64 protein-coding genes (2 of these 64 running past the window's edge) are annotated in these 54,923 nt (G+C 69.1%); 45 read left to right on the forward strand and 19 right to left on the reverse strand.

Annotation, left to right across the window (positions count from 1 at the left end; all coding sequences use genetic code 11):
• Window positions 1-3: the 5' portion of a DoxX family protein gene (locus tag V5740_RS00995; RefSeq protein ID WP_347303230.1), read on the reverse strand. 399 nt of this gene lie to the left of the window's left edge; the window shows 3 of its 402 coding nt (coding positions 1-3); the start codon lies at window positions 1-3; its stop codon lies beyond the left edge, outside the window.
• Between the two features lie 10 nt (window positions 4-13).
• Window positions 14-469 carry a pyridoxamine 5'-phosphate oxidase family protein gene (locus V5740_RS01000; RefSeq protein WP_347303231.1) on the reverse strand — a complete coding sequence of 152 codons (456 nt, stop codon included), beginning with the start codon at window positions 467-469 and terminating at the stop codon, window positions 14-16.
• 80 nt (window positions 470-549) lie between these two features.
• On the opposite strand from V5740_RS01000, the gene V5740_RS01005 reads away from it, so the two are divergent.
• Together V5740_RS01005 and V5740_RS01010 are read left to right on the forward strand one after the other, a co-directional pair.
• Window positions 550-1,353 (forward strand): DUF72 domain-containing protein, encoded by an 804-nt coding sequence (locus V5740_RS01005; RefSeq protein ID WP_347303232.1) that lies wholly within the window; start codon window positions 550-552, stop codon window positions 1,351-1,353.
• Window positions 1,350-2,699 carry a dipeptidase gene (locus tag V5740_RS01010; protein WP_347303233.1) on the forward strand — a complete coding sequence of 450 codons (1,350 nt, stop codon included), beginning with the start codon at window positions 1,350-1,352 and terminating at the stop codon, window positions 2,697-2,699. Before V5740_RS01005 ends, V5740_RS01010 begins: the two co-directional genes overlap by 4 nt.
• 6 nt (window positions 2,700-2,705) lie before the next feature.
• Here the strand turns inward: V5740_RS01010 and V5740_RS01015 are convergent, their stop codons facing one another.
• The 8 genes from V5740_RS01015 to V5740_RS01050 form a co-directional block, all read right to left on the reverse strand.
• Window positions 2,706-3,128 (reverse strand): DUF1810 domain-containing protein, encoded by a 423-nt coding sequence (locus V5740_RS01015; RefSeq protein ID WP_347303234.1) that lies wholly within the window; start codon window positions 3,126-3,128, stop codon window positions 2,706-2,708.
• Entirely contained in the window at window positions 3,121-3,462 is a 342-nt protein-coding gene (locus tag V5740_RS01020; RefSeq protein WP_347303235.1) for a DUF3140 domain-containing protein, read from the reverse strand. The genes V5740_RS01015 and V5740_RS01020 overlap by 8 nt, the downstream gene beginning before the upstream one ends.
• Window positions 3,462-3,680: a DUF2945 domain-containing protein gene (locus V5740_RS01025; RefSeq protein ID WP_347303236.1), complete on the reverse strand. Its 219-nt coding sequence runs from the start codon at window positions 3,678-3,680 to the stop codon at window positions 3,462-3,464. Before V5740_RS01025 ends, V5740_RS01020 begins: the two co-directional genes overlap by 1 nt.
• Before the next feature lie 4 nt (window positions 3,681-3,684).
• Complete coding sequence (locus tag V5740_RS01030; protein WP_347303237.1) at window positions 3,685-3,996, reverse strand: hypothetical protein; 312 nt, start codon at window positions 3,994-3,996, stop codon at window positions 3,685-3,687.
• A 92-nt stretch (window positions 3,997-4,088) separates the two neighbouring features.
• On the reverse strand, window positions 4,089-4,928 hold the full coding sequence (dapD, locus tag V5740_RS01035; protein WP_347303238.1) for a 2,3,4,5-tetrahydropyridine-2,6-dicarboxylate N-succinyltransferase: 840 nt from the start codon (window positions 4,926-4,928) through the stop codon (window positions 4,089-4,091).
• A gap of 56 nt (window positions 4,929-4,984) precedes the next feature.
• Window positions 4,985-5,665, reverse strand: a complete 681-nt coding sequence (gene gmk / locus V5740_RS01040; protein WP_347303239.1) for a guanylate kinase — start codon at window positions 5,663-5,665, stop codon at window positions 4,985-4,987.
• Between the two features lie 83 nt (window positions 5,666-5,748).
• Window positions 5,749-6,210, reverse strand: coding sequence for a hypothetical protein (locus V5740_RS01045; protein ID WP_347303240.1), 462 nt, complete (start codon window positions 6,208-6,210; stop codon window positions 5,749-5,751).
• Window positions 6,211-6,259: 49 nt separating this feature from the next.
• Window positions 6,260-6,766 (reverse strand): ClpXP protease specificity-enhancing factor SspB, encoded by a 507-nt coding sequence (locus V5740_RS01050; protein WP_347303241.1) that lies wholly within the window; start codon window positions 6,764-6,766, stop codon window positions 6,260-6,262.
• Between the two features lie 83 nt (window positions 6,767-6,849).
• Here V5740_RS01050 and hisB point away from each other — a divergent pair, with 83 nt between their 5' ends.
• The 15 genes from hisB (at window position 6,850) to V5740_RS01125 (ending at window position 17,377) form a co-directional block, all read left to right on the forward strand.
• The gene (gene hisB, locus V5740_RS01055) at window positions 6,850-7,443 is read left to right on the forward strand and encodes an imidazoleglycerol-phosphate dehydratase HisB (protein ID WP_347303242.1); all 594 of its coding nucleotides are present in this window, start codon (window positions 6,850-6,852) and stop codon (window positions 7,441-7,443) included.
• Entirely contained in the window at window positions 7,436-8,065 is a 630-nt protein-coding gene (hisH, locus tag V5740_RS01060; protein ID WP_347303243.1) for an imidazole glycerol phosphate synthase subunit HisH, read from the forward strand. Before hisB ends, hisH begins: the two co-directional genes overlap by 8 nt.
• A 52-nt stretch (window positions 8,066-8,117) precedes the next feature.
• Window positions 8,118-8,894, forward strand: coding sequence for an SDR family oxidoreductase (locus V5740_RS01065; protein WP_347303244.1), 777 nt, complete (start codon window positions 8,118-8,120; stop codon window positions 8,892-8,894).
• Window positions 8,891-10,021, forward strand: a complete 1,131-nt coding sequence (locus V5740_RS01070) for a glycosidase (protein WP_347303245.1) — start codon at window positions 8,891-8,893, stop codon at window positions 10,019-10,021. The genes V5740_RS01065 and V5740_RS01070 overlap by 4 nt, the downstream gene beginning before the upstream one ends.
• Before the next feature lie 29 nt (window positions 10,022-10,050).
• Entirely contained in the window at window positions 10,051-10,779 is a 729-nt protein-coding gene (hisA, locus tag V5740_RS01075) for a 1-(5-phosphoribosyl)-5-[(5-phosphoribosylamino)methylideneamino]imidazole-4-carboxamide isomerase (RefSeq protein ID WP_347303246.1), read from the forward strand.
• Entirely contained in the window at window positions 10,776-11,537 is a 762-nt protein-coding gene (hisF, locus tag V5740_RS01080; RefSeq protein WP_347303247.1) for an imidazole glycerol phosphate synthase subunit HisF, read from the forward strand. The genes hisA and hisF overlap by 4 nt, the downstream gene beginning before the upstream one ends.
• A complete protein-coding gene (locus V5740_RS01085; protein WP_347303248.1) occupies window positions 11,537-11,854 on the forward strand; it encodes a phosphoribosyl-ATP diphosphatase in 318 nt (105 codons plus the stop codon). The genes hisF and V5740_RS01085 overlap by 1 nt, the downstream gene beginning before the upstream one ends.
• Entirely contained in the window at window positions 11,854-12,231 is a 378-nt protein-coding gene (locus V5740_RS01090; RefSeq protein ID WP_347303249.1) for a histidine triad nucleotide-binding protein, read from the forward strand. Before V5740_RS01085 ends, V5740_RS01090 begins: the two co-directional genes overlap by 1 nt.
• A gap of 3 nt (window positions 12,232-12,234) precedes the next feature.
• On the forward strand, window positions 12,235-12,717 hold the full coding sequence (locus V5740_RS01095) for a YbgC/FadM family acyl-CoA thioesterase (RefSeq protein WP_347303250.1): 483 nt from the start codon (window positions 12,235-12,237) through the stop codon (window positions 12,715-12,717).
• Complete coding sequence (gene tolQ, locus V5740_RS01100) at window positions 12,714-13,421, forward strand: protein TolQ (RefSeq protein WP_347303251.1); 708 nt, start codon at window positions 12,714-12,716, stop codon at window positions 13,419-13,421. The genes V5740_RS01095 and tolQ overlap by 4 nt, the downstream gene beginning before the upstream one ends.
• Window positions 13,421-13,876, forward strand: coding sequence for an ExbD/TolR family protein (locus V5740_RS01105; protein WP_347303252.1), 456 nt, complete (start codon window positions 13,421-13,423; stop codon window positions 13,874-13,876). Before tolQ ends, V5740_RS01105 begins: the two co-directional genes overlap by 1 nt.
• Window positions 13,877-13,886: 10 nt before the next feature.
• Window positions 13,887-14,750 (forward strand): energy transducer TonB, encoded by an 864-nt coding sequence (locus tag V5740_RS01110; RefSeq protein ID WP_347303253.1) that lies wholly within the window; start codon window positions 13,887-13,889, stop codon window positions 14,748-14,750.
• Window positions 14,751-14,753: 3 nt separating this feature from the next.
• The gene (gene tolB / locus V5740_RS01115; RefSeq protein WP_347303254.1) at window positions 14,754-16,166 is read left to right on the forward strand and encodes a Tol-Pal system beta propeller repeat protein TolB; all 1,413 of its coding nucleotides are present in this window, start codon (window positions 14,754-14,756) and stop codon (window positions 16,164-16,166) included.
• Between the two features lie 46 nt (window positions 16,167-16,212).
• A complete protein-coding gene (gene pal, locus V5740_RS01120) occupies window positions 16,213-16,725 on the forward strand; it encodes a peptidoglycan-associated lipoprotein Pal (protein ID WP_347303255.1) in 513 nt (170 codons plus the stop codon).
• Between the two features lie 115 nt (window positions 16,726-16,840).
• Window positions 16,841-17,377 carry a J domain-containing protein gene (locus tag V5740_RS01125; RefSeq protein ID WP_347303256.1) on the forward strand — a complete coding sequence of 179 codons (537 nt, stop codon included), beginning with the start codon at window positions 16,841-16,843 and terminating at the stop codon, window positions 17,375-17,377.
• Here the strand turns inward: V5740_RS01125 and V5740_RS01130 are convergent.
• From V5740_RS01130 to V5740_RS01160, 7 genes are all read right to left on the reverse strand, one after another.
• On the reverse strand, window positions 17,374-18,564 hold the full coding sequence (locus V5740_RS01130) for a glycosyltransferase family 1 protein (protein ID WP_347303257.1): 1,191 nt from the start codon (window positions 18,562-18,564) through the stop codon (window positions 17,374-17,376). The two genes, V5740_RS01125 and V5740_RS01130, sit on opposite strands and share 4 nt — an antisense overlap.
• The gene (locus V5740_RS01135; RefSeq protein ID WP_347303258.1) at window positions 18,561-20,144 is read right to left on the reverse strand and encodes a beta-3-deoxy-D-manno-oct-2-ulosonic acid transferase; all 1,584 of its coding nucleotides are present in this window, start codon (window positions 20,142-20,144) and stop codon (window positions 18,561-18,563) included. The genes V5740_RS01130 and V5740_RS01135 overlap by 4 nt, the downstream gene beginning before the upstream one ends.
• Complete coding sequence (locus V5740_RS01140) at window positions 20,141-20,746, reverse strand: histidine phosphatase family protein (RefSeq protein ID WP_347303259.1); 606 nt, start codon at window positions 20,744-20,746, stop codon at window positions 20,141-20,143. Before V5740_RS01140 ends, V5740_RS01135 begins: the two co-directional genes overlap by 4 nt.
• Before the next feature lie 14 nt (window positions 20,747-20,760).
• A complete protein-coding gene (gene kdsB / locus V5740_RS01145) occupies window positions 20,761-21,570 on the reverse strand; it encodes a 3-deoxy-manno-octulosonate cytidylyltransferase (protein ID WP_347304414.1) in 810 nt (269 codons plus the stop codon).
• A 19-nt stretch (window positions 21,571-21,589) separates the two neighbouring features.
• On the reverse strand, window positions 21,590-22,603 hold the full coding sequence (locus V5740_RS01150) for a KpsF/GutQ family sugar-phosphate isomerase (RefSeq protein ID WP_347303260.1): 1,014 nt from the start codon (window positions 22,601-22,603) through the stop codon (window positions 21,590-21,592).
• A 220-nt stretch (window positions 22,604-22,823) separates the two neighbouring features.
• Window positions 22,824-23,675, reverse strand: a complete 852-nt coding sequence (gene kdsA / locus V5740_RS01155; protein ID WP_347303261.1) for a 3-deoxy-8-phosphooctulonate synthase — start codon at window positions 23,673-23,675, stop codon at window positions 22,824-22,826.
• A complete protein-coding gene (locus tag V5740_RS01160; RefSeq protein ID WP_347303262.1) occupies window positions 23,672-24,316 on the reverse strand; it encodes a sterol desaturase family protein in 645 nt (214 codons plus the stop codon). Before V5740_RS01160 ends, kdsA begins: the two co-directional genes overlap by 4 nt.
• Before the next feature lie 128 nt (window positions 24,317-24,444).
• On the opposite strand from V5740_RS01160, the gene V5740_RS01165 reads away from it, so the two are divergent.
• On the forward strand, window positions 24,445-25,194 hold the full coding sequence (locus V5740_RS01165) for an SDR family NAD(P)-dependent oxidoreductase (RefSeq protein WP_347303263.1): 750 nt from the start codon (window positions 24,445-24,447) through the stop codon (window positions 25,192-25,194).
• On the opposite strand, the gene V5740_RS01170 is transcribed toward V5740_RS01165, so the two are convergent.
• The gene (locus V5740_RS01170; protein WP_347303264.1) at window positions 25,183-26,634 is read right to left on the reverse strand and encodes an LTA synthase family protein; all 1,452 of its coding nucleotides are present in this window, start codon (window positions 26,632-26,634) and stop codon (window positions 25,183-25,185) included. The two genes, V5740_RS01165 and V5740_RS01170, sit on opposite strands and share 12 nt — an antisense overlap.
• 191 nt (window positions 26,635-26,825) lie before the next feature.
• On the opposite strand from V5740_RS01170, the gene V5740_RS01175 reads away from it, so the two are divergent.
• Together V5740_RS01175 and V5740_RS01180 are read left to right on the forward strand one after the other, a co-directional pair.
• Window positions 26,826-28,073 (forward strand): capsular biosynthesis protein, encoded by a 1,248-nt coding sequence (locus tag V5740_RS01175; RefSeq protein ID WP_347303265.1) that lies wholly within the window; start codon window positions 26,826-26,828, stop codon window positions 28,071-28,073.
• Between the two features lie 12 nt (window positions 28,074-28,085).
• Window positions 28,086-28,382 (forward strand): hypothetical protein, encoded by a 297-nt coding sequence (locus V5740_RS01180; protein WP_347303266.1) that lies wholly within the window; start codon window positions 28,086-28,088, stop codon window positions 28,380-28,382.
• On the opposite strand, the gene V5740_RS01185 is transcribed toward V5740_RS01180, so the two are convergent.
• The gene (locus tag V5740_RS01185; protein ID WP_347303267.1) at window positions 28,379-28,996 is read right to left on the reverse strand and encodes a DNA-3-methyladenine glycosylase 2 family protein; all 618 of its coding nucleotides are present in this window, start codon (window positions 28,994-28,996) and stop codon (window positions 28,379-28,381) included. The genes V5740_RS01180 and V5740_RS01185 overlap by 4 nt on opposite strands.
• Window positions 28,997-29,067: 71 nt before the next feature.
• Between V5740_RS01185 and V5740_RS01190 the strand changes: the two genes are divergently transcribed.
• From V5740_RS01190 to V5740_RS01310, 25 genes are all read left to right on the forward strand, one after another.
• Window positions 29,068-29,385, forward strand: coding sequence for a 2Fe-2S iron-sulfur cluster-binding protein (locus V5740_RS01190; protein WP_347303268.1), 318 nt, complete (start codon window positions 29,068-29,070; stop codon window positions 29,383-29,385).
• A gap of 89 nt (window positions 29,386-29,474) precedes the next feature.
• Entirely contained in the window at window positions 29,475-30,482 is a 1,008-nt protein-coding gene (locus tag V5740_RS01195; protein WP_347303269.1) for a cysteine synthase A, read from the forward strand.
• A 4-nt stretch (window positions 30,483-30,486) separates the two neighbouring features.
• Entirely contained in the window at window positions 30,487-30,804 is a 318-nt protein-coding gene (locus V5740_RS01200; protein WP_347303270.1) for a hypothetical protein, read from the forward strand.
• A 121-nt stretch (window positions 30,805-30,925) separates the two neighbouring features.
• Window positions 30,926-31,588, forward strand: coding sequence for a hypothetical protein (locus V5740_RS01205; protein ID WP_347303271.1), 663 nt, complete (start codon window positions 30,926-30,928; stop codon window positions 31,586-31,588).
• A 189-nt stretch (window positions 31,589-31,777) separates the two neighbouring features.
• Window positions 31,778-32,269 (forward strand): division/cell wall cluster transcriptional repressor MraZ, encoded by a 492-nt coding sequence (locus V5740_RS01210; RefSeq protein ID WP_347303272.1) that lies wholly within the window; start codon window positions 31,778-31,780, stop codon window positions 32,267-32,269.
• A complete protein-coding gene (gene rsmH, locus V5740_RS01215; RefSeq protein ID WP_347303273.1) occupies window positions 32,266-33,213 on the forward strand; it encodes a 16S rRNA (cytosine(1402)-N(4))-methyltransferase RsmH in 948 nt (315 codons plus the stop codon). Before V5740_RS01210 ends, rsmH begins: the two co-directional genes overlap by 4 nt.
• Window positions 33,210-33,716 carry a hypothetical protein gene (locus V5740_RS01220; RefSeq protein WP_347303274.1) on the forward strand — a complete coding sequence of 169 codons (507 nt, stop codon included), beginning with the start codon at window positions 33,210-33,212 and terminating at the stop codon, window positions 33,714-33,716. Before rsmH ends, V5740_RS01220 begins: the two co-directional genes overlap by 4 nt.
• 179 nt (window positions 33,717-33,895) lie before the next feature.
• Complete coding sequence (locus tag V5740_RS01225; RefSeq protein WP_347304415.1) at window positions 33,896-35,518, forward strand: penicillin-binding protein 2; 1,623 nt, start codon at window positions 33,896-33,898, stop codon at window positions 35,516-35,518.
• The gene (locus V5740_RS01230) at window positions 35,515-36,987 is read left to right on the forward strand and encodes a UDP-N-acetylmuramoyl-L-alanyl-D-glutamate--2,6-diaminopimelate ligase (protein ID WP_347303275.1); all 1,473 of its coding nucleotides are present in this window, start codon (window positions 35,515-35,517) and stop codon (window positions 36,985-36,987) included. The genes V5740_RS01225 and V5740_RS01230 overlap by 4 nt, the downstream gene beginning before the upstream one ends.
• Window positions 36,984-38,444, forward strand: a complete 1,461-nt coding sequence (murF, locus tag V5740_RS01235) for a UDP-N-acetylmuramoyl-tripeptide--D-alanyl-D-alanine ligase (protein WP_347303276.1) — start codon at window positions 36,984-36,986, stop codon at window positions 38,442-38,444. The genes V5740_RS01230 and murF overlap by 4 nt, the downstream gene beginning before the upstream one ends.
• Before the next feature lie 43 nt (window positions 38,445-38,487).
• Window positions 38,488-39,555, forward strand: a complete 1,068-nt coding sequence (mraY, locus tag V5740_RS01240; RefSeq protein ID WP_347303277.1) for a phospho-N-acetylmuramoyl-pentapeptide-transferase — start codon at window positions 38,488-38,490, stop codon at window positions 39,553-39,555.
• On the forward strand, window positions 39,552-40,892 hold the full coding sequence (gene murD, locus V5740_RS01245; RefSeq protein WP_347303278.1) for a UDP-N-acetylmuramoyl-L-alanine--D-glutamate ligase: 1,341 nt from the start codon (window positions 39,552-39,554) through the stop codon (window positions 40,890-40,892). Before mraY ends, murD begins: the two co-directional genes overlap by 4 nt.
• A complete protein-coding gene (locus V5740_RS01250) occupies window positions 40,889-42,109 on the forward strand; it encodes an FtsW/RodA/SpoVE family cell cycle protein (protein ID WP_347303279.1) in 1,221 nt (406 codons plus the stop codon). The genes murD and V5740_RS01250 overlap by 4 nt, the downstream gene beginning before the upstream one ends.
• Window positions 42,106-43,308, forward strand: coding sequence for an undecaprenyldiphospho-muramoylpentapeptide beta-N-acetylglucosaminyltransferase (gene murG, locus V5740_RS01255; RefSeq protein WP_347303280.1), 1,203 nt, complete (start codon window positions 42,106-42,108; stop codon window positions 43,306-43,308). The genes V5740_RS01250 and murG overlap by 4 nt, the downstream gene beginning before the upstream one ends.
• Window positions 43,305-44,732 carry a UDP-N-acetylmuramate--L-alanine ligase gene (gene murC, locus V5740_RS01260; RefSeq protein ID WP_347303281.1) on the forward strand — a complete coding sequence of 476 codons (1,428 nt, stop codon included), beginning with the start codon at window positions 43,305-43,307 and terminating at the stop codon, window positions 44,730-44,732. The genes murG and murC overlap by 4 nt, the downstream gene beginning before the upstream one ends.
• Window positions 44,729-45,619: a UDP-N-acetylmuramate dehydrogenase gene (murB, locus tag V5740_RS01265; RefSeq protein WP_347303282.1), complete on the forward strand. Its 891-nt coding sequence runs from the start codon at window positions 44,729-44,731 to the stop codon at window positions 45,617-45,619. Before murC ends, murB begins: the two co-directional genes overlap by 4 nt.
• Window positions 45,616-46,596, forward strand: a complete 981-nt coding sequence (locus tag V5740_RS01270; RefSeq protein ID WP_347303283.1) for a D-alanine--D-alanine ligase — start codon at window positions 45,616-45,618, stop codon at window positions 46,594-46,596. Before murB ends, V5740_RS01270 begins: the two co-directional genes overlap by 4 nt.
• Entirely contained in the window at window positions 46,596-47,522 is a 927-nt protein-coding gene (locus V5740_RS01275; RefSeq protein ID WP_347303284.1) for an FtsQ-type POTRA domain-containing protein, read from the forward strand. The genes V5740_RS01270 and V5740_RS01275 overlap by 1 nt, the downstream gene beginning before the upstream one ends.
• Before the next feature lie 4 nt (window positions 47,523-47,526).
• Window positions 47,527-48,819 carry a cell division protein FtsA gene (ftsA, locus tag V5740_RS01280; protein WP_347303285.1) on the forward strand — a complete coding sequence of 431 codons (1,293 nt, stop codon included), beginning with the start codon at window positions 47,527-47,529 and terminating at the stop codon, window positions 48,817-48,819.
• 136 nt (window positions 48,820-48,955) lie between these two features.
• Window positions 48,956-50,506 (forward strand): cell division protein FtsZ, encoded by a 1,551-nt coding sequence (ftsZ, locus tag V5740_RS01285; protein ID WP_347303286.1) that lies wholly within the window; start codon window positions 48,956-48,958, stop codon window positions 50,504-50,506.
• Between the two features lie 103 nt (window positions 50,507-50,609).
• Window positions 50,610-52,289, forward strand: a complete 1,680-nt coding sequence (locus tag V5740_RS01290) for a tetratricopeptide repeat protein (protein ID WP_347303287.1) — start codon at window positions 50,610-50,612, stop codon at window positions 52,287-52,289.
• Between the two features lie 149 nt (window positions 52,290-52,438).
• Complete coding sequence (locus V5740_RS01295) at window positions 52,439-52,978, forward strand: YbjN domain-containing protein (RefSeq protein ID WP_347303288.1); 540 nt, start codon at window positions 52,439-52,441, stop codon at window positions 52,976-52,978.
• A 1-nt stretch (window position 52,979) separates the two neighbouring features.
• The gene (locus V5740_RS01300; protein WP_347303289.1) at window positions 52,980-53,780 is read left to right on the forward strand and encodes a pyrroline-5-carboxylate reductase dimerization domain-containing protein; all 801 of its coding nucleotides are present in this window, start codon (window positions 52,980-52,982) and stop codon (window positions 53,778-53,780) included.
• A 140-nt stretch (window positions 53,781-53,920) separates the two neighbouring features.
• On the forward strand, window positions 53,921-54,697 hold the full coding sequence (locus tag V5740_RS01305) for a Bax inhibitor-1/YccA family protein (RefSeq protein ID WP_347303290.1): 777 nt from the start codon (window positions 53,921-53,923) through the stop codon (window positions 54,695-54,697).
• Between the two features lie 155 nt (window positions 54,698-54,852).
• Window positions 54,853-54,923, forward strand: the beginning of a protein-coding gene (locus V5740_RS01310; protein ID WP_347303291.1) for a hypothetical protein. Its footprint extends 814 nt past the window's final position; 71 of the gene's 885 nt are visible here — the first part of the coding sequence; its start codon is at window positions 54,853-54,855; its stop codon lies off the right edge, out of view.

The raw sequence follows: 54,923 nt of genomic DNA on the forward strand, positions 1-54,923 counted from the left end.
CAAGCGGGCGCCTTCAGCCGGCGGATGCGGGCAGCCGCACCTCGCCTTCCGCCTCGCCTTCCCAGTAATGGATGCGCTTCGCTTGCACCTCGATCAGCACCAGGCCGGGCGTGTCGGCGCCTTCGCTGAACCAGCGCTCCAAGTCCGGATTCCAGTGCTCCAGGAAAGCGGCCTTGTCGCGGATCAGCTTCGCCTCTCCCTCGACATGCACGAACAGGCCGGGCGCGCCGACCAGTCCCTTCAGCCCCGCCTTTCCCTGGTAGGTCAGACCGACCGACGGATCGCGGCTGATGTCGTCCACGCTGCGCGCATTGTCGAGCGTGAAGAACCAGCTGGTTCCTTCGTAGGCGACCTGCCGGTTGTTGCTCATCGGCCGGCCACCGAGCGAGCCGTCCGCGGCGCGGCTGACCAGCATGCAGAAGTCGATGTCCTTCATGGCGTCGGAAATGTCGTGCAGGCTCTTGGTCACGGTTGCGCTCCTGATAGCATGTGGCTGGTCAACCGGTCGGATCGGAACCCGGTTCCGGCACAGGCGAAGGAGCGAGGCACATGACGATCCGCACCGGCATCGGCGGCTGGGTCTATCCCGCGTGGCGCGGCGGCGCCTTCTACCCGCCCGACCTGCCGCAAAAGGGGGAACTGCATTTCGCCGCCCGCGCGACCGGCGCGATCGAGATCAACGCGACTTTCCACCGCCTGCAGAAGCCGGACAGCTTCCGCAAATGGCGAGACGAGGTGCCCGACGGTTTCGTCTTCACGGTGAAGGGCAGCCGCTACGTCACCAACCGCAAGGTCCTGGCGGAGGCCGGTGAGGCGGTCGGCACCTTCCTGGCGCAGGGGGTCACCGAACTGGGCGACCGGCTGGGCCCGATCTGCTGGCAGATGGCGACCACCAAAAGGTTCGAGGCAGAGGATCTGGCGGCGTTCCTGCGATTGCTGCCGGCGGAACATGCCGGCGTGCGGCTGCGCCATGCGATCGAAGTGGGGCACGAAAGCTTCGCCTGTGCCGAGTTCGTCGAACTGGCGCGTGCGGCGGGCGTGGCGGTGGTGTGGTCCGAACATCCCGATCGCGTGCGGATCGGCGACCGGACGGCGGATTTCACCTATCTGCGCTGCCAGGACATGCAGGCGGACGAGCCGACCGGCTATCCGCCGGACGAGATCGAGAGGCTGGCGGTCATGTGCCGGGCATGGGGCGAAGGACGTATGCCGCCGGGCTTGCCAATCGTGGGCAGCTCGGCCGATAAGCCGCCGCCGGGGGGTGACGTGTTCGCCTTTCTCATCAATGGCGCGAAGGAACGCGCGCCCGCCGCGGCGATGGCCCTGGCGGAGCGATTGAAAGGGACGACATGAGATCTGCCACATTGGCCTGCGCAAGTGCGCTGGCGCTGAGCCTGGCTGCCGCTGCCAACGCGCAGGATGCGGCGCAGCAGGATATCAGGCGCCCGGGCGGGCTGACGCTGGACATGCTGGCCCCGCCGGCGCCCGATCCGAAGGAGGTCGCCGACGCCGCCCTGAACGCCGCGCCGGTGTGGGACGGGCACAACGACGTGCCATGGCAGTTGCGCGGGCGGTACAACAACGTCCTGCTGAACTTCGATTTCGGCAACACGCGGGCGCAGGGTACAGGACCGCTGGAAACCGCCATGCACACCGATCTGCCGCGCCTGCGTGCCGGCAAGGTGGGCGCGCAGTTCTGGTCCGTCTATGTCAGCGCCGCCCTGCCGGAGCCGGAGGCGGTGGTCGCCACGATGGAGCAGATCGACGTCACCAAGCGGCTGATCGCCCGCTACCCCCGCGAATTGCAGCTGGCACTGACCAGCGGTGATGTGGCCGATGCGATGGCGGCGGGCAGGATCGCCAGCCTGCTGGGGATGGAAGGCGGCCATTCCATCGGCAGCAGCCTGGCGGTCATCCGGCAGATGTATGCGCTGGGCGCCCGTTACCTGACGCTGACCCATTCCAGCAACACGCCCTGGGCCGACAGCGCGACCGACGATCCGGAGCATGACGGTCTGACTGAATTCGGCACCATCGTGGTGCGCGAGATGCAGCGGATCGGCATGCTGGTCGATCTCAGCCATGTGAGCGAGGCGACGATGCTGGACGCGCTCGACACCATTCGCGAGACGCGCGGTGCCCCGGTGATCTTCAGCCATTCGGGCGCGCGCGCCGTGGCCGCGCATCTGCGCAACGTGCCCGACAGCGTGCTGACCCGCCTGCCGGAAAATGGCGGGATCGTGATGGTGGTCGCGCTGCCGAGCTTCATCAGCAACAATGTGCGTGAATGGAATGCCCGGCAGACGGCGGAGATCGAGCGGCTGGAGGCGCTGTATCCCGATGCCCCCGACCAGGTCGATGCGGAGCTTGCCACCTGGCTGACCGCCAACCCGGCGGCGACGGCGACCATCGCCGACATGGCCGACCATATCGACCACATCCGCAACGTGGCAGGCATCGATCACATCGGCATCGGCGGCGATTATGACGGCATGCCGAGCGGGCCGGTCGGGATGGAGGATGTCGCCGGGTATCCCGCCTTGTTCACCGAACTGGCGCGGCGCGGATACTCGCAGGAAGACCTCCAGAAGATCAGCAGTCGCAACATGATGCGGGTCATGCAGGCGGCGGAAGCCTATGCCGCGGACCATGCCGACGACTTGCCGCTGGAAACCCCGGTGAGCGAGGAGGCGGCGTAAGGCCGGTCAGTCCAGCAATCGCAAGGTGAGCGGGTCGCGCTCGCCGCCATGGAAGGCGGCGAGCGCGCTGATAAAGGGTTCAGGATCGTCCGCCACTTCGGCGAACAGGGTCATGGAACTGCGGAACTTCAGCGCATCGATCTCGCCCAGGATCGCGGCCGCGGTGCGCCGCCCGGACCAGGCGAGCATGGTATCGGTGATCTCCAGCAAACGCGGGCCGAGCACCGGGTGGGCGAGGTAGTCGATCGCCTCCGCCCGGCAGGCGATGCCGTAGAACTGCGCGGTGGGGCTGCGACCCAATCCGGCAAGCTGGGGAAAGGTGAACCACATCCAGTGGCTGCGTTTGTCGCCGGCGCGCACCTCCGCCAAGGCTTGCTGGTAGGTTCCGTCCTGCGCGGTGACGAAGCGCTGCAGGCCGGTGTCAGCCATTGCCTTTCAGCGGGTCATGGCCCCAGTTCATCAGCGAATAGCGCCAATTGGTTTCGCTGACCTCGCCATCCGGCCGCTGCGCCAGGTGGCGATGAACATAGCCGACGACCTTGCGCATGTGGGCATAATCATCGTCGGTCAGGTCCGCCTTCTTCTTGTGGCGCAGTTCGACGATGCGCCGGCCGGACTTGTGCCCGGTGCTTTCCCCATCGCCGTGCGTGTCGCCGACCGATTTCGCCTCGTCCGTGTCCAGCCAGCGTTCCAGCTCGGCCGGCGCCATGTTCACCGCGTCAGCGAACTCGGCATAGGTGTCCTGCTGTTCGTCCTTGTCCATCACGCCTTGCTCAGTTCGGAGCCGAGCTTCAGCACCTTGTCGCCATCATCCTGCTCGATCAGGTAGGCGGGATCATCCTTGCTGCCGTTGCGCACGACCTTGCTGCCCTTGATCGTCCGCTGCACGCGGCGGTCGAACCGGTCGGCGACCTTGCCCGTCGCCTTGTCGCCGCTCCATTGCCAGCTGACCTTGCTGCCCTTGGCGAAGCTGTTGCTCATCGCCTCAGTTCTCCGTCCGCGTGGGGGCGGCGCTGTCGGGCGCGAAGGTGTCGGCGTCCTCGTCGATGCCGACCACGCCGTCCACATCCTCCCGCTCCGCGGCGGCGGCCTGTTCCTCGGCAATCCGTTCCGATGCGTTGGGGGCCATCTCGTCATGGCTGGCGGAGCCGAACAGGTAGACCGCGCCCAACAGGATCACACCCAGCAGCGTGCCGAAGATCAGCACGCGGCGCACGGTGCCGCTGGTGCTGCCCGCGCGAGCCTCTATCGTTTCCAGATGCGCGCCGCCGCTGCCGTCGCCCGGTTGACCCACCATTGCACCGCCTCCTTGCCGATTGCCGCCGTTCTGCAACGGCTAGCAAGCTACGGCTCAGGCCGGGGGATGGTTCCTGCCAGGCGGGGCGGGGGTCAGTCGCGCAGCAGCTCGTTGATGCCGGTCTTGGCGCGGGTCTGCGCGTCCACCGTCTTCACGATCACCGCGCAATAGAGCGACGGACCGGGCGTGCCGTCGGGCAGCGGCTTGCCGGGCAGGCTGCCGGGCACCACGACGGAATAGGGCGGCACGGTGCCGCGGTGGACTTCGCCCGTGGCGCGATCGACGATCTTGGTCGAGGCGCCCAGATAGACGCCCATGGACAGCACGGCCCCTTCGCCGACGCGCACGCCTTCCGCGACCTCGGAACGCGCGCCGATGAAGGCGCCGTCGCCGATGATGACGGGTTCGGCCTGCAGCGGCTCCAGCACGCCGCCGATGCCCGCGCCGCCGGAGATGTGGACGTTGCGCCCGATCTGCGCGCACGATCCGACCGTCGCCCAGGTGTCGACCATCGTGCCATCGCCGACATAGGCGCCGATGTTCACGAAGGACGGCATCAGGACCACGCCCTTGCCGATGAAGCTGCCCCGGCGGGCGACCGCGCCCGGCACCACGCGGAAGCCGGCTTGCGCGAAGCGGGCGTCGGTCCAGCCGGCGAACTTGCTGGGTACCTTGTCATAGGCGGGGGCGCCGCCGGCGCCGGCGGGGATGCCGACATTGTCGTTGAGGCGGAACGACAGCAGCACCGCCTGCTTCAGCCACTGGTTGACGCGCCAGCCGCCATTGCCGTCCGGTTCCGCCACGCGCTGTTCCCCGCTGTCGAGCAGCGCGAGGGCGAGTTCCACGTCGGCGCGCACATCCAGGCGGGCGGGGGTGACGTTGGCACGTTCGTCCCAGGCGGCGGCGATGGCGGTGGCGAGATCGGCGGACATGGCAGGCTCCCTTTGGCTGGGGCGCGGCTAACCGCTCCCCGCCGGCGGAGCAAGCGTCAGCGCATCAGCGCGGCAGTGAAATCCTTGAGGCCGGCCTGCCGGGTGCGACGCAGCCGCTCCGCCTGCAGGATCGCGCGGACCGTGCCGAAGCACCCCTCGACATCGTCGTTGATGACGACGTAATCGTAGGCGTCCCAGTGGCTGATCTCCGCCCGGGCGCGTGCCATGCGATCGGCGATCACCGCCTCGCTGTCGGTCTGGCGGCCGCGCAGCCGCGCCTCCAGCGTGGCGATGTCCGGTGGCAGCAGGAAGACCGAGACGACATCCGGGCCCATGCGGGTGCGCAATTGCTGCGCCCCCTGCCAGTCGATGTCGAACAGGAAGTCGCGCCCCTGCGCCAACCCTTCGGCGATGTGGGCGTGCGGCGTGGCGTAGCAATTGCCGAACACCTCCGCCCATTCCAGGAACGCGCCGGCCGCCTCCATCTGCGTAAAGGTCTCGCGATCGGTGAAATAGTAGTCGCGCCCTTCCACCTCGCCCGGCCGCATGGGCCGGGTGGTGACGGACACCGACAGGTCGAGTCCGCCATCGACCGCCAGCAGCTTGCGCGCGATCGTCGTCTTGCCGGCACCCGATGGCGAGGAGAGGATGAACATCAGCCCGCGGCGCGGCACGCTGAGCGGCGCGAAACCGGGCGTCGCGGGGGCAGGCGGCGGGGCGATGGGGGCCGGGTCCATGCGCGCACATGGCGCATGGAAGGGGTCGGGATCAAGGGCGGGAGAATACGGGGCGGGCAATTACCGCCCCGCAGCAGCCCCGGTCAGATCGGTTCGCTGCTGTCCTCCGGCGCGTTCTCCGCCTGCTTCATCAGCTTGCGGGTGCCCTGCGCGGCGGCATCGCGATGGCCCATCGCGCGGTCGAGGATCGTCTTCGCGACCAGCCCGCCGCCGACCAGCAACAGGCCCGGGACAGAACGGGTCGCCATGCGGCCGGCCAGCAGCGAGACCGCGCTCTGCATCATGGAGCGGCCCTGCACGATTTCCCGCGCCTTGTCGGGATCGAAGCGCAGCGCCAGCATGCCCTTCTGCATGGACCGGCGGAACAGCATGGTCGCGCCCTGCAGCGCGACGTCGGCGATCAGCAGGTTGGTCGCGGGGTTCGGGCTGGGACCGGGCACCTTCTTGATGCCGGCGCGGGCCTTGTCGCCCACGCGGTGCGCCACGCGGCTGACCTTGCGGACGCTGCGCCGCCGCAGCCGGCGTTCTTCCGAAAGGATGCTCATTACCCCTGTACCCCCTGCTGTTCCGGCAGGGCGTCAGGGCACCGGCCGGCTACTTCTTGCGGCCGAAATCGACCGTGACGACGTTGGACCCGTCATCCTTTGCCGCAACGCCGCCATCATCGCCGCGTTCCGCGCCATCGTTGCCGGCGGGGTCGTGCGGCGTAGGCTCTTCCTGGTCCGGCACCATCGCCTGGAACTGCAGGCCGAAATCCACCGCAGGGTCGACAAAGGCGGTGATCGCGCTGAACGGGATCTGCAGCTTGGCCGGGATCTGACTGAAGGTCAGGCCGACGGAAAAGCCGTCTTCCCCGACATTCAGGTCCCAGAACTTGTTCTGCAGCACGATCGTCATCTCGTCCGGGAAGCGTTCGGTCAGGTGCCGGGGGATCGACACGCCCGGCGCGCCGGTCTTAAAGGTGATGTAGAAGTGGTGGCCACCCGGCAGCGTACCGCCGCCCCGTTCCACCGAGCCGAGGACGCGGCCCACGACGGCGCGCAGCGCCTCCTGAACGATCTCGTCATAGGGGATCAGGCTATCGGGTGTGCTGTCGCTCATCGCAGGGGCTACGTGGCGGCGAGCAACCCCGTGGTCAAGCGCGAATGCTTGCACGCAGGGCAGGGCGGATTATAGCCGCGCCCATGCGCACCGGCCGAATTGCCCGCACCACGGCGGAAACCGACATCCTGGTCGAGGTGAACCTCGATGGCACCGGCCGGTTCGACATCCATACCGGCATCGGCTTCCTCGACCACATGATCGAGCAGTTCAGCCGCCATTCGCTGATCGACGTCACGCTGAAGGTCGATGGCGACCTGCATGTGGACGAGCACCATACGTGTGAGGACAGCGGCATCGCGCTGGGCCAGGCGATCGCCCAGGCGCTGGGCGACAAGGGCGGGATCGGCCGCTACGGCACCGCGTACAGCCCGATGGACGAGACGCTGGTGCGCGTGGCGCTGGATATCTCCGGCCGGCCATGGCTGGTGTGGCATGCCGGCTTCTCCCAGGTGAAGCTGGGGACGCTCGACACCGAACTGATTGACCACTGGTTCCATTCGGTGGCGCAGGCTGCCGGTATCACGCTGCATGTCGAGCTGCTGTACGGGACCAACAACCACCACATCGCCGAAGCCATCTTCAAGGGCTTCGCCCGCGCCATGCGCCAGGCGGTAGAGCTGGACGCACGCAAGAACGGGGCGATCCCATCCACGAAGGGGCAATTGGGTGGCTGAGGCGATCGCCCTGATCGATTACGGCGCGGGCAACTTGCATTCGGTGCACAATGCGCTGATCGCGGCGGGTGCCGGCCATGTCGCGGTGACCGCCGATCCCGACCTGGTGCGCGGCGCGCGGCGGATCGTGTTGCCGGGCGTCGGCTCCTTCCGCGCCTGCGCCGAAGGCTTGCGCGCCATCCCCGGCCTGGTGGACGCGATGGAGGAACGGGTGCTGGATGGCGGCGTGCCGTTCCTGGGCATCTGCGTCGGCATGCAATTGCTCGCCAGCGAGGGGCACGAACATGGCGTGACGCCCGGCCTCGGCTGGATCGAAGGGGCGGTGCGCCTGATCGAGCGGACCGATCCGGCCATAAAGGTGCCGCATATGGGCTGGAACGACGTGGAGCCGGCGGGCCACCATGATGGGGCGGAGCTGATCAAGGGCGGCGAGGCGTATTTCCTCCACTCCTACCACTTCCAGCCCGATGACGGCCGGCAGGTGGCGGCGATGACCGACCATGGCGGCGGGCTGGTGGCGGCGGTGGGCCGCGACAACATCGTGGGCGTGCAGTTCCATCCGGAAAAGAGCCAGGCCTATGGCCTGCAGATGCTGGCACGGTTCCTCGACTGGAACCCCTGAAGACCGGAACCCTATCGGCCGTGTGCCGTCTCCGCTGCACAAGGAGACATCCATGGCCGACGCCGATCCCGTTCTTTCCGACCTGCATACCAAGCGCCCTTCGCTGAATGGGCGCAAGGCCGTCATCACCGGCGGCACCACCGGCATCGGCCGGGCCATCGCCACGCTGCTGGCGAGCGAGGGCGTGACCGTCTTCACCGGCGGGCGGAGCGATGATGACCTGGCCGACGCGCTGGACCACCTGAACAAGGTCGGCACCGCGCACGGCATCACCTGCGACTTTTCCAAGCCCGGCGAACTCGACCGCTTCTTCGTGGAGGCGTCCGATACGCTGGGCGAATATGACATCGCCGTGCTGAACGCCTCCATCGCGGCCGAGGGCCTGACCGACATGGGCGAGCAGGACGTCCGCGACGCGATCGAGATCAATTTCACCGGCTACATGGTGGGGGCGCACAAGGCGGTGTCGCAGATGCAGGCGAACGGCGGCGGCGGGGACGTGATCTTCACCGGTAGCTACGCCAAGCACAAGCTCGGCCCGTCCTCCACCGTCTATGCCGGGATCAAGGCGGGCATCCACGGCTTCGCCGAAGCTCTGCGGCGGGAGCTTGGGACCGAGGGGATCAAGGTCGGGCTGGTGGTGCCCGCGCTGACCGGCAGCGACATGGTCAAGGACGATGTCAGCGAGGAGGAGCAGCAGCAGCGGATCGCCGATGAAAGCATGATGCGGGCGGAGGATATCGCCGTCGGCGTACATTTCATGCTCACGCAGCCGCGCCGGACCGTGGTGCAGGAGCTGGTGCTGGTGCAGCGGAATACCGAGGAATGAGCTTCGCCGTCGACACGCTGATCCTGACGCCGGACCAAATCGACCTCACCCGGTCGCCGCTGGCCGGCCTGGGCGCCGAAACCTACGTGCTGGGCGCCTTCAATCCAGGCATGACGCGGCTGCCCAACGGCAATCTGCTGCTGATGGTGCGCGTGGCGGAGGCATTGCGCGAACCGGTGTTCGACGGGCACGTCCACGCGATCCGCTGGCAGGACGGCGCCTACGTGCTCGATGCCTGGCCGCTGGAGCAGGCGGACACCGCCGATCCGCGCAAGTTCCTGCTGCGGCAGCACGGCTGGAAGGTGATGGCGCTGACCTCGCTCAGCTGGCTGCTGCCGGTCGAGCTGTCGCCCAACGGGACGGAGCAGGTGGCGATCCATTACGACAAGGCCATCGCGCCCGCCGGCAACTGGCAGTGCTATGGCGTGGAGGATGCGCGGATCAGCCGGGTGGACGACACATGGTGGATGACGACCTGTTCGGTCAGTCCGGAGCGGCATTCGACGACGCTCTATTCCTCGGCCAATGGGCTTGATTGGACGTTCGAGGGGATCGTGCTCGATCACCAGAACAAGGACATGCTGATCTTCGAAGGGCTGATCGACGGCAAGTTCTGGGCCCAGACGCGGCCCCTGGGCGACCTGTATTTCGCCTATCCGCCCCGCAGCCCGTACCATGCCGGACCGTCGATCAATCTCGCCACCAGCCCCGATGCGCGGCACTGGCAGCCGCATCTGCAGCCCGGTATCCGGCCCCATGCCGGCACGGTCAGCACCGCGCGGATCGGCGGGGGCACGCCGCCCATCCTGACCGAGGTGGCGGGCCAGCGCGGCTGGCTGACCTTGTGGCACGGGGTGGAACCGTCCGGCATCGTCGGCAAGTACCGCACCTACTGGTCGCTGCTGGATTCGCAGGAGCCCTGGCGCGCGATCGCCACCAGCCATCCGCCGCTGCTGGAGGCGAACCCCGACCTGACCGCGCCGCTGGCGGAGCAGATGTACGTGCATGACGTGGTGTTCACCACCGGCATCGTGGAGGAGCCCGACCGCTTCATCATCGCCAGCGGGGAGGCGGACCTGGCCTGCCGGATCACCCATGTGCCGCGGGATGCCTTCGTGGCTTCCTGAAGCGCGCTTGCCCTGCTAACCGCCGGCGCATGATCGTGTTTCCCGCCATCGACCTCAAGGCCGGTCAGGTCGTGCGCCTGGCCGAAGGCGACATGGATCGCGCCACCGTGTATGGCGACGACCCCGCCGCGCAGGCCCGCCTGTTCGCCGCCGCCGGCGCCACTCACCTGCACGTGGTGGACCTGGACGGCAGTTTCGCCGGACGGGCGGAGAACCGCGACGCGGTCGAGAGCGTGCTGCGCGCCTTTCCGGGGCAGGTGCAGCTGGGCGGCGGCATCCGCGATGCGGCGGCGGTCGAAGGCTGGCTGGACCTGGGCGTCGCGCGGGTGGTGATGGGCACCGCCGCGCTGAAGGATCCAGACTTCGTGAAGGCCATGGCCACGGCGCATCCCGGCCGGATCGTCGTGGCGGTGGACGCGCGCGACGGCATGGTCGCGACGGAGGGCTGGGCCGCGATCAGCGACATGCCCGCCACCGACCTCGCCCGCCGGTTCGAGGATGCGGGCGTCGCCGCGCTGCTGTTCACCGATATCGGGCGGGACGGGCTGCTGAAGGGCTGCAATGTGGAGGCGACGGTCGCGCTGGCACGGGCGGTCAGCATCCCGGTGATCGCCAGCGGCGGGGTCGCCGGGATCGACGACATCCACCAGCTCGCGGCTCATGCAAGCGAGGGCATCGAGGGCGTGATCACCGGACGGGCACTGTATGACGGCCGGCTCGACCTGGCGGAGGCCATCAGCGTGGCGGAGCCGGCATGACCGTCCGCATCCGCGTCATCCCCTGCCTCGACGTCGCCGACGGGCGCGTGGTGAAGGGGGTCAACTTCGTCGACCTCAAGGATGCCGGCGATCCGGTGGAGCAGGCGCGCGCCTATGACGCGGCGGGCGCGGACGAGCTGTGCTTCCTCGACATTTCGGCCACTCATGAAGGGCGCGGCACGCTGCTCGACATCGTCAGCCGCACGGCGGCGGTGTGCTTCATGCCGTTGACCGTGGGTGGCGGCGTGCGCAGTGCCGAGGATGCGCGTGCTCTGCTGCTGGCAGGGGCGGACAAGGTGGCGGTGAACTCCGCCGCGGTGAGCCGGCCCGAAGTGATCGCCGACATTGCGGAGCGGTTCGGCAGCCAGTGCGTCGTCGCCTCCGTCGATGCGCGGCGCACGGGCGAGGGCAAGTGGGAGATCTTCACCCATGGCGGCCGGCGCGCGACCGGCATCGACGCGGTCGCCCATGCCGAGAAGCTGGCGGAGCTGGGCGCGGGCGAGTTGCTGGTGACCAGCATGGACGGCGACGGCACCAAGGCCGGCTATGACCTCGAACTGACGCGCGCCATCGCCGACCGGGTGAGCGTGCCGGTGGTCGCCAGCGGCGGGGTTGGTACGCTCGACCATTTGGTGGAGGGCGTCACCAAGGGCGGCGCCAGCGCGGTGCTCGCCGCATCCATCTTCCATTTCGGCACGCACAGCGTGGCGGAGGCGCATGCCGCCCTGCGCGCGGCGGGCCTGCCGGCGCGAAGCTGATGGCGCAGGATACGCTCGCCCGGCTGGAGGCCACCATCGCCGCGCGCCGGGGCGCCGCGCCCGAAACCTCCTACGTCGCCAAGCTGCTGGCCGGTGGCGCGCCGCTGGCCGCGCGCAAGCTGGGGGAGGAGGCGGTCGAGGTCGTCATCGCCGCCCTGGCGGAGCGGGACAAGCTGGTGGGCGAAAGCGCCGACCTCATGTTCCACCTCATGGTGCTGCTGGCGGAGCGCGGGATACCCTTCGATGACGTGCTGGCCGAGCTGGACCGGCGCGAAGGCGTGTCCGGCATCGCCGAGAAAGCCGCGAGAGGAAGCTGATGCCGATCGACCCGACGCTGCCCTACGATCCTGACAACATCTTCGCCAAGATCCTGCGCGGGGAGATCCCGTGCAACAAGGTGTACGAGGACGATCACGCGCTCGCCTTCCACGACATCGCCCCGCAGGCGCCGGTGCACGTGCTGGTGGTGCCCAAGGGCGATTACGTGAGCTGGGACGATTTCTCCGCCCAGGCACCCGCCGATCTCATTGCCGGTTTCGTCCGGGCGGTCGGCACGGTGGCGCGGCAACTGGACCTGGTGGAGCCGGGCTATCGCGTGCTGGCCAATGTCGGCGCCCATGGCGGGCAGGAAGTGCCGCATCTGCATGTCCACCTGTTCGGCGGCGCGCCGCTTGGCCGCATGATCGCCGGCTGATCGGTGCAGCGGCTGAGCCCGCCGACGGGCATTCTACACGGCACGGAGCATCTGTTCGCGTTGCGCGTGTATTACGAGGACACCGACCTGTCCGGCATCGCCTACCACGCCAATTACCTGCGCTGGTTCGAACGCGCTCGGTCGGACCTGCTGCGCCTGCTGGGCGTGGACCAGCGCGCCGCAGCGGAGGACGGGACCGGCACCTACGCCGTGTCGGAACTGTCGATCCGTTACCTTGCGCCCGCCCGGCTGGACGATGCCGTGCTGGTCCGCACCCGCACGCTGCAATCGGGCGCGGCCAGCGTGCGGCTGATCCAGCAAGCCTGGCTTCAGCTTGACGCGGGCACGGGTGATGCCGATGATCGCATGCTGGCCGAGGCGCAGGTTCGCGTCGGCTTCGTCGGTCCCGGTGGCCGTCCGGTCCGCCAGCCCGCCGGCTGGCGGGCCGCCTTCCAGTCCTTCATTGCACCTGAGGTTTCCCCATGATCGTCGACCTGCTGGCCGCCAGTTCCACCGCAGCCGCGCCCACGCGGCTCGATCCGGTGCAACTGTTCCTGGATGCCGACATCGTCGTGCAGCTGGTGATCGCCGGCCTGGTGCTTGCCAGCATCTGGGTGTGGACGATCATCGTCAGCTTCTCCCTGCAGATGGCCCGCACCGGCCGCGCCTCCACGGAGTTCGAGCGCGATTTCTGGGAGGCGGACGATCCGGCGCGGCTGATCGGCGGCAAGTCGCGCCGCAACACCCCCTTCGCGCGGGTGGCGGGGGCCGGCATCACGGAACTGGATGCCTCCACCGCCGATGGCGTGCGTGATCCCGCGGGCACCCGCGGGCGCGTGGCGCTGGCGATGGAAGGGCAGGTCGCGGCGGAGGCGGACACCCTATCCGACCGGCTGAACTTCCTTGCCACCACCGGTTCGGTCGCCCCGTTCGTCGGCCTGTTCGGCACCGTGTGGGGCATCATGAACAGCTTCTTCCAGATCGGGTCGCAGCAGAACAGCAGCCTGGCCGTGGTCGCCCCCGGCATTTCGGAGGCGCTGTTCGCCACCGCGATCGGCCTGTTCGCGGCCATTCCGGCGGTGATCGCCTACAATCGCTTCAGCCACCGGGTGAACGGGTACGAGGCGCGGATGCAGCGCTTCGCCGACAAGGTGGCGGCATCGATCGGCCGCGAGCTGGAGCGCGGCTGATGGCGATGGGTGTCGCAGGCGGCGGCGGAGGGCGCGGACGCGGGCGCAGCAGGCGTCGTGCCGCCGTGGCGGAGATCAACGTGACGCCGCTGGTCGACGTCATGCTGGTGCTGCTGATCATCTTCATGGTGACGGCCCCGCTGTTGCAGAGCGCGGTGCCGGTCGAGCTGCCGGACAGTCGCGCCGCGCCCGCGGACCAGGATCCGCAGAGCATCGCAGTGTCGATCGACGCGCAGGGCTTCATCTTCATCGACGATGGCCGGGTACCCGAAGGCGGCCTGCCGGCGGCGCTCGAATCCCTGGCGGCAAGTGCCGGGGCGGAGCCGCCGCTGGTGACGCTGCGGGCCGATCGCGCGCTCGATTACGGCCGGGTGGTTGCGGTGATGGGTGAACTGAACCGCGCCGGCTTCAACTCAATCTCGCTGGTCACCAATGGTTCAGCCACCGCTCCATAGCCCTGCTGGCATGACAGGGGCCGGACATCTGACGCGCGAGGAGCGCCTGGGCCTCGCCATTGCGGCGGTGGCGCATGTGGCGCTGTTCGCCGCGCTGTGGCTGCATGACAAGGCGCCTTCCGTGCCGCTGGCCGAACCGGAGGCGATCACCGTCAGCTTGGCGGACGAGGTCAGCCTGCAATCCACCGCGCCCGATCCATCGCTGGCCGCGCAGGCGGCGGTCGCGCCCGAACTGGCGCCAGTGCCCGCTCCGCCGCCAGCCCCCGCGCCGGAGCCGCAGCCCGAGCCTGTCGCCGAACCGCCGCCGCGTCCGGTGGAGCGCACCCGACCCGCGCCACGCCCATCCGCCCGGCCGAGCCCGCGATCGAGCGCGCGCCCGTCCCCCGCGCCATCGCGGCAGGCCCGGCCGAGCCCGGCACCCAGTCGCGCCGCCGCGCGGCCCGCGCCGCAGCCGAGCCGCCCCACGGAACGCGCCGGCGGCAGTCGCATCGGGGCGGACTTCCTGGCGGGCACCAGCGCCGGCGACCGGAACGAGCAGAGCGGCACGCCCGCTGCCGCCTTCGGCGCGGCGGAAGCGGCCTCCCTCAATTCGGCGATCTCCCGCCAGATCCGCCCGCATTGGAGCGCGCCGCAGGGCGTGGATGCCGAACAGCTCGTCACCATGGTCCGCTTCCGGCTCAATCGCGACGGATCGCTGAACGGCCGACCCAGCTGCGTCAGCCAGACCGGCAAGACCGCCGCCAATGCCCCGCAGGTTGAACTGCATTGCGAGCGCGCGATTCGCGCCGTGCAACTGGCGGCACCGTTCGACCTCCCGGCCGAATTCTATACCAGGTGGCAATTGGTCACCTCCCGCTTCGACAGAAGGCTGTAACCCATGCTGCGCCCACTGACCCTGCTGCTGGCCACCGCCGCGGCGTTCCTGCCGCTTGCCGCCACCGCACAGGTGGCACCCACGCCGACCCTGCCGCCGCCAGCGACGACTGCCACGCCGGCTGAGGCTGCGCCGATCACGGAGGAGGGTGGCCTGACCGTCACCGTGACGGACGAAAGCGAATGGCAGGACCTGGGCATTGCGATCCCCGCCTTTGCCACGGATCGTGAACAGGCGACGCCGGCCAACGCGCAGGGCACTACCGCACTCGGCATGGCGCTGGCGGAGGTGGTGTATGCCGACCTGCGCAACAATGGCCTGTTCCGCCCCACCGGTCCGGGCTCCCTGCCGCGTCCGACCTTCCCGCAGATCACCGCGCCCGCCTTCGACCAATGGCGTGGCCGATCGGCGGAGATGCTGGTCCATGGCTATGTCCGGGCGGGCGCCGACGGGCAGCTGACGGTCGGCTGCTATCTCTACGACGTCCAGTTGGGGCAGCAACTGGTGCGCGAAGGCTGGCAGGTGGCGCCGGGGGACTGGCGCCGGGCCGCGCATCGCTGCGCCGACATGGTCTATTCGCGCCTGTCGGGCGAAAGCCCGTTCTTCGACAGCAAGATCGCCTTCATCGCGGAGAGCGGGCCCAAGGACAACCGCGTCAAGCGGCTGGCCATCATGGACAGCGACGGCGCCAATCTGCGCTTCATCACCAATGGCCAGTCGATGGCGCTGACCCCGCGCTATTCGCCCGATTACAGCAAGATCGTCTATCTCAGCTACCTGAACGGTTATCCGCGCATCTTCGTGTACGACATCGGCACCGGGCGGCAGACGCTGGTGACGGAAAGCCAGAACCCGACCTTCGCCCCGCGCTGGTCGCCTGATGGTCGCACCATTCTTTATTCCATGGCGGTGGCCGGCAATACCGACATCTATCGCGTGTCGGCGACCGGTGGGCAGAGCACCAAGCTGACCGACAGCCCCGGTCTGGACGTGGGCGGATCGTACTCCCCTGATGGTTCGCAGATCGTGTTCGAGAGCGACCGGTCCGGCAGCCAGCAGGTCTACATCATGAATGCCGACGGTTCGAACCAGCGGCGGATCAGCTTCTTCGGCGGGCGCGCGGCGACCCCGGAATGGAGCCCGCGCGGGGACCAGATCGCCTTCACCCACATCGCCGGCGACCTGCGCGTGGCGGTGATGAGCCCGGCCGGGCGCAATATGCGGCATCTGACGGATGGCTGGCAGGACGAGGCGCCGACCTGGGCGCCCAATGGCCGGATCGTGCAGTTCTTCCGCACCGCGCGCGGTGGGGGGGAGACGACCATCTGGCAGGTCGATCTGACCGGCCGGAACGAGCGCAAGCTTGACACGCCGGTGAATGCATCCGACCCATCGTGGGGACCGGTTCTGCCGTGAGGCGTTGCGGGCATACGACCAAATGATTGTTAAAGGAGACGAAGGCATGCAGAAACTGGCCCTTGCCCTGGCAGCAGTGAGCACGATCGGCCTGGCCGCCTGTTCGAAGAAGGCGCCCGAGGAACTGCCGCCGCCGCCGCAGCAGACCACCCCGACCCCGCCGCCCGCGCCCACCGGCCCGGCCGCCGCGGCCCCGGGCACGCAGGCACACTTCCTGCAGGCGATGCGCGGGCAGGACACGATCTACTTCGACACCGACAAGTACGACATCGACAGCCAGGATCAGGCCGCCCTGCGGGCGCAGGCGCAGTACATGGCGCAATACGCACAGATCCGCGCCACGGTCGAAGGCCATGCGGACGAACGCGGTACGCGCGACTACAACCTGGCGCTGGGCGAGCGTCGCGCGAACGCCGCCAAGAACTACCTCGTCAGCCTGGGCGTGCCGGCGAACCGTGTCACCACGGTCAGCTATGGCAAGGAACGGCCCAAGGCGGTCGGTTCGAACGAGGCGGCCTACGCCCAGAACCGCCGTGCGGTGACCGTCATCATCAACTGATCGCGGGACGGATTGTGGCCGGCGTGCCGTGGACCGGAAGGTCTGCGGGCGCCGGCCGCTTTGCACCTGGCGCTCGCATCTCTATATCCGGGTGCATGCATACAGGTGGTTGCTGATGGCGCGGAACAGCCGCTCGCTCGACTGGGGGTTTCCCCGTTGGCGCGCCTATGGGGAGAGCGGGCAGGCGGCGGCCAAGGTGCGGCTGTGCGACCGCCATGGTTGCGAGGAGCCGGGCGACTGCCCCGCGCCCAAGGCGCCCAACAGCCCCGAACGCTGGTACTTCTGCCAGCGCCATGCCGCCGAATATAACAGCCGCTGGGATTACTTCGCCGGTCTGGAGGCGGAGGAGGCGGCCGCTCGCGCCGGGGCGGAGAGCAGCAGCAATGCCGGCTACGCCCAGTCGCAGCATTACGGCTGGGCCGGCAGCGGAGACGGCAGCCGCAGCGCGGACGAGATGCGCGCGCTGGAAGTGCTGGAGCTGGACCCCGACGCCGATTTCGACACCGTGAAGAAGGCGTGGCGCGCGCGGGCCAAGGAAGTGCATCCCGACATCCGCCCCGGCGATGCGGAGGCGGCGAAGGCGTTCCAGGCCTATCAGCTCGCCTACGAAGTCCTGCGCCAGGCAGAGGAACGACGGGAGTGGCGGGGCTAGGCCTGCAACTGCTCCACCGCGGCGGTGACGATCGCCATGTGTTCGGCCCATGTGGGATTGTGCCAGCCGGGCAACCGGGCAAGCTGCGCTGACCGCATGGCGCCATGCGCCGCATGGTCCAGCACCGCGGCCCGCCAGCCGGGCCCATCCAGCGGGTCGAGGTAATCGGGCACAGGGCCGCCGACCTCCCGCAGGGCGGGCAGGTCGCTGCAGATGACCGGCGTGCCGACCGACAGCGCTTCCGCCACGGGCATGCCGTAGCCTTCCGCAAAGGACGGCAGCAGCAGGGCCGTGGCGCCGCGCAGCAAGGCGGACAGGCGGCGATCGGGGCACGATCCCAGTTCCTCCACATGGCCGACCAGCGCGGGGCACCGTTCCAGCATGTCGACGATCTGCTCGTTCTCCCACCCCCGACGCCCGATCACGAGTAACCGGGGCACCTTGCCGGCGGGCAGCGTTTCGGCCAGCTGGCGCCACACATGCAGCAGCAGCAGGTGGTTCTTGCGCGGCTCGATCGTGCCCAGGCACACGAAATAGGGACGGCCGTCGTCTGGCTCCGGCTCGGCCGGCGGCAAGGCTTCGGTTCCCAGCAGCGCGACATGGATGGGGGTACCGGGCTGCAGCCAGGGTTGCAGGGCGCGGCCGGTCGCCGCCGAATTGACGATCGCCGCGCCGCCGGTCTCCCCGGTGATCGCTGCCACCGTCTCGATCCGCCGGCGGTGCAGGGCGGCGCCTTCCGGCCGGGCATATTCGGGAAACTCGATGGGGATCAGGTCATGCACCAGGCACAGGAAGCGGGCACGTTCGCGGCGCACGATCCGGCGGACTGTGTCGGCGCGGGTCAGATGGTGCGGCGAGGCCTGCAGATACACGCCGCCGCTGCCGATCCCGCGGCGGACCGGCAGCAACGCATCCAGTTGCGGCAGGATGGACGGCAACGACCGCCGGGCCGGTCCGCCGGTCTGGTTGGCCCAGCGATGTTCCAGCGCGTCCAGATAGGCGAGCGCCGCCGGTCGGCGGATCCGGCCATACAGGCCGGCCGGGTGCAGGGCAGCAAAGGCGAGCCCCTCCCCATAATGGGCCAGCAAGCCGCGCGCCCAGGCCATCTCCACCCGGTCCACGCCGGATGGAGTGGAATAGCGGATGCGGGAGATCAGCCGCGAGATGTCGAGGATGGCGCCGCTCATCTGACGCTCGCCAGCAGGCGACCTTGCCACCGGCGGATCGGTGCCACCCAGCCGAGCCGCACCCCGGCCTGCTGCCCCGCCATCCGCTCCACCAGCAGTTCCGGCGGGCAGGGCAGGCCGGTCACCGGATCGAGGTAACGCGGGTAGAGGATCAGCACGCCGGCAACCAGCTGATCCAGCGTCAACCGGCGGGTGCGCCGGGCGGGGACCGGCGCCAGATCGCGGGTCAGGCCCCAGCCGGCGAAGAACGGGACGCCGTGGCAGATGACCTCCCGCCCGCGCAGCAACGCCTCGAACCCGGTCAGCGAGGTCAGCGTATGCACGGCATCCACCGTGTCGAGCAGCGGCGCCATGCCGCCGCCACGCACGATCCGATCGGCAAGGAGCAGCGCCGCATCGTCCGACACCGCGCCGTTGCGTAAGCCGGCATCCACATCGGGGTGGGGGCGGAACCAGATTTCCGCATCGGGTTCCAGCGCGCGGACCCGGCGCAGCAACTCGGCATTCGGATTGCCGGCGGCGAGCAGGTCGGCCCCGCCGGCGCGCACCGACATGTCGTCGCCGACCTGGCCGGGCACCAGCACCAGCCGCTTGCCCGGCAGGCGGGGCGGCACGGTGCCGGCCGGATCGGCGCCGTACTTCCCGATGCCCGCCGCCACGATCCGGTGGCGCAGGCGGGCAGCCCGCGCCAGCAATTGCGGGGAGACCGGGGCCGTCTCCAGCATGTCCTCCAGCGCGCTTGGCCCGGACGGGTCGAAATGGATGCCACGCGGGTCCACCACGATGGAGGACGGCGGCACCAGATCGACGCCAAGCCCGACCGAGCGGACGAAGCCGTCTTCCACCCGGACCAGCGCCACGTCGCGCGCCTCCGCATAGGCCAGCAGCCCGGGCGACACGCGCGATGGCCAAATGGCCAGCGCCCCGCCCGCACGTCGCGCCCGCGCCAGCGCGGTGCCGGTGCGCCGCATGACATGCAGCCGGCGCCCCGGATGCCACAGGAAGCGCTGGATCTCCGGCCGTTTCCACCAGGCCATTCCCGTCGCGGCGGTGATCGGGCGATTTGCATCCAGCACCCGCCGCCACAGGGCGAGGGTGTCGATCACCGCGGCAAGGTCGCTGTCCCCGCCGCTGAACGGATCGCGCCAACGCGCGGCGATGACGGCGGAAAGCGCCCGCTGGTCCAGGGCATCGTCGTCATCGCCGATCCTGCCGAACCGACCGGAGGACAGCAGACGCACAGGGATGCGGTTTATGCGGGCGAGCGCCACCCATTCGTCATCGCCATGCCCGATCAGCCCCGCCGCATCGCTCAGCACGGACCAGGGATCGACGTCGCCGTTGATCGTCACGGCCGCCGGCCCGTCACCAGCATCCGCGGTGGTGGACCGCAATACCCATTGCCCTTCCGGCAGGCTGCCCGGTTCCGCCCAGAACGCACCGCCCACGCGCGCCTCCCGCAACCGGGCGAACAGGTCCGCCCGGTTCTCCACCGATGTCCGCAGGTCTGCCCGCGTGGGCATGGATACGGTCGCGTCAGCCCAGGGGAAGGGCGGTGCGCGCAGCAGGGGTGCGTTCATGGCCGAAGGTTCCAGCCATCCACCGCCAGTTGGCCCTGACCATCGCGTCGCAGCAAGCCGTAGCTGCCCGTCGCCAGCTTCAGTCCGCCGCCACCCTGCAATCCTGTCGCCAGCAATGCGAAGCGGGCCGCGCCGTTACTGGTGACGAGCAGGGTCGGCCCCGCCTCCGCGGTAAACAGGCGGCGCCAGCCCGCGAGCCGCTCCTCCGCATCGACGACCCAGTCTGCCGGCGCGGTTCCGGCCTCGTCCCAGGCGGCCAGTGCATCGGCGCCCACGCGCCGGAGCACGGCGGCTTCCGGCTGATCCTCATCCGGCCCGTGATCGATCTCGCGCAGCCAGGCACAGTCCTCCGCCGCCGGAGCATCCGGCAGGTGCAGCGCGATCGCAGCAGCGGTCTGCCGGGTGCGGGCCAAGGGAGAGACGAGCACGCGGGCGAAGTTCCAACCTTGCTGCGCAAAGTGGCGTCCCAAGGCCTGCCCCTGCGCGATCCCGGCATCGGTCAGCGGCAGATCGGTGCGCCAGCCGATCCGGCGTGGCGGCTCGCCCGCGACGAAGGTGTTGCCGTGGCGGACGATCACGAAGGGGGGAACAGGCGAAGGCATGTCGGCGCCCGCTATCAGGCGGGAAACGGATCGCCTAGCCGGCGGATTGTCTCCTTCGCCAAAGCGAGGTCGGCCGGCGTGTCGATGCCCGACATGGCGTGGGTAGGTGCCTCCACCTCCACCGTGGCGATCGCGCGGCCGGCTTCCAGGAAGCGCAACTGCTCCAACCCTTCCAACGCCTCGTAATGGCCCGGAGCGGCAGCGGCGAACCAGCCGAGCGCAGCCATCCGGTAACTATAAAGGCCCAGATGCTGCCACACGGGCGATAATGCCCCGGCTGTGCGCAGGTCGCCTTCGTTGCGGATGGCGGGAATGATCGCCTTGGAAAACCACAGTGCGCGGCCATCGGCGGCACGGATGCAGGTCGTACCGCTGAACGGGGCCTGCTGCTTGTGCGTGCGCAGCCGGTCCAGCCGCTGCCAGTCCAGCCGGTACACGGGTGTCGCCACATCGGCCGTACCATGCCGCAGCGTATGCAGCAGGCTGGCGACAATCTGCGGCGGAACGAATGGGGCGTCACCCTGCAGGTTGATGACCACGCCGTCTGGCGCGACGATCCCAGCCGCGGCGGCAAAGGCGCGAGCGGAGCCGGAATCGAGCGTGGACGGCGTCATCACGACATCCGCACCCAGGTCGCGCGCGTGATCGGCGATGCGCCCGTCATCGGTGGCGACGACTATGGCGCAGTCGCCCGCCAGCCCGGCAGCGATGCGCCCGACCGCCAGCACCCGTTCCAGCAGGGTACGGCCGGCAATCGGCAGCAACGGCTTGCCCGGCAGGCGGGTGGAGCCGTAGCGGGCGGGAATGACGATCAGGTCGGGCAGGGCAGCGATTCCGCCCGGCTCAGCCGATACCGGCGCGGACGATCTCGTGCATGTGGACGATGCCGATCAACACGTCCGCCGCATCGACCACGAACAGCACGGACACCGCATTGGCGTTCATGATCTGCAGCGCTTCGGACAACAGCACGTCCTGCTCGACGCTGACGGGACGGGCCGACATGTGGAGGCCGATCTGATCGGTCAGGTCATGGGTTGCGATGCACCGGCGCAGGTCCCCATCGGTGAAAGCGCCGACCAGCCGCCCCTTGCCATCGACGACGGCGGTGCAGCCATAACGCTTGCGGCTCATCTCGATGGTGGCGCTGGTCAGCGTCGCCTCGCGCCCGACGCGCGGCACGGCATCGCCGGTGCCCATGACGTCGCCGACGCTGGCCAGTCGCGCGCCGAGGTGCCCGCCGGGATGGAACACGTGGAAGTCCGAACTGGTAAAGCCCTGCGCCTCGATCAGCGCTACGGCGAGCACATCGCCCAAGACCAGCTGCACCGTGGTGGACGATGTCGGCGCCAGGGCGTTGGGGCATGCCTCCCGCACATGCGGCATTATCAATGCGATGTCCGCATGGCGCGCAGCCGTGCTGTCCGCGTGCGACGTCGCGACGATCAGCGTGATGCCGAGATGGTTGCAGTAGTGGAAGATGTCCTTGAGCTCGCTGGTCTCGCCCGACCAGGTGATCGCCAGCACGACATCATGCTGCGTGATGACACCCAGATCGCCATGGCTCGCCTCACCCGGGTGGAGGTACAGGGCGGACGTACCGGTGGACCGCATCGTGGCGGCGATCTTGCGCGCGATGTGGCCGCTCTTGCCCATGCCGGTCACGATCACACGGCCGGTGGCGGCGGCGATCGCCTGCACAGCATCGTCGACGGCCTGGCCCAGCGACGGCTCGCTCAGTGCCTGGCGCAAGGTGCGCAGCGCCTCCAGCTCGACATCGACGGTGCGCAGGGCGGATGTCGCATGCCGATCAACCCCGACATGACTGGCAACCTGCCCGACCACTTGGAACGTCATACGGTCTGTCGCCCTTGTTCTTGCACGTTCCCGGCCGCGGCTATTGCCGTGCGGAACGATGTACCCTGGATGGTTACGGGTCCGTTAACCGGCTCGCTCCGCCATCGGGTTTCGGTTTGTACCCGTTAGACGGAGACCCCTAGACCCCGCCTTGGCAGCTTGCAGCCGCAAAAGCGCGGGACCAGCGTAAACTACGCCAAGTTGTTGCTGGAATACGACATTATGCGGGATACGCTGGGCCGCCACGATCCTTCACCACCGCATCGATCGCCAGCAGGCGGGTCAGCAACGGCTCGAACTCGTTCATCGGCAGGGCGTTGGGACCATCCGACAGCGCCTGTTCCGGGTCGGGATGCGTTTCGGCGAAGAGGCCGGCCACCCCTGCGGCGACGGCAGCACGGGCCAGCAACGGCACATATTCGCGCTGCCCGCCCGAGCGTTCGCCGAGGCCGCCGGGCTGCTGCACCGAATGGGTCGCATCGAACACGACCGGGCAACCGGTCTGGGCCATGATGGCGAGACCCCGCATGTCGGATACCAGCGTGTTGTAGCCGAAGGACGTGCCGCGTTCGCACAGCATGAAGGCGTCCTGCTCCACGCCGGCGGCGAGGGCTGCATTGCGGGCCTTCTTCACCACCTGCGCCATGTCGCCCGGCGCCATGAACTGCGCCTTCTTGATGTTGACCGGTCGCCCGCTGGCCGCGACCGCGGCGATGAAGTCGGTCTGCCGCGCCAGGAAGGCGGGAGTCTGCAGCACGTCCACCACCTCCGCCACCGGTGCGACCTGCGCCGCATCGTGCACGTCGGTGATGATCGAAAGGCCGGTCTCCTGCCGAACCTTGGCGAGGACGCGGAGGCCTTCCTCCATGCCGAGGCCACGGAACGAGCTGTCGGAGCTGCGGTTGGCCTTGTCGAAGGACGCCTTGAACACCAGCAGCACCCCTGTCCGCCGGGCCACGTCCGCCAGATGCTCCGCAATGGCGAGGGTCATCGCCTCGCTTTCGATCACGCACGGCCCGGCAATGACGAACAGTGGCTGGTCCGGCCCGATCGGCCGACCGCACAATTTCATCGCACGGGTCCCTCCGCAGTGGTCGTGCGCTGCCGCCGGGCGGAGTGGCTGCGACTGCCGAACACGCTATCCCACCAGATCGCGGTGATGGCGAAATTGCTGTCGTGGTTCACAAAATGATGACGCATGTGATGCCGCTTCAGCATGGTGCCGATGCGGCTGTCCATCGACCATTGATGGCAGGCGTAATGCGTGACGTCGTAGAGGACGTAGCCGACCATGAAGCCCAGGAAGATCCAGGTTCCCGCGGCACCAGCCAGCCCGTACAGTGCCAACCACACGGTGGCGGCGATCGGCAGGCTGGCCGGCAGCGGCATCAGGCCGCGCAGGGGATCGCCGGGCGCAGCATGGTGGTTGCCATGCATCAGGTAGATCAGGCCGCGCACGGGTGCCAGGTCCGTTTCCAGGTGGAACAGGTACCGGTGCATCGCATATTCGAACAGCGTCCAGACCAGCAGCCCGACCGCGATCAGCGCCAGCCCGGTCCAGGCATTCACCGCACCCCAACCGACCCAGCCGATCAACGGCAGCGCCACTGCCCAGAACACGGCAAAGGTGCGCGGGTGAATGACGCTCAGCCGTTCAAGCGTCTCGTTTCTGAACAGGCGAACCCGTGCTGTGCGCTTAATGGGGGCGGTCATCGGTTCCATCTGGGACAGGAGCGGCGGCATGGTGTCAAGACGGAGAGTGTCTATACGTGCCTTGGAGGTGACGGGTGGTTAAGTCCAAGTTGCGGGAAAGTCACACGGTTGGGTCCGGCAGAACGCTGGTGGTCGGCGCGTCCGGCGGGCTCGGCGGCGCCCTGGCGCGCCATTATGCCGTTCCCGGCGAGCGATTGCTGCTCTGGGGCCGCGACGCCGGCCGGCTCGATGCGATCGCGCGCGAATGCAGGGCGGCAGGCGCGCTGGTGGAGGTGAGATCACAGGATCTTGCCGACCTGCCGCGATCGCTCGACGCCCTGCTGCACGATGACGCCGCCGATCCGATCGGCCTTGCTTTGTTCGCCGCCGGTCTGGGCGACATCCGCGCAGAGGGTGAGTTGGTGGAGGATGCGGCACTGGTCGCGCAACTTGCCGCGATCAACTTCGCTGCACCGGCGGCGATGGCCGCCGCGCTGGCGGAGCGGATGGCGCGGCGCGGCACCGGCCGGATCGTGCTGGTCGGCTCCGCCGCCGGGTTCCATCCCCTGCCGTTTGCCGCAGCCTACGCGGGGTCGAAGGCCGGGCTTGCCCGCTTCGCCGATGCCTTGCGGTTGGCGGTGAAGCCCCACGGCGTTGCGGTGACGCTGGTCTCCCCCGGCTTCATCGACAGCCCGGGCGGACGACAGGTTCCCGCCCCTCCGGCCCTGCTGCTCTCCCCTGAGGAGGCCGCCACCCGTGTCGCGGACGCCGCCCACCGCAGGGCTGCCCATGTGGTGATATCGTGGCCCTTTGCCGCGTTGCGCCTGCTGGACCGAATGCTGCCACGGCCGCTGCGCGATCGGCTGCTGCAATCGCTCACCCCGGCGTCAATCCGCTGAGCCGGACACCTGTGCCAGCACCGCATGGTGCAGTCCGGCGGGCGTCAGGTCGGCCGCGCCTGATCCACCGGGCTGAACCTGCCCGTCCTTGTCGAAGCGGAGCATGACATAGGGGGTATGACGATCCCCGCCCGGATGCGTGACGCCGGGGATCGACGGGCGATGGTCGCCGAAAAACACCAGCAATGCCGGTTTGCGCAGCGCGGAGATGCCTTCGCGCAGCTGCGCCAGCATGGCATCGCCGCGCCGTACCAGCCGCAGATAGCTTTGCCGCAGATCGCCGCCGGCTACCCCGTCCTCCGGCGCCCACGGTCCATGGTTCTCGATCGTCACCGCGTAGATCAGCGTCGGACCAGCGGCAGCCCCGGCCTGCTGCAGGATCGTGTCGGCAATTGCCGCATCCGTGACGTAGCGACCGCTCTGCGGCGCCGCGAACCGCTCGGGGCCGAGCAGTTCGGCAAAGCCCCCTGCCGGCATGATCCGGTGGCGATTGTAGAACCGCAGATCATGCGGGTGCAGGAACAGGCTGCGCCAACCGGAGAGACGACGGGGCAGGGCATGTTCCGCCTCCCGTATTGCGGTCAGGAACGGATCGTACCGGCGGAACCCGAGCGCCTCCTCCTCCCGCCCCCACAATACGCCGTACTCGCTGCGCATCGTGTACGCGCCGAAGCCGCTGACATGCAGTCGGCCCCATTGCACCGCATCGGCCCGTGCCCGGGTCAGTGCCGGCAGTGCAAGCGCCGGATCGCCGAACAGGTCGACAGGATCGGCGAAGCTTTCGCATTGCACGATCACGATCAATGCGGGTTCGTCCGGGCCGAGTGCAGCGATGGGGGCAGGTGCCGCCGGATCGGTGCTGCTGCGCCAGCGACGCCAGTGCAGCAGCATCGTGGGTTGCAAGCCATGGCGTGCGACATCGCCGGCGGCGTCCGGCACCGGTGCTAGGTCGCGCATCCACGCGCTGCGCAGGACCAGCGACAACAGCGCGGCCGTGGCGCCCGTCAGCAGCAGCCCGGCCAGATGCATCAGCGGGTCAGGCACGAACAGCCATGCCAGCAGCGTGAGCAACGCCGCGGCGGCGAAGGCGGCAACCCATCGCTGCCACAATGGCACCGCCGACCAGTAGAATTGCGGATGACGCACGATGGCGCCGACCAGCGCCAGATCGGTGAACAGCAGCGGTTCGCCCAACACGACATGCTTGGCATTGGACGCGACCACCAGCGCGGCCTGAAGCCCCAGTGTCATCGCCGCGGCCACCAGCATGCCGCCGGTCAGCGCCAGGAACCCGCCGAACAGCATAAGGGCAAGGCAGCACATCAGGACGGCACCCGCCAGGCTGCGGGACGTGCCGCGCACCGGACGTGGACGCACCAGCAGGTCGAGCATGATCGTGCCGAGCAGCAGGGCCGCGATGATCGATCCGCTGTAGGTCACTGCTTGTGTTGTCGTCCGGCCCGTTCCGGTCCGGCGCTTAGCCGTGACCGCCCGCCCTGTCACCTGCGGCGGGGTTGCCGATCGTGGCGGGTGGCAGTACCGACGCCGACCAAGCCCATCCGTCCTGTTCCCGTACGAGGCTGCGTTTCCTGTCCATGTCGTTGAATTCTTCAGCCTCCGCGTCGCAGAGTGTGACCGCGGCGCCGACCGGCGGTTCCGCACCGGACGTCCGCTCGGTGCTGCTGCTGCAGGGGTTGATGGGGCCGCTGTTCCGCCGGCTTGGGCAGGAACTGACCGCCGCGGGGCACCGGGTCCACAAGGTCAACTTCAACGGCGGCGATCGGCTGTACTGGCGTCTGCCGGGCGGTATCGACTATCGCTCCACCCTGGCGGAATGGCCGGCCTTCTTCCGGGCGCTGCTGACCGACCTGGCGATTACGGATGTCGTCCTGTTCGGCGATTGCCGCGATCATCATCTGCCGGCGGTGAAGATCTGCCGGGAGGCGGGCGTGCCGGTCCATGTGTTTGACGAAGGCTACATCCGGCCCGACTGGGTCACGTTGGAACTGGGGGGCGTGAATGGCCATTCCTCCCTTCCGCGTGACCCCGATTGGTATCGGCGCACCGCTGCCGCATTGCCGCCGGTCCCGCCACATCAGCAGGTCCCCGCATCCTTCCGCCGCCGCGCGACGGAAGGGCTGCTGTACAATGTCGCCGACGTGCTGACCCGCTGGCGCTACCCGCACTGGAGCAATCACCGGCCATGGCACCCGGTGGTGGAAGGGATCGGCTGGTACCGCAAGCTGCGCCTCCGGCGGCAGCGGGAGACACAAAGCGCCGCGCTGCTGCAGCGGCTGCTGGCTGGCACTGCCCCCTACTACCTGTTCCCGCTCCAGCTCGAATCGGATGCGCAGATCCGGCTGCACTCACCGTTCGCCGGCATGGCGCCTGCCATCCGGCTGGTGGTCGAATCCTTCGCGAGGCACGCGCCAGCCGGCACGCGGCTGGTGGTGAAGGAGCATCCGCTCGACAACGGAGTGCGCAACTGGGCGCAGGAGACGGCGGATGCCGCGGCGCTGTTTGGTGTGGGCGACCGGGTGGATTACCTTGCCACCGGCGACATCGTGCCGATCGCCCAAGGTGCGCGTGGCATGGTCACGGTGAACAGCACCAGCGGCACCTTCGGCCTTGCCAGCGGGGTGCCGGTGCTGGTGCTCGGGCATGCCGTCTATGATGTGCCGGACCTGACCAACCAGGCCGGCATCGATGCTTTCTGGCAAGATCCGGTGCCGCCCGATCCTGCGACATTTGCCGCCTTTCGCCGTGTTCTGATCGAACGGTGCCTGATCCCTGGCGGCTTTTTCTCGGACGAGGCGTTGGACAAGGTGGTCCGCCATGCGGTGGCGCGACTGGAAGGGCATCCTTTGCTGCCCGAGTGAGTTGCCGATTTTGTGAGCTATCTCGAACACCTGATCGCAGGCCTGCTGATCCAGGCGGTCGTGGGTCTGCTGACCCGCAACTGGTGGGCCGGCGCCGCGCTGGCCTCCGCCTATTTCATTGGGCGTGAACTGGCGCAGGCTGAATATCGATGGATTGAACTCTACGGGGCGGGGCGGCGGGCCAACATGCCGTGGTGGGGACCGTTCGATCCGCGTGTCTGGCAGCGCAAGGACCAGTTCGTGGACTGGCTGGCGCCGCTCGCCGGCACGTGCCTCCTCGCCTGGTGGATGACCCGCCGCCCCGGCTAGAGCGCCGCGTTGTTGTAGCAGTGCCAGGTCAGGATCGCGACGGCGCCCCGATATGGGCGCCAGCCTTCCGCCAGCAGGCGCGTCGCCTTCTCGTCCGGCCTCTCGGACAGGCCCAGCAGCTTGCCGATGCCCGCCTGCACCGCCAGGTCGCCGGCCGGCCAGATATCGGGTCGCCCCTCAGCGAACAGCAGGTAGATCTCGGCCGACCAGCGACCGATGCCCTTGATCCGCGTCAGTTCGGCGATGGCGGCTTCGTCATCGGCGGGCAGCGCGTGCAGGTTCAGTTCTCCGTCGCTCACCAATTGGCATAGCGACCGGGCGTAGCCCTGTTTCTGGCGCGACAGGCCGCACGCGCGTAGCGCATCGAACTCGGCCGCAAGCAGCTTCTCGGGCGGGATGTCCGGCCCGAGCAGCGCCTCCAGCTTGGTCCAGACACTGGCGGCGGACGCAACGCTGACCTGCTGGCCCACGATGGTGCGCAGCAGCGTGCGGTAGCCGGGCTGGTTCACGCGCGGCTCCGGCATGCCGGCCACTTCCAGCGCACGGGCGATGCCGGGCTCCCGCGCGGCAACGGCCAGCAGGCCCTCTCTGATCTGTTCCGCATTCAGAGCCATGCACCGCCTCGCTTGCCAATCCTTGCGGCAACCCCTAGCAGCCCCGCAACAACAGGGAAGCCGGAGGTAACATGCCCACATTGATCGTCACCACTCAGTCCGGAAACCAGCGCGAGGTGACCGCGGATGCCGGGCTGACGCTGATGGAGGCGATCCGCGACAACGGCTTTGACGAGCTGCTGGCGCTGTGCGGCGGGTGCTGTTCGTGCGCCACCTGCCATGTGCATGTGGAGGACGAGTTCCTGCCGCTGCTGCCGCCAATGTCGGCGGACGAGGATGACCTGCTGGACAGCAGCGACACGCGCGATGCAAATTCGCGCCTGTCCTGCCAGGTGCCGTTCACCGACGCGCTGGACGGGATCCGGGTGCGCATCGCCCAGATGGACTGACATGGGCCGTCCGGTCCGTAGCTGATCTGACCGGCGGGCAAGCAGGCCTTGGCTTGCGCCGTCCGGGTGCGCGCCTTACGTGCTGTGACATGATGGCACCTGCGATGCGTGCGGACACGCTCGACCTCATCGGCAACACCCCGCTTGTTCGCCTGCGCGGCCCCAGCGAAGCCGCCGGATGCGAAATCTGGGGCAAGTGCGAATGGGCCAATCCCGGCGCGTCGGTGAAGGACCGCGCCGCGCTGTGGATCGTCCGCGATGCGGAGGCGCGCGGCGTTCTGCATCCCGGCGGCACCATTGTCGAAGGGACGGCCGGCAATACCGGCATCGGGCTGGCGCTGGTCGCCAACGCGCTCGGCTACCGCGCCATCATCGTCATGCCCGAGACGCAGAGCCGGGAAAAGATGGACACGCTGCGCGCGCTTGGCGCCGAACTGGTGACGGTGCCGGCCGCGCCTTACAACAATCCCGGCCACTTCGTGCATACCAGCCGGCGGCTGGCGGAAGAGACGCCGAACGCGATCTGGGCCAACCAGTTCGACAATGTCGCCAATCGCCGCGCCCATATCGAAAGCACCGCCCCGGAAATCTGGCAGCAGTTGGATGGCCGTGTCGATGGATTCACCTGCGCCGTGGGCACCGGCGGCACGCTGGCCGGCGTCGGCCTGGGGCTGAAGGAACGGGACGAGCGCATCGTGATCGCCCTCAGCGACCCGCATGGCGCGGCGCTGTACGGCTATTACGAACATGGCGAGCTGAAGGCGGAGGGTTCTTCAGTCGCTGAAGGCATCGGGCAGGGCCGCATCACCGCCAATCTGGAAGGGGCGCCGGTCGACCGGCAGTTCCGCATCGCCGATGTGGATGGCCTGGAATGGGTCGGCCGCCTGCTGCGGGAGGACGGCATGTGCCTTGGCCTGTCGAGCGGGATCAACGTCGCCGGCGCGGTCGCACTGGGCCGGCAATTGGCGGCGGAGCGCGGGCCGGAGGCGCGGGTGGTGACGATCCTGTGCGATACCGGGTTCCGCTACCTCTCGACGCTCTACAACCGCGAATGGCTGGAGGCGAAGGGCCTGCCGCCCTTCGCCTGGCTGGCGTGACCTGATGGCTCGCGATTCCGCGAATGACGGCGCACTGCTGCCGGCGAGCGCGCGGCGGCAGACATTGCAGCGGGTGCAGATCGGCCTGCTCGGGCTCGCCGCGATGATCCTGCTGGTGGCACTCGCCAGCATCATCATGCGCAATGCGGAGGAGAACCGGGCTCTGGTCGTACCCCAGGCTGCGCCGACCGTCATCGTCACCCCGCCACCGCCACCGGTTAGCGATCCGCTGGCCGATGCGGGCGTTGTGCCGGACATGTCCACCGATGCGGCGGGTTCCACTACCTCCGATACCAGCAATGCGGCCGCTCCGCGCCGCTAGTGCGCTGCTTGCGACGTTGCTGCTCGCCCAACCGGTAGCAGCGCAGACGGCGGAAGCGGATACGCGCGAGGCGCTGGGGCTGTTTGGCACAATCCCGCTATATTGGGGGGAGGGGGCCGACATGGCCGACCTGATCGCCGGCACCGCCACGCCCCACTGGGCGCGGGCCCTGCTGGAACGCACCCACATCCTGCATCCGCTGGCGACCCTGACGGCGGAGGAGCTTGCCCCGTTTGACCAGTTGCTGATCGCACAGCCGCGCGTGCTGTCACCGGGCGAGAACGTCGCCCTAGATGCGTGGGTGCGGGATGGCGGCCGACTGCTGCTGCTCGCCGATCCGCTTCTGACGGCCGAATCGCACTATGCGCTGGGCGATCCGCGCCGTCCGCAGGACGTCGTGCTGCTTTCCCCGTTGCTGACCCACTGGGGACTGCAACTGCGGTTCGATCCGGATCAGCCGTCGACGCCACAGATGCGGGAAATCGCGGGATTGCTGCTGCCCTACCACATGGCAGGCGAGTTCGCGCCGCTCGGCACCGCTGCCGAGTGCGCCAGACAAACGTCTGGGATCATTGCCGAACGCAGCATCGGCCGGGGTCATGTGCTGATCGTCGCCGACGCGGCACTGGTGGACGCATCTCACCCCGACCCGGCCGCTGCGGACGCGCTGTCGGCGCTGGTCTCGCGCGCCTTCGATGATGGAGTTAAGTCATTGAGCAACAAGGATGCGAGGGGCGCTGCTGCTCAGGACTCTGTGGACAAGTCTGTTGAGAACGCTCCGTAGGGTTACATACCACCCGCTCTTTCCCGCGATTTCCCCTTCCTTCCCGCGTCACCAAGCGATATAGCTCCTTCCATCGGGCACACACCTTTGCGCGTCCCGCTCAGGCGGGATTACCGGCAGCGTCGCTTGCGCTCTCGCCGGGCGGAGAGGGCGTGTGTGACCGGCAGGTTCAGTTGAGGGGGCAATCGCGTGGTTGGCGTGCCGGCCGGATATAGCGGGCAGGGCTTTTCGCTTCGGGGCGAGAAGGGCCGGCTTGTCTTGCCGCCGGACTTCCGCAACGCCTTCGCCGATGCCGGCGACGACCGCATCCTGTGCCTGACCAAGCATGATCGCTGGAACTGCCTCATCGGCTTCGGCCTGTCGCGCACGCAGACCTTCGAGGATCAACTGCTGCGGGAGGAGGAGCGCGCCCTGCGCCTGGGGCAGGAATTCGACTACGACATGCGCGCGCAGCAATTGTGGGGCTTTACCAAGCTGCCGTTCGATTCCAGCGGCCGCTTCGTCCTGCCCGAACATCTGGCGGAACTCGGCCGGCTGAAGGAAGCCGTCTATTTCAACGGCGGCGGCAGCTATTTCGCGCTGTGGAGCCCCGACGAACTCTACGCCATGCCCAAGGGGTTCGAAACGGCGCAGGCCAATTGCCGCCAGCTGGAAGCGGATGCGCGGGGGAAGCGCAAGTGAGCGTGTCGCCCCACATTCCCGTCCTGCTGGACGAGGTGATCGCCGCCCTAGCGCCGCAGCCGGGCGACCTGATCGTCGATGCGACCTTCGGCGCTGGCGGCTATACCCGCGCGCTGCTGGACGCCGGCGCGACCGTTCATGCCTTCGATCGGGACCCCGATGCCATCGCGGCCGGGGATAAGTGGCCCGAACGCGCCGAAAATCCGCCGCGCCTGGTTCTCCATCCGCGCCGTTTCTCCGAGATGGTTAACGCACTCGAGGAGGCGGGAATCGCCCGGGTGAACGGGGTGGTGATGGATATCGGGGTTTCCTCCATGCAGCTGGACCAGGCGGAGCGCGGCTTCGCCTTCAGCCATGACGGTCCGCTGGACATGACGATGAGCCAGACGCGCCCCAACGCTGCCGACTTCCTGAACGAGGCGGAGGAGGGCGCGATCGCCGATGTCCTGTTCCACTTTGGCGAGGAGCGGCAGAGCCGGCGCGTCGCCCGTGCGATCGTTGCCGCCCGTCCGCTCACCACCACTGGCCAGCTGGCCCAGGTGGTGCGCAAGGCACTCGGCCATCGTCCCGGCGCGCCCAAGGACCCGGCGACGCGCAGCTTTCAGGCGATCCGCATCCATGTGAACGCGGAGCTGGAGGAGCTCGAGGCAGGTCTCGCCGCGGCCGAGACCTTGCTGCGCGCCGATGGCCGGCTGGCGGTGGTCAGCTTCCACAGCCTTGAGGATCGCATCGTCAAGCGGTTCCTGCGCGATGCCGCCGGCGCCAATGCGCGTGCCAGCCGCCACCTGCCCGGCCCTGCCGATGCCGGGCCGCAGCCCACCTTCGCCCGCCTGTCGCGCGCCATCCGCGCCGGCGAGCCCGAGCTTGCCCGCAACCCGCGGGCGCGTTCCGCCACGCTCCGCGCCGCAACCCGCACCACCGCACCCGCCAGGGAGGCCGCATGACGCCCCATCTTCGCATTCGTCTGGGCTGGATCGTCCTGCTGGCGCTGGCCAGCGGGCTGTATCTGGCGCTGCATCTGCAGGTGCAGGCGGTCACCAGCGAGATCGTCAGGGCCGAACGCCGCATCGTGGCGCTGGAACAGCGCAAGCTGCTGCTGGCGACCGAGTTCGAGACGCGCGCCAGCCAGCTGCAGCTCGCCGCCTGGAACCGGGTCGATTTCGGCTACACCGCGCCGACGGCCGCGCAGTTCCTGGGCAATGAGCGTCAACTGGCGGCATTCAGCCTGCCCGACGCGATCGGCGCGCCTTCCCCGATCCGCCTGGCCAGCGCCGTCGCCGCCACGGACGATGCGCGTATTATCCCTGCCGCGCAGGTCGCCGTTGCGGCGGGCCAGCCGGTGCAGACCGTGCTGCTGGCGGCCGCGCCGCCCAAGGGTGAGCGGCTGGCGGCGGCGCAGGGTGGCAAGGTTCAACTGGTGGCGCTGGCGGGGGCTGGGGTCGAATGAACGCGCTGGCGCTGCGATCCGGGGCGCCGCGGCCTGGCCCCGGACGCGGCGCGCAACCCGCCCCGGTCGCACTGACGCTGGTACCCCCGGCGCCGCCGCGCGCCAGCGTGATCGAGACGCGCATTCCGCTGATCGATCGGCGCCGCACCTTGCTGCTGACGGCCAAGGCGCGCGTCCTGATGTTGGGCGCGGCCTTTCTCGCGCTGGCGCTGGTGGCGGTGCTGCGGCTCGGCTGGCTCGGCGTGGTGCAGCCGGCCTCGACCGAACAGTCGATGGCGCAGGCGCTGCTGCCCCCACGTGCTGAGCTGACCGACCGCAATGGCGTGGTGCTGGCCCGCGCATTCCCCGCCTATGCCCTGTGGTTCAATCCGCAGGCGCTGGAAGACACCGGACCGCCACTGGTGAAGGGTGCCCGCGCGGTCGCGCGGGAATTGCACGCGATCTTCCCCGACATGGACGAGGCGGAGGTTGCCCGGCAGCTCGCCAGCGGCAAGGCCGGCTATCTGCGTCGCCGGGTCCTGCCCGAAGACGCCAATCGCGTGCTGGAGATCGGCGAACTGGCGCTGGAACTGCCGCGCGAGAACGACCGCCATTACCCGCAGGGCTCACTCGCCGCTCACGTCCTGGGCTACGTCAAGGATGCCAAGGGCTTCGTCGGCATGGAATCGGCGCTGCAGGATCGGCTAGCCGATCCTGCGCATCGGCACGAATCTGTCGCGTTGTCGATCGACGCGCGGGTGCAGGGCGCGCTTGAGGATGAGCTGAGCCGCGGCATGCGGCTGGTGGACGCGGTCGGCGGCGCAGGGATCGTGCTGGATGTCGACACGGGCGAGGTGATGGCCATGGCCTCGCTCCCCGCGTTTGATCCCAACCACATGGACGCGGCAGGCCAGGCGCTGGTGTTCAACAAGGTGACCAACCAGGTCTACGAGCTCGGCTCCACCTTCAAGCCGCTGACGGTGGCGGCGGCGATCGATGCCGGTGTCATCACCGACATGTCGCGCCGCTGGCAGTCCGCCCGCCCGCTGCAGATGGGCCGTTTCCGTATCCGCGACAGCCACGTCATCGGCGCATCGCTGAACGCCCCGGAGGCGCTGATGCATTCGTCCAACATCGTCACCGCGCAGATCGCGGACGAGCTTGGGCCGGCACGCATGAAGGACGTGATGGCGCGCCTCGGCTTCAATGCCCGGCCGCAGATCGAGCTGCCGGCACGCGGCTTCCCGATCTGGCCGTCAGGCGATTGGCCGCGCTTGCGCTCCATGACGGTCAGCTATGGTCATGGTGTCGCGGTCACGCCGCTGCACCTCGCCAGCGCCTATGCCGCGATGGTCAATGGCGGCATCTGGCGGCCGACGACATTGCAACGGCTCGCGCCGGGTCAGGCACCGGCGGGGCGCCGCGTCTTTCAGGAGGCGACCAGCGCGCGCATGAACCAGTTGCTGCGCCTCATCACCACACGCGGCACCGGGCGCAGCGCCGATGCGCCGGGCTTCCGCATCGGCGGCAAGACCGGCAGCGCGGAAAAGCCGGGCGCGGGCGGCTATCGCCGCACCAGCCTGGTGGCGACCTTCGCCGCCGCCTTCCCGATGGACAATCCCCGCTACGTCGTGATTGCCATGCTGGACGAGCCCAAGGGCACTGCCGCCAGCTCCTACCAGCGGACAGCCGCGTGGAACGCCGCACCGATCGTCGGCCGATTGGTCCCGCGCATCGGACCGATGCTGGGCGTCATGCCCGACGACAATCGGGAGGTCGATTTGACCGACCTCAACCCTCTGATCCACGGCGGCAAGGAATGAACCTCGGTACCCTGGCGGAAGGGGCGGGCATTGCCTTGCCCGCCGACGCCGGGGCTGCCAGCGTGTCCGGCTTCGCCATCGATCACCGCAAGGTGACGCCCGGCACCGTGTTCGGCGCCTTTCCGGGGCAAAGCGTCAACGGGGAAGATTTCGTCGATGCGGCCATCGCCGCCGGCGCGGTGGCGGTGGTCGCCCGGCCTGGGGCTCAGGTATCCGGTGTGCCGCACATCGCGGATACGCAGCCGCGCCGCGCCTTCGCCCGGCTGGCGGCCCGCTTCTACCGCCCGGTACCCGCCACGATCGTCGCGGTGACCGGCACCAACGGCAAGACCTCCACCGTGGAGATGGTGCGGCAGCTATGGCGCCTTGCGGGAGAGCGCGCCGCCTCCATCGGCACGCTGGGCGTGACCACCCCGGACGAGAGCGTCGCCACCGGGCTGACCAGCCCCGATATCATTACCTTTCTGTCCAACTTGTCCGGCCTCGCCCGCGAAGGCGTCACGCATCTGGCGTTCGAGGCATCGAGCCACGGGTTGTCGCAATATCGCAGCGAAGGCGTACCGGTCGCGGCCGGGGCCTTCACCAATCTCAGCCGCGACCATCTCGACTACCACGCCGACATGGAAGACTACTTCACCGCCAAAATGCGCATGTTCGCCGAAGTGGTGGCGGATGGCGGCGCGGCGGTCGTGTGGGCGGACGATCACTGGTCTGCCCGCGCGGCAGGGGTGGCGGATGCGCGCGGGCTGCGGGTGCTGACGGTCGGGACCGCAGGGCGCTTCCTGCGGCTGGCCGGGCGGACGACCACGTTGCTGGGGCAGGAGCTGGTCGTGGAGCATGCTGGCACTGCCTACACCGTGAACCTGCCGCTCATCGGCGAGTACCAGGTGGCCAATGCGCTGGTCGCGGCTGCGCTGGTGCTGGCGACGGGCGGCGATCCGGCGGCGACGTTCGACGTGCTGGAACGATTGCAGCCGGTCCGTGGACGGCTGGAACGGGCCGCGATCCTGGCCAACGGCGTGCCGGCTTACGTTGATTATGCGCATACGCCCGATGCACTCGCCAGCGCGATCGCCGCGCTCCGCCCGCATGCGACCGGGCGGCTGATCGTGGTGTTCGGGGCGGGGGGCGATCGTGACGCGGGCAAGCGGCCGGAGATGGGCCGCGTGGCGGCGGGTGGCGCGGACGTCGTGATCGTGACCGACGACAACCCGCGTGGGGAGGATCCGGCCACGATCCGGCAGGCGATCGTGGCGGCGGCGCCCGGCGCCATCGAGATCGGCGATCGACGCGAAGCCATCCGGACCGCGCTTGGGGAAGCGCGGGCGGGTGATCTGGTTCTGGTGGCGGGGAAGGGCCACGAGGGGGGGCAGGTGATCGGCCGCGGCGCGGATGCGCGCGTGCTGCCGTTCGATGATGTTGCCGTGCTGCGCGAATGCGCCGCCGCCCTGACGGAGAGCAAGCCATGAACGCCGTTGCCCGCACCCTGCGCTGGCCCGCCCCGCCGCGCCCGCCCGAACGGCAGGCCCTGTGGAGCGCGGATGCCATCGCCGCCGCCACCGGCGGGCAGGCCAGCGGCGCCTTCCAGGTCAGTGGCGTGGAGATCGATTCGCGCGACGTGCGCGGCGGCGACCTGTTCGTGGCGCTGCGGGGCGAGATGGCCGACGGGCATGCCTTCATCGGCAAGGCTTTCGTCAATGGCGCGACCGCCGCGCTGGTCGATCGGCCGGTGCCTTACCCGCACGTGCTGGTCCGCGACACTTTCGCAGCGCTGCAGGCGCTGGCGGCGGCTGCCCGCGCGCGCAGCGATCCGGCGCGGATCGTCGGCGTCACCGGGTCGGTCGGCAAGACGGGCGTGAAGGAGGCGATCTTTGCCGCCCTGCAGCGCCACGCGGCGGGTCGGGCGCATCGCTCCGTCCGCTCCTACAACAACCATGTCGGCGTTCCGCTCAGCCTGGCGCGGATGCCGGCGGACAGCCGCTATGGCGTGTTCGAGATGGGGATGAACCATGCGGGCGAGATCGCCGGACTGACGGCGCAGGTGCGGCCGCACGTCGCGGTCATCACAACGATCGCACCTGCCCATATCGAGAACCTGGGCAGCATGGCCGCCATCGCCGCCGCCAAGGCGGAGATCTTCGGGGGGCTGGAGCCGGGCGGCACGGCGGTGATCCCGGCGGACAGCCCGCATTTCGCGCAATTGCGCGACGCGGCGCTGGCTGTGGGGGCGCAGATCCTGTCCTTCGGCAGCGCGGAACATGCCGACATGCGGCTGGTGGACGCGATCGAGGCGCCCACCGGCGGCTCGCTGGTGACCGCGCGCTTGGGCGACCGGATCCTGTGTTACGCCGTGGCGCATCCGGGGCAGCATTGGGTCGACAATTCGCTGTGCGTCATGGCGGCGGTCCATGCCGCGGGTGCGGACCTTGGCGCGGCGGGTCTCGCCTTGGCGGAGATGGGCGGACTGAAGGGCCGCGGCGCGCGCCTGAGGGTCGCGGTGCCCGGCGGCCATGCATTGTTCATCGACGAAAGCTACAACGCCAATCCTGCCTCCATGCGGGCTACGCTGGCGCAATTGGGGCAGACCCCGGCCACGCGGCGGATCGCGGTGCTGGGTGCGATGAAGGAGCTGGGCGAGTTCGCGCCATCCTTCCACGCACAACTGGCCGATCCGCTGGCGGCGGCGGGCGTCGATCATGCCGTGCTGGTCGGGCCGGAGATGGCGGCGCTGGCGGCGGAACTGGGGACAGCGGGGCGGCGCGCGCTTGGCAAGCCCGGCGGTTTTGTTCATTGCGCAAGCGCTGGCGAGGCGATCGCCGCGCTGGAGGAATGGGGCCTGACGGCAGGCGACGTGGTGCTGGTGAAGGGTTCGAACTCGGTCGGTCTCGGCCGGCTGGTCGCCCATTTCGCGCAGCACCGCGCCTGACCGGCACAGACCCTTCGACTTTTAAGGACTGACAGCCACCCCCATGCTGTACCTGCTTGCGGAATATCTCGGCTTCGAAGGGCTGCTGAACCTCGTCCGCTACCAGACCTTCCGGGCGGGCGCGACCATGCTGACGGCGCTCGCCATCGGGCTGCTGATCGGCCCCCGCTTCATCAACATGCTGCGCGTGCGCCAGGGCAAGGGGCAACCGATCCGAGAGGACGGGCCGCAATCCCATCTGGCGAAGCGCGGTACGCCCACGATGGGCGGGCTGATGATCCTGACGAGTCTCGTCCTGTCCATGCTGCTATGGATGAACCCCGCCAGCCCGTTCGCCTGGGCCTGCCTGGCGGTGACCGCGGGCTTCGGCCTGATCGGCTTCATGGACGATTACGACAAGGTCACGAAGAGCAGCCACAAGGGCGTATCGGGCAAGGTCCGCCTGCTGCTGGAATTCATCGTGGCCGGTATCGCGGCGTGGATCATCGTCAGCCAGATCAACAACGAATTGTATATCCCGTTCGTTTCCGCCGCGATCCCGCTGGGGCCGTTCTACTACATCTTTGCCGCCACGGTGATCGTCGGCTTCGGCAATGCCGTGAACCTGACTGATGGGCTGGACGGCCTTGCCACCATGCCGGTGGTGATCGCCGCGGGCGCGTTCATGCTGATCTGCTACCTGGTAGGCCGCGTGGACTATTCCGAATATCTCGGCATCCCGCATGTGCCGGGCGCGGGCGAGCTGGCGCTGTTCTGCGCCGGGATCATGGGGGCGGGCCTCGCCTTCCTGTGGTTCAACGCGCCGCCGGCCGCAGTGTTCATGGGCGATACCGGATCGCTGGCGCTGGGCGGGGCGCTGGGCGCCATCGCCGTCGCCGCGCATCACGAGATCGTGCTGCTGATCATCGGCGGCCTGTTCGTGATGGAGACGGCCAGCGTCATCATCCAGGTGTTCTGGTTCAAGCGGACGGGCAAGCGCATCTTCCGCATGGCGCCGATCCATCACCATTTCGAACAGCTCGGCTGGCGGGAATCGACGGTTGTGATCCGGTTCTGGATCATCGCCATCGTGCTAGCCGTGATCGGTCTTGCGACGCTGAAGGTCAGGTGATCACTTCTCCCGCCTTTGCCGGCCGCCGTTATGCCGTACTGGGCCTTGCCCGGTCCGGCATGGCGACGGTTGATGCGCTGCTGGCAAGCGGCGCCCATGTGACCGCGTGGGACCGCCGCGACGGCCCGCGGGAGGCACTCGCCGGCAGGTGCGATCTGGCCGATCCGCTGGAGATCGACCTTGCCGGGTTCGACGGCGTAGTGGTCAGCCCAGGCGTGCCGTTAAATACGCATCCGATCAGAGCGAAGGCGGCCGCGGCCGGCGTGCCGGTGAATGGCGATATTGAGCTGTTCGCGCTCGCCCGTGCCGACCTCCCGCCGCACAAGGTGGTCGGCATCACCGGCACCAACGGCAAGTCGACCACGACCGCGCTGATCCATCATATCTGCCGCACCGCCGGTGTGCCCACCACCATGGGTGGCAATATCGGCCTGCCGATCCTGGCGCAGGAGCCGCTACCCGCCGGTGGCGTCTACGTGCTCGAACTGTCGAGCTACCAGATCGACCTCACCTACTCGCTGGATTGCGATGTGGCGGTCCTGCTGAATATCACGCCGGACCACCTCGACCGTTACGACGGCTTTGACGCCTATCGGCTGTCGAAGCTCCGCCTGTTCGCCCTTCAGTCGGATCGGCACGCCGCCATCATCGCGGACGCGGACGAGGGTCTGGCGGCTCACGTCTTCGACCTGCCGTCCGGACCGGGTGCATTGTCCTTGCCGCCGGACGAGCCGAACTTCGGCGTCCACGATCAGGCCGACTTCGCGACATTGCAGGGGCCGCATAATGCCCAGAACATCTGGGCGGCGGCGACCGCGGCACAATATCTCGGCATCTCGGCCGAAGCGCTCGGGCAGGCTCTCCGCACCTATCCGGGCCTGCCGCACCGGATGGAGCGGGTGGGCGAATATGCCGGCGTGCTGTTCGTGAACGACAGCAAGGCGACCAACCCTGCCTCCACCGCCCCCGCGCTTGCCGCCTATCCACGCATTCACTGGATCTGCGGTGGACTGCCCAAGACCGACAATCTCGACGAATGTGCGCCCGGCTTCGGCCATGTCGTGCGCGCCTACACGATCGGGGAAGCCGGCCCGCTGTTCGCCGACCTGCTGGAACCGCACATGCCGGTCGAACGGTGCGAGATGCTGTGCGAGGCGGTGCGCCGCGCGATCGCCTGCGCGCGGCCGGGGGAGGTGGTGCTGTTCAGCCCTGCCTGCGCCAGTTTCGACCAGTTCCGCGATTACGAGAAGCGGGGCGAGGCCTTCCGCCAGATCGTCCGCAGCCTTTCGGGCGACGGCGACGAGGACGATACCTGCTGCGAAGGGCGCGCCGCATGAACCCCGCGCTCAACGTCGCCCGCCCCTACATGCCGCGCCCCGGCGTGCGGCAGGCGCCCGCCGCCACCTTCCCGCGGACGCGCCGCCAACGCCTGCGCATCTGGTGGCAGGAGATCGACCGCGTGCTGCTGGTGCTGGTGCTGCTGCTGATGGCAATCGGCGCGCTGTCCGTCGCCGCCGCCAGCCCGGCCAGCGCCCGCCGGCTGTCCGGCAGCGAGGGCACGTTGCCCGATCTCTACTTCTTCTACCTGCACCTGCGCTGGCAGTTCATGGGGCTGGTCGTGCTGATCGGCGCATCCTTCCTGCCGTTGCAGGTGATCCGCCGGGGATCGATCATCCTGACCGGGCTGATGCTGCTGGCGCTGGTGCTGGTCCCGCTGATCGGGTTCGAGGTGAACGGCGCCCGCCGCTGGCTGAACCTCGGTATCCGGTTCCAGCCGTCGGAGTTTCTGAAGCCGGTCTTCCTCATCACCGTCGCCTGGGTGCTGAGCTGGCGGTTGCGTGACCCCGATCTGCCGGTGATCGGCGTGTCCGCCGGGCTGCTGGCGGTGGTGATCGGCCTGCTGATGCTGCAGCCCAACCTGGGGGATGCGATCCTGTTCTGCGGCGCGTGGTTCGTGCTGGTGCTGCTGGCGGGCCTGCCCTTGAAGCGGATCGGCATGCTGGGCGGGGCGGGGCTCGCGGCGCTGATCGTCGCCTACCTCACTTACGACAATGCGCGGCACCGGATCGACAGCTTCCTGGGTGGCGGCACCGCGTACGACCAGGTGGACCTTGCCCGTCGCACGATCATGGCCGGCGGTTGGACCGGCAGCGGACTGTGGCTGGGCCGGCGCAAGATGATGCTGCCGGAGGCGCATACCGACTACATCTTCTCCGTCATCGGAGAGGAATTTGGTCTGCTCGTTTGCGCGATGGTCGTGCTGGTCTATCTGGTGATTGTGCTGCGCGTGGTGCAGCGGATGATCGGCGAGGACAATCTGTTTACCCTCCTTTCGGCCACCGGCCTTATCGCCCTGTTCGGCGGGCAGGCGTTCATCAACATGCTGGTGAACCTGCAATTGTTTCCCTCCAAGGGCATGACCCTGCCGCTCGTCAGCTATGGCGGGTCGTCCACCATCGCGCAGTGCTTCCTGGTCGGGCTGCTGCTGGCGATCACGCGCCGCAACCCGTTCCTTGAGCGGGAGCCGCTGCCGGGCATGGAGCGTCCGCTGTGACCGCGCCTGGCGGGGAGAGCCCGATCCCGGGCATTGTCTCGCGCCACTTCGTGCTGGTCGCGGGCGGCACCGGCGGGCACCTGACGCCAGCCTATGCCCTGGCGCAGGAACTGGAGCGGCGCGGGCACCAGGTGGCGCTGATCACCGATGCGCGCGGGGCGGCAATCCCGGGCAAGCCTGATTTCCTGCCCGCGCAGGTGATGGCGGCGGGTCGTTTCACGAAGAACCCGCTCGGCTGGGGCAAGGCGATGTCGGCCATGCTGGAAGGCCGGCGTATGGCGCGCGCTCTGTACAAGGAGATGCGGCCGACCGCCGTGGTGGGCTTCGGCGGCTATCCCGCGCTGCCCGCGCTGGTGGCGGCGAACCATGACAAGATCCCGACGGTGATCCACGAACAGAACGCGGTGCTGGGCCGGGTGAACCGCCTGCTGGCGCGCGGGGTGGATGCGATCGCCATCGCCTATGACAAGGTCGGCCGGCTGGATGCGAGCCATGCCGCGAAGGTCCATGTGGTCGGCAATCCGGTGCGCCCGGCCGTGCTGGCCCTGCGGGACGAACCCTATCCGCAGGTCATGCCCGGTGGCCCGGTGCGCCTGCTGGTGACCGGCGGCAGCCAGGGTGCGCGCGTGCTGTCGGACGTGGTGCCGCAGGGCCTCGCTCTGCTGCCGGCGGAGATGCGCGACCGGCTCCATGTGACGCAGCAGTGCCGGCCGGAGGATCTGGAACGGGTGCGCGCCTTCTATGCCGACAATGCCATCGCCGCGGACCTTGCCAGTTTCTTCACCGACATGGATGCGCGGCTTGCCACCACGCACCTGTTCATTGGCCGTGCGGGCGCCAGCACGATCGCGGAACTGAGTGCGGCAGGCCGCCCGGCGATCCTGATCCCGCTGCCCATCGCGACGGACGATCACCAGGCCGCCAATGCGGCGGAATTGGCGGCAGCGGGCGGTGCGCGATCGATCCGCCAGCACATGTTCACGCCTGCCGAACTGGCGCGGCAGATGGCCGAACTGCTCGCCGATCCCGAAGGGCTGGCCGTCGCTGCTCACGCCGCGTGGAATTGCGGCCGCCCCGATGCGGCGCGTGACTTGGCTGATCTGGTGGAAGGGTTCGGCGGCACCCCGGTGCAGGACGTGATCCGTGTGGCGCCCGCCTCCGCCCCGCTGCTTGGCGGTGCGGCGGAGCCGGCGGCATGAAGGGTGTCGCCACCGATATCGGCACGATCCACTTTGTCGGCATCGGCGGGATCGGCATGTCCGGCATCGCGGAGGTGATGCACAATCTGGGCTACGCCGTGCACGGCAGCGACCAGGCGGAGGGCGCCAGCGTGGAGCGGCTGCGCGCGCGCGGTATCCCCGTCACCATCGGCCATGCCGCCGGCAACGTCGCCGATGTCGCCGTGGTGGTCGTTTCCACCGCGGTGAAGCGCGACAATCCGGAAGTCGCCGCCGCGCTCACCGCCCGTATTCCCGTGGTTCGCCGGGCGGAGATGCTGGCCGAACTAATGCGGTTGAAGAGCACGGTCGCGGTCGCCGGCACCCATGGCAAGACCACGACCACCAGCATGGTCGCCGCGCTGCTGGATGCGGGCGGTGTGGACCCGACCGTCATCAATGGCGGCATCATCGAACAATACGGCTCCAACGCGCGGCTCGGCGGCAGCGAGTGGATGGTGGTGGAGGCGGACGAGAGCGACGGTTCCTTCTTGCGCCTGGACGGCACGATCGCGGTTGTCACCAATATCGATCCCGAGCACCTCGACCATTACGGCAGCTTCGATGCCGTGCGCGAGGCGTTCGTGCAGTTCATCGAGAACGTGCCGTTCTATGGCGCGGCGGTGCTGTGCCTCGACCATCCGGAAGTGCAGCAAGTGATCGCCCGCGTGCGCGACCGGCGCATTGTCACTTACGGCTTCGCCGCGCAGGCGGACTGGCGGGCGGACAACGTCCGGCCCGGCAATGGCGGCAACACCTTTGATGCGGTGCATGTCGGGCGTGACGGATCGCGGCGCATGATCGCCGATGTCCACCTGCCGATGCCCGGCCGGCACAATGTGCAGAACGCGCTGGCCGCCATCGCGGTTGCGGCCGAACTCGGCTGCGCGGACGAGACGATCCGTACCGGGTTCGCGCGCTTTGGCGGGGTGCGCCGCCGCTTCACCCGCGTGGGCGAAGTGAACGGCGCGACCATCATCGACGATTACGGCCACCACCCGGTGGAAATCCGCGCCGTGCTCGCTGCGGCGCGGGAGGCTGCGGAAGGCCGGGTGATCGCCGTCGTGCAACCGCATCGCTACACCCGTCTGCGCGACCTGCTGCCGGAATTTCAGGGCGCCTTCGCCGATGCCGACATGGTCTTCGCCGCGCCGGTCTATCCTGCGGGCGAGGCGCCGATCGCCGGCGTGGACTCCGCTGCCCTGGTGGAAGGGCTGCAGGCGCGCGGGCACCGGCAGGCCGGGCTGATCGCCGACGCCGATGCCCTGGCACGGGCGCTGGCGCCGGTTGTGCGGCCGGGCGATCTGGTCGTGTGCCTGGGCGCGGGCGACATCACCCGCTGGGCCGCCGGGCTTGCCCCAGCCATCGCGGCGCTGGCGCCGGTCACGGCGGATCCTGCCGCATGATCGACTACGCCTCCAACATCCGCGGGCGGCTCACGCCCAACGTGCCGCTCGACAGGCTGACCTGGTTCAAGACGGGCGGCGCGGCCGACTGGCTGTTCGAACCGGCGGACCAGGACGATCTGGTCGCCTTCCTGGAACAGCTCGATCCTGCCGTGCCGGTGATGGCGCTGGGGCTCGGCTCCAACCTGATCGTGCGCGACGGCGGCGTGCCGGGCGTGGTGATCCGGCTGGGCAAGGCGTTCGCCACGGTAGAGGTCCGGCGCGACTGCGTGGTCGAATGCGGCGGCGGGGCCAGCGGCATCCTGGTCGCCTCCACCGCGCGCGATGCGGGGATCGGCGGGCTGGAATTCCTGCGCGGCATTCCCGGCACGGTCGGCGGCTTCGTGCGGATGAACGGCGGCGCCTATGGCCGCGAGGTGGCCGACATCCTGGTCGATGCGGACGTGGTGATGCCGGATGGCACCGCAATCACCGTCCCCGCCGGCGATCTCGGCTTCTCTTACCGCCATTCGCGCCTGCCGGACGGCGCCATCGTGACCGCCGCGCGCCTGCGCGGGGAGCCGGACGATCCCGCCAGCATCGGTGCCGAGATGGACCGCATCGCCAACGAGCGTGAGCAGTCGCAGCCGCTGCGCAGCAAGACAGGCGGCTCCACCTTCAAGAACCCTGCCGGGCAGAAGGCATGGCAATTGGTAGATGCGGCAGGCTGCCGGGGCCTTGCTGTGGGTGGGGCACAGGTGAGCGAGAAGCACACCAATTTTCTCATCAACACGGGCACGGCGACCTCCGCCGATATCGAGCAATTGGGCGAGGAAGTCCGCCGGCGTGTGGCGGAACAGACGGGCGTGACATTGGAATGGGAAATCAGGCGAGTGGGCCGGCCATGAATTTCGATAGTGGCCTGCCGCCGCTGCATATCGTCGTCCTGATGGGCGGGTGGGCGAACGAGCGCCCCGTCTCGCTCACCAGCGGTGCCGGCGTCGCCGATGCGCTGGAGGCGCGGGGACACCGCGTGACCCGCATCGACATGGACCGCGACGTCGCCGCCCGCATCGCCGCCGCTGCGCCCGACGTGGTGTTCAACGCGCTGCACGGCGTGCCGGGCGAAGACGGCACGGTGCAAGGCATGCTGGACCTGATGGGCGTGCCCTATACCCATTCCGGCCTCGCAACCTCCGTCATCGCGATCGACAAGGAACTGACCAAGCATGCGCTGGTCCCGCACGGCGTGCCCATGCCGGGCGGCCGCATCGTGGACAGCGCCAGCTTGTACGAAGGCGACCCGCTGGCGCGCCCTTACGTCCTGAAGCCGGTCAACGAAGGCTCCAGCGTTGGTGTCGCTATCGTCACGGACGAGAGCAATTACGGCAACCCGATTCGCCGCGACGCGACCGGCCCGTGGCAAGAATTCGGCCGCCTGCTGGCCGAACCGTATATCCGCGGACGGGAACTGACGACGGCAGTGATGGCCGGGCCGGATGGCCCCCGCGCGCTGATGGTGACCGAGCTGGTGCCTGAGAGCGGCTTCTACGATTTCGACGCCAAGTACACGGACGGGCTGACGAAGCATGTCTGCCCGGCCGAGATCCCGGCGGAGATCGAGCGGCTGTGCCTGCATTATGCGTTGCAGGCGCACCTGCTGCTCGGCTGTCGCGGGACCAGCCGTTCCGATTTCCGCTGGGATGACGAGCAGGGGGAGGCAGGGCTGTTCCTGCTGGAGACCAATACGCAGCCGGGCATGACCCCGCTCAGCCTGGTGCCCGAACAGGCGCGGGCGTGCGGCATCTCCTATGGCGAACTGGTCGAGTTGATCGTGGCCGATGCGCTGCGCACCGCCGGGCGCCTGCCCGAAGGGGCACGCTGATGGCGCAGACGCTCCGCCGCACGGGGCAGCGCAATGTGCGCCGGCAGGCGCGCGGCGCGCAGGCGGCGCAGAAGGCGCGCGCGGCGAAGGCGCAGACCGGCGGCCTGCTGGACGCCGCCGCCCGCCTGCTGCCGTTTACGGAAGAGCAGCTGCATCGCTTCTTCCTGGGTCTGATCTTCCTGGCCGTCGCGGCGATCGCCTGGCTGGTGGCGAGCCTGGCCGGCATTCCGCAGATGGTGGGCCAGCAGGCGGCGGTCGCGGTCGGCGATGCCGGTTATGAGGTGCGCCGGGTGGAGGTGCGCGGCGTCAACCGCATGAACGAGGTCGCGGTGTACGAGCGCGTGCTGGGCGTGCGCGACCGTTCCATGCCGCTCGTCAGCCTCTCCGAACTGCGCGCATCGCTGCTGCAATTGCCGTGGGTGGCGGATGCCCGCGTGTCCCGCCAGCTGCCCGACACGATCGTGGTCGACATCGTGGAGCGGACACCCCGCGCGGTGCTGGATGACGACGGCGCGCTGGCGCTGGTCGATGGCGGCGGGCACGTGCTGGAACGGGTCAGTGCAGGCGAGGCGCGTGGCCGGCTGCATATCGCGGGCGAGGGTGTGCGGGACGAGGTCGAGGCGCTGGACGAACTGCTCGGCGCGGCGCCGGCATTGCAGCCGCGCGTGGTGCGCGCCGAATGGGTCGGCAATCGCCGCTGGGACCTGACCTTCTCCACCGGGCAGGTGCTGGCGCTGCCGCAGGGCGTTGAGCGCGCCCGCGCCGCGTTGCTCGGCTTCGCGCGGCTGGACGGGGTCAACCGGTTGCTCGGCGGCACGGTGGCGCGGTTCGACATGCGCAATCCCGACCGAATGTATCTGCGCGTGCCCGACCGGGCCAAGGATGCCGCGCTGGCCAAGGCCGCACTCGCCAAGGCGGGGAACTGAGCCGGTGGCGGATGCTCGCATCACGCGCGTGATCGGCGCGGTCAATCTCGGCTCCTTCCGCATCTCCGCGATGATCGCCGGACTGCAGGAGGACGGCACCACCATCGTCCTCGGCAGCGGACACCGCGCCAGCCAGGGGATCAAGCGCGGCTTCGTCACCGACATGGCGGCCGCGACCTACGCGGTGCGCGACGCGGTGGAGCGGGCGGAGAAGCTCGCCGGCACGGCCGTCCAGTCAGTCGCCATGGCCGGTTCGGGCGCGGGCCTCGTCAGCCGGGTCGATCCGGTGGAGATCGAGGTCGGTGGCCGCCGGGTGGAGGAGGACGACCTCGAACAATTGCTGCTCTGCGCCCGCGATGCGCTGGAGCCGGATGGCCGGATGGTGCTGCACGCGCAGCCCGGCTGCTATTTCCTGGATGGGGCGGATGGCGTCGCCAATCCGGTTGGTCTTCATGCCGATCGGCTCGGCGTCGGTATCCATCAGGTGCTGGCGGAAGGCGCCCCGATGCGCAATCTGCGCGAGGCGGTGCAGAGCGCGCATCTGGAGGTGTCGCAACTCGTCGCCAGTCCGCTGGCAGCCGCGCTCGCCTGCCTGTCGGCGGAGGAGCGCGACCTCGGCATCGCGCTGGTCGAATTCGGCGCGCAGGTCACCACGATCTCGCTCCATGCCGCGGGCGCGCTGGTCGACATGGTGGTGCTGCCCACCGGATCCGCGGACATCACCGATGCGGTCGCCGGCGCGTTCGGCATCCGCCGCCACCAGGCGGAGCGGCTGAAGTGCTTCAACGGCTCGGCCATCGCCAGCCCGGCCGACCATCGGGAGATGATCCCGGTTGCAGGACCCGGGGAGGAAGGCAGCGTCCCGCAGGCGCGTGGGGCGGACGATCGCAACCGGATCAGCCGCGCCGATCTCGTCAGCACCATCGTCGTGGAGCTGGAGCGGCTGGCGGGCGACATCGCCCGGGCGCTGGAGGCGATGGGCTTCGCCGGGGCGGGCGGGCGTCAGGCGCGCGGTCAGGTGGTGCTGACCGGCGGCGGCGCGGAGCTGACCGGCCTTGCCGATTACATGCAGGCCGCGCTTGGCCGCCCGGTGCGGATCGGCAAGCCGCCCGCGCTGAAGGGCTTGCCGGAGGCGCATGCCACCCCCGGCTTCGCCACGCTGGCCGGTCTGGTGCTGCAGGTGCTGGAGGATCCCGCGGATATCCGGGCGCTCTCGCATCGGACCGGTCCGTCGTACCGGGCCGGTGGTCTGGGCAGCGCGATGCGGTTGTGGCGGGCGATGAAGGAATATTTCTGATGCCCAGCCGTGCACTGCGTGCGACCGGCAAGGGGGCTGTGGATAGTTCTATCCTGTTTTTTGCCTGTTATCCGTCGACTATGGCACTAAGGCGGGCAGAGTTCCCCATAAAACCGCTCCGCAGGAGAGCATCGCAATGAGCATCAATATCGGCCCGCCTTCCGTCGAAGAACTGCGCCCGCGCATCACCGTGATCGGCGTGGGCGGGGCAGGTGGCAATGCCATCGCCAACATGATCGAGGCCGAGATCGAGGGCGTCGACTTCATCGTCGCCAACACCGATGCGCAGGCGTTGAACAATTCACTGGCCGAACACCGCATCCAGCTCGGGCCCGAATGCACCCGCGGCCTCGGCGCAGGCAGCCGGCCAGAGGTCGGCCGTGCCGCCGCGGAAGAGACTGTGCAGGAGATCGAGCGGGCGCTGGAAGGCGTCAACATGGTCTTCATCGCCGCCGGCATGGGCGGCGGCACCGGCACCGGCGCCGCGCCCGTCATCGCGGAGATCGCGCGCGACAAGGGCATCCTGACCGTCGGCGTCGTGACCAAGCCTTTCCTGTTCGAAGGCACCCGCCGGATGCGTTCGGCGGAAGCCGGGATCGAGGAACTGCAGAAGTCGGTCGACACCCTGATCGTCATCCCCAACCAGAACCTGTTCCTGATCGCCAAGGCGGAAACCACCTTCAAGGAGGCGTTCCTGCTGGGTGACGAGGTGCTGCAGCAGGGCGTGCGCTCCATTACCGACCTGATGGTGATGCCGGGCCTCATCAATCTCGACTTTGCCGACGTCCGCTCCGTCATGGGCGAGATGGGCAAGGCGATGATGGGCACGGGCGAGGGCGAGGGCCCGAACCGCGCGCTCGAGGCGGCGGAGAAGGCGATCGCCAACCCGCTGCTCGACGGTGTGTCGATGCAGGGCGCCAAGGGCGTCATCATCTCCATCATCGGCGGCGAGGACATGAAGCTGCTGGAGATCGACGAGGCCGCGAACCACATCCGCGAGCTGGTCGATCCGGAGGCGAACATCATCTGGGGTTCGGCCTTCAACCCGGACCTGCAAGGCAAGATCCGCGTCAGCGTGGTCGCCACCGGCATCGAATCGGCGGCCGAGGCTGCCCAGGCCGCTGCTGCTCCTGCGCGCTCCGCCGCCACCTCGACCGCCGGCTGGAACGCCGGGCGCGGTCTGCGCCGGCCGGCCGCTGCGCCGGGTTCGCCCGCACCGGCGGCGCAGCCCGCATCCGCGTCGGTCGCCGCTGTGGCGGAACCGGCACCCGCACCGGCTCCGGCCCCTGCATCGGCTCCCGTCACGGCGGAAGCGGTCTCCGATGGCGCACTCGACCCGCGTGACGAGCCGCTCGACTTGTCGCTCGATGCGGTGGAAGACGCCGAGACGCAGCAGCAGGACGAATTGCTGCTGGGCGATGCGGACCTTGCCCCGGCGCCGGAAAGCGCCGCCGCGCAGCGCCGCCGCATGGTGGCTAGCGGGCAGGGCGGTGAACTCGCCGGTTCTGCCACGGGCGGTTCGCTGTTCGAGCGGATGTCCGGCCTGAACCGTCCGGCGCGCACGCCGGAACCGGTCGCCGAACAGCCGGCGCCCGCACCGGCACCTGCCCCCGCACCTGCGCCGACGCCTGCCCCGACCGGGGGCCTGCGCATTCCGCGCTTCCTGGGACGGCAGAGCAATCAGTAAGCAGTCACCCTTCCACCGGCAGGCCCGCCCGCGCACTCTGGCGCTGGCGGGCCTGCTGCTTTGTACCCCGCTGCCCGGCGCCCCGGCGCTGGCGCAGGCGGTCGTGCAGCCGATCCCCGATCCCGCGGCGGACCGGTTGGCGGAGGCGCTGCGCGTACTCGGCCAGCAGCCTGAAGACTTGCCGGCCTTGCTGCAGGCGGGCGATGCCGCCCTGTACCTGGGCGATCTTGCCGCGGCGGAGCAGTTCTATGCCCGCGCCCGCGACGTGGCGCCGACCGACGGGCGGGTTGCCGCCGGCCTTGCCGTGCTGATGGTGCGGCAGGCCCGCGCGACGGAGGCATTGCCGCTGTTCGCCGTGGCGGAGCAGACCGGGATCGACATGATCCCCTACGCGGCCGATCGGGGGCTCGCTTACGATCTTGTCGGGGACAATGCCGCTGCGCAGGCTGAATATGACCGCGCATTGGGACTGGGTCCGGATGATGCGGTGACACTGCGGCTGGCGATCAGCCAGGCGATCGCCGGCAACCAGCCCGCGTTCGAGGCGACGCTGCTGCCGCTGCTGCAGCAGCAGGACCTCGACGCCTTCCGTATCCGCGCCTTCGCGCTGGCGATTGTGGGGCAGGAGGATGAGGCGGTGTCCATCGCGCGGACGATGCTGCCTGAGCGACTGTCGAGCCGGCTGGCGCCGTACCTGCGCTACATGCCCCGGCTGACCCGCGCGCAGCAGGCGGCGGCCGCCAACCTCGGTCGCTTCCCGCAGGCGCAGCAGATCGGGTCGGACGATCCCGCCATCGCCGCCGCGCGTGCCGCCGTGCCCGTGGCAGTTGCCCCGCCGCCCCAAGCGGCACCGGCACCGGCGCCTGTGACCGCAGCCGCGCCTCCGCCGCCAGCCAACCCCATGCCCGCGCCTCAGCCGACGGCGCCTGCCGACCCCCCGATCTTCGCCGCCGTCGGTGCGCGGCTGGTGCCGAGCGGCCGCCCGCTCGGCCCGGTGCAGCCTGAGCCACAGCCGGCGCCGCAACCCGTGGCCGAACCCGCTGCGACCGTCGCTGCCGCGCCCACGCCGGAGCCGGCCTATGCCGAGCCTGCCTACGCGGCGGTCGCGGCGAACGGCGAACTGCCCCCGGTCGGCGGAGTGGTTACGCAGCCGGTGCCCGAACCTGTCGCGCAGGTGGCAACGTTCGAACCGACACCGCAGCCCATCATCCAGGCGGTTGGCCAGCCCGCCGTGCAGCCCAGCCTCGCCCCGGCGGTCGGTCCGGTAATCGTCGCCAGCCTTCCGGCGGAGCAGGCGCCCGCGCCACTGCCCGAACCTGCGCCGGCCCTCGCCACACCGGTGGTCCAGGCGGTGCCGGCATCGGTGAACCTCGCCGACGCCTTTGCCGATTTCGCCGGCGGGACCGCCGCGCCCAGTCCGGTGGCCGCGGGTGGCGTGGACATCACCACCATCGCGCCACCGCGCGAACGACCTGCTCCGCCGCCGCCGCCGCCCGCGCCGCTAGCCCCGCCGCCGGTGCCCAGCCGACACTGGGTGCAGGTCGCCACCGGGCGCGACACGGCGGCGCTCGCGTTCGACTGGCGCCGCATACGGCGTACGGCGGGCGAATTGCTGGCCAAGGCGGAACCGCACCTTGCCCCGTGGGAGGACCGCACCCGCCTGCTCGCCGGGCCATACTCCGCGGCCGAGGCGGAGGAACTGGTAACCGCGCTGAAGGAGGCCGGCGTCGACAGCTTCCGCTTCACCAGCGCGAAGGGTGAGGAGGTCCGCCCGCTTGACTAGCGCGGGTTGATAAGGGTGGTGCCCGCGCCCACTTCCCGCCCTTCGCACGCGCTGTTGTGCACAGCTTGCCAACAGCCGATAGGATTTATGCCCGGCCGCGATGCCGCCGCCATTTGCCCGCACCCGCCCCGGCGGGGCACAGCAGGGCCATGAATGACGGAAATGATCGAGGCCGCATGAACACCGGGCAGGATGTGATGGACGAAGAGGCGGAGGACGACGCGGCGCCGGTGGAGATGCTGGCGCAATTGTTCGAGGCGCATGGCTGGCCGTGCCAGCAGGTGAGCGAGGACGAGATCAGCGGCGAAGTGCAGGGCAGTTGGACCAGCTACCAGCTGCGCTGTGTCTGGCGCGCGGAAGACCAGGTATTGCAGATCCTCTGCCTGCCGGAGATCCGGGTGCCTGATGCCAAGCGCCGCGCGGCGCAGGAATTGCTCGCCCTGATCAACGAACAGGTCTGGCTCGGCCACTTTGAGATGTGGTCGAACGGCGGTGTGCTGCTTTACCGCCACGGGCTGATGCTGGGATCGGAAGGCATGCTGAGCCTCACCATGGCGAGCCAGGCGATCGAGAGCGCCGTCGCCGAATGCGACCGGTTCTATCCCGCGTTCCAGTTCGTGCTGTGGGGTGACAAGCGCCCGCGCGACGCGCTGGAGGCGGCGCTGGTCGATGCGGTGGGGGAGGCCTGAGATGGCGTTCGATCGCATCCTGCTGGTCGGCTGCGGCAACATGGCCGGAGCGATGCTGCGCGGCTGGCTGGCCGGGGGCATGGCGCCCGCGACCTTCACCGTCGTCGATCCCCATGCCCGCGACCTGCCGGCCGGCGTGCGTCACCTGTCCGCGCTGCCGGACGGCGAGACGTTTGACGCGATCCAGCTCGGCATCAAGCCGCAGGGGCTGGACGCGCTCGCGCCCGATCTGGCGCCGCTGGTGCATGGCGACACGGTGGTGCTCTCGCTCCTTGCCGGGGTGGAACTCGCCAGCCTGCGCCGCCGCTTCGCCGCCGCGCGGGCGGTCGTGCGGGTCATGCCGAACCTCGCCGTGGCACTGGGCAAGAGCCCGGTCGCACTCGCGGCGGACGGGCTGGACGGTGCCGGTCAGGCGGCGGTGCAGGCGCTGATGCAGCCGCTCGGCAGCCCGGAATGGTTCGGGGAGGACGAGTTCGACCTCGTCACCGCGCTCGCCGGGTCCGGCCCCGCCTTCGTCTACCGCTACATCGACGCGCTTGCCGCCGCTGCCCGCACGCTGGGCATGGCGGATGACAAGGCGGCGCGCATCGCCGTGGCGATGGTGGAGGGGGCCGCTGCCCTGGCGGCGCAGGCCGGGGAGGATCCCGGCGTGCTGGCCGACCGCGTGGCCAGTCCCGGTGGCACGACCCGCGCGGGCATGAACGTGCTCGACGCCGATGGCGCGCTGAACACGCTCGCCCTGGCGACAATCCGGGCGGCGCGCGACCGCAGCGCGGAGATGGCGGCGGAGGCGCGCGGCTAGGCCTCGTGTTGCAAAATGTTGCTGGGGCCGCCGCATCGCGGTGTGGGCCCGGTTTCCCTTGAAAGCGGGGGGCAACCGGCCGATATTGCACGGCAAGAGGTGGCCGGAAGTGCCGGCCCCTGATTGGAGATGATACGCAAATGGCAGACTGGAACGACTCCCGTAGCAGGCAGGGCTTCGGCCGCCCCGCATTCGGTGCGTCGCCGGCCGGCGAAGTCCGCACCGTCAATGATGCGGGTCTGCGCAAGCACATGCTGTCGATCTACAACTACATGGCATCGGGTGTGCTGCTGACCGGCATCGTCGCGTTGCTGACCGCGCAGTCGGGCCTTGCCTACACCTTCGCCACCGGACCGCTGATGTGGTTGGTGGCGCTGTCGCCGATCGCCATCGTCTTCGCGATGAGCTTTGGCATGAACAAGTTCAGCACCGGCACGCTGCAGCTGATGTTTTGGGCCTTCGCCACGCTGATGGGCCTGTCGCTGTCGACCATCTTCCTGGTCTATACCGGCGCCTCCATCGCAGCGACGTTCTTCGCCACGGCTGGCGCATTCGCGGGTCTCAGCCTGTTCGGCTACACCACGCAGCGCGATCTGTCGGGCTGGGGCAGCTTCCTGATCATGGGCGTGATCGGCATCCTGATCGCCAGCCTGATCAACCTGTTCCTGCAGTCGGAAGCGTTGATGTGGGCCGTCAGCTTCATCGGCGTGCTGATCTTCGCGGGCCTGACCGCCTACGACACGCAGCGCCTGAAGAGCGAGTACCTGCAGGTCAGCCGCATGAAGGTGACGAACCCCGGCATGGCCGCCGCCTACCCGTTGGGCAAGATGGTCATCATGGGCGCGCTGAGTCTGTATCTCGACTTCATCAACATGTTCATGTTCCTGCTGCGCTTCATGGGCGCTCAGCGGGACTGAGGTCCCGGGTGGCGGGTGACCGCCGCCGTTACGCCAGGTTATCGGATGCCCGGGATGTGGAACGCCACATTCCGGGCATTTTCTTTGAGCGATCAAGCCGCTACACCTTCCGGCGAGGATGGGGCATGATGCCGCCGGATCAGGGATATACATACATGACATCGACTGTTGCGGCCGGTACGGCCACGCCTCTCCGGCTGGTGCTGGTGGCCGCCGCCATCGCTTT

Origin of the sequence: Croceibacterium sp. TMG7-5b_MA50, assembly GCF_039830145.1 — a bacterium.
GTDB lineage: Bacteria > Pseudomonadota > Alphaproteobacteria > Sphingomonadales > Sphingomonadaceae > Croceibacterium.

Coding starts and splice junctions, on each gene's coding strand:
- V5740_RS01200 (WP_347303270.1), top strand. CDS start 30,487: ATGGCTCGCGATTCCGCGAATGACGGCGCACTGCTGCCGGCGAGCGCG.
- V5740_RS01125 (WP_347303256.1), top strand. CDS start 16,841: ATGGCGCGGAACAGCCGCTCGCTCGACTGGGGGTTTCCCCGTTGGCGC.
- murC (WP_347303281.1), top strand. CDS start 43,305: ATGAAGGGTGTCGCCACCGATATCGGCACGATCCACTTTGTCGGCATC.
- V5740_RS01275 (WP_347303284.1), top strand. CDS start 46,596: ATGGCGCAGACGCTCCGCCGCACGGGGCAGCGCAATGTGCGCCGGCAG.
- V5740_RS01090 (WP_347303249.1), top strand. CDS start 11,854: ATGCCGATCGACCCGACGCTGCCCTACGATCCTGACAACATCTTCGCC.
- V5740_RS01005 (WP_347303232.1), top strand. CDS start 550: ATGACGATCCGCACCGGCATCGGCGGCTGGGTCTATCCCGCGTGGCGC.
- V5740_RS01205 (WP_347303271.1), top strand. CDS start 30,926: ATGGCCGACCTGATCGCCGGCACCGCCACGCCCCACTGGGCGCGGGCC.
- V5740_RS01070 (WP_347303245.1), top strand. CDS start 8,891: ATGAGCTTCGCCGTCGACACGCTGATCCTGACGCCGGACCAAATCGAC.
- V5740_RS01195 (WP_347303269.1), top strand. CDS start 29,475: ATGATGGCACCTGCGATGCGTGCGGACACGCTCGACCTCATCGGCAAC.
- V5740_RS01300 (WP_347303289.1), top strand. CDS start 52,980: ATGGCGTTCGATCGCATCCTGCTGGTCGGCTGCGGCAACATGGCCGGA.
- ftsZ (WP_347303286.1), top strand. CDS start 48,956: ATGAGCATCAATATCGGCCCGCCTTCCGTCGAAGAACTGCGCCCGCGC.
- tolQ (WP_347303251.1), top strand. CDS start 12,714: ATGATCGTCGACCTGCTGGCCGCCAGTTCCACCGCAGCCGCGCCCACG.
- V5740_RS01140 (WP_347303259.1), bottom strand. CDS start 20,746: ATGCCTTCGCCTGTTCCCCCCTTCGTGATCGTCCGCCACGGCAACACC.
- V5740_RS01230 (WP_347303275.1), top strand. CDS start 35,515: ATGAACCTCGGTACCCTGGCGGAAGGGGCGGGCATTGCCTTGCCCGCC.
- V5740_RS01305 (WP_347303290.1), top strand. CDS start 53,921: ATGGCAGACTGGAACGACTCCCGTAGCAGGCAGGGCTTCGGCCGCCCC.
- V5740_RS01190 (WP_347303268.1), top strand. CDS start 29,068: ATGCCCACATTGATCGTCACCACTCAGTCCGGAAACCAGCGCGAGGTG.
- V5740_RS01220 (WP_347303274.1), top strand. CDS start 33,210: ATGACGCCCCATCTTCGCATTCGTCTGGGCTGGATCGTCCTGCTGGCG.
- V5740_RS01025 (WP_347303236.1), bottom strand. CDS start 3,680: ATGAGCAACAGCTTCGCCAAGGGCAGCAAGGTCAGCTGGCAATGGAGC.
- mraY (WP_347303277.1), top strand. CDS start 38,488: ATGCTGTACCTGCTTGCGGAATATCTCGGCTTCGAAGGGCTGCTGAAC.
- V5740_RS01045 (WP_347303240.1), bottom strand. CDS start 6,210: ATGAGCATCCTTTCGGAAGAACGCCGGCTGCGGCGGCGCAGCGTCCGC.
- hisA (WP_347303246.1), top strand. CDS start 10,051: ATGATCGTGTTTCCCGCCATCGACCTCAAGGCCGGTCAGGTCGTGCGC.
- V5740_RS01105 (WP_347303252.1), top strand. CDS start 13,421: ATGGCGATGGGTGTCGCAGGCGGCGGCGGAGGGCGCGGACGCGGGCGC.
- V5740_RS01010 (WP_347303233.1), top strand. CDS start 1,350: ATGAGATCTGCCACATTGGCCTGCGCAAGTGCGCTGGCGCTGAGCCTG.
- V5740_RS01150 (WP_347303260.1), bottom strand. CDS start 22,603: ATGACGTTCCAAGTGGTCGGGCAGGTTGCCAGTCATGTCGGGGTTGAT.
- V5740_RS01135 (WP_347303258.1), bottom strand. CDS start 20,144: ATGAACGCACCCCTGCTGCGCGCACCGCCCTTCCCCTGGGCTGACGCG.
- V5740_RS01015 (WP_347303234.1), bottom strand. CDS start 3,128: ATGGCTGACACCGGCCTGCAGCGCTTCGTCACCGCGCAGGACGGAACC.
- V5740_RS01225 (WP_347304415.1), top strand. CDS start 33,896: ATGTTGGGCGCGGCCTTTCTCGCGCTGGCGCTGGTGGCGGTGCTGCGG.
- V5740_RS01130 (WP_347303257.1), bottom strand. CDS start 18,564: ATGAGCGGCGCCATCCTCGACATCTCGCGGCTGATCTCCCGCATCCGC.
- murF (WP_347303276.1), top strand. CDS start 36,984: ATGAACGCCGTTGCCCGCACCCTGCGCTGGCCCGCCCCGCCGCGCCCG.
- V5740_RS01185 (WP_347303267.1), bottom strand. CDS start 28,996: ATGGCTCTGAATGCGGAACAGATCAGAGAGGGCCTGCTGGCCGTTGCC.
- V5740_RS01160 (WP_347303262.1), bottom strand. CDS start 24,316: ATGACCGCCCCCATTAAGCGCACAGCACGGGTTCGCCTGTTCAGAAAC.
- V5740_RS01030 (WP_347303237.1), bottom strand. CDS start 3,996: ATGGTGGGTCAACCGGGCGACGGCAGCGGCGGCGCGCATCTGGAAACG.
- V5740_RS01110 (WP_347303253.1), top strand. CDS start 13,887: ATGACAGGGGCCGGACATCTGACGCGCGAGGAGCGCCTGGGCCTCGCC.
- dapD (WP_347303238.1), bottom strand. CDS start 4,928: ATGTCCGCCGATCTCGCCACCGCCATCGCCGCCGCCTGGGACGAACGT.
- hisB (WP_347303242.1), top strand. CDS start 6,850: ATGCGCACCGGCCGAATTGCCCGCACCACGGCGGAAACCGACATCCTG.
- V5740_RS01050 (WP_347303241.1), bottom strand. CDS start 6,766: ATGAGCGACAGCACACCCGATAGCCTGATCCCCTATGACGAGATCGTT.
- V5740_RS01295 (WP_347303288.1), top strand. CDS start 52,439: ATGAATGACGGAAATGATCGAGGCCGCATGAACACCGGGCAGGATGTG.
- V5740_RS01065 (WP_347303244.1), top strand. CDS start 8,118: ATGGCCGACGCCGATCCCGTTCTTTCCGACCTGCATACCAAGCGCCCT.
- V5740_RS01085 (WP_347303248.1), top strand. CDS start 11,537: ATGGCGCAGGATACGCTCGCCCGGCTGGAGGCCACCATCGCCGCGCGC.
- hisF (WP_347303247.1), top strand. CDS start 10,776: ATGACCGTCCGCATCCGCGTCATCCCCTGCCTCGACGTCGCCGACGGG.
- V5740_RS01270 (WP_347303283.1), top strand. CDS start 45,616: ATGAATTTCGATAGTGGCCTGCCGCCGCTGCATATCGTCGTCCTGATG.
- tolB (WP_347303254.1), top strand. CDS start 14,754: ATGCTGCGCCCACTGACCCTGCTGCTGGCCACCGCCGCGGCGTTCCTG.
- V5740_RS01250 (WP_347303279.1), top strand. CDS start 40,889: ATGAACCCCGCGCTCAACGTCGCCCGCCCCTACATGCCGCGCCCCGGC.
- pal (WP_347303255.1), top strand. CDS start 16,213: ATGCAGAAACTGGCCCTTGCCCTGGCAGCAGTGAGCACGATCGGCCTG.
- kdsA (WP_347303261.1), bottom strand. CDS start 23,675: ATGAAATTGTGCGGTCGGCCGATCGGGCCGGACCAGCCACTGTTCGTC.
- murB (WP_347303282.1), top strand. CDS start 44,729: ATGATCGACTACGCCTCCAACATCCGCGGGCGGCTCACGCCCAACGTG.
- V5740_RS01020 (WP_347303235.1), bottom strand. CDS start 3,462: ATGGACAAGGACGAACAGCAGGACACCTATGCCGAGTTCGCTGACGCG.
- gmk (WP_347303239.1), bottom strand. CDS start 5,665: ATGGACCCGGCCCCCATCGCCCCGCCGCCTGCCCCCGCGACGCCCGGT.